Raw genomic sequence first — 57,671 nt, 5'->3', positions numbered from 1 at the left:
GTCACGATTGGAAGTCGCTTTAATGATTTTCCCCTTTTTGAAGTTTAATTCTATGTCACTAAAGGTGATTCCTTCATAGGTTGTGGGTGTGTTGAAGGATATCCTTCCATTGAGACTATCTTTTATGGGTGCCGTAAATACTTCCCCATCCGGTAAATTCTTTTTTCCGGCACATATGACGGCCGGCATGCCTTTGATGGAAAAGGTCAAATCTGTCCTTGGTGAAACGATCCTGACTTTGTCAGTACGTTGCATCAATTGTTTTAACGGCTTCAAAGCCGCCTCCATTTTCCCGTAATCCATTGTGCATACGTTCAAAAGAAAGTCTTCGTACCTATTGAAGGTCATGCCGGCTTTTTGCGCTGATGCCTTGGTGGGGTAATTAAGTAAGACCCAACGTCGGTTGTTTACATAAAAAAGTGTAGGGGAATTCATGGCCTCCCCTTGAAGACGGTGCCTCTCGATGGGAACATCAGTCATTTCCGCATTGTTTTCTTCCCCAGTGATGATGATGACCGCATCGATATCCGTATATTTCTTCAAGGCCCATTGTGAAGCTGTGTCAAGCTGCTCCTTCACATTCCCTAGTAACAGGTGGCGGCTTATCTCATCGTCCTCGAGTTCCACATATGGATAAGCACCCACTCTGTATATTTCATCAATCAACTCTTTCAATAATGGTTTCGTGTTGATATGCCCCCGTATGAGGATTCTCTCTTTTGGCTGTAATTGTATCGAATGATGAATCAGCCTGGCTGCAAGCTTCGTTATCCTCTCATCCTTCATCTGCCTATCCCTTATTTTTCGAGTTCGCGAAGAGTTTCAAGCGCTTCTTCGACGTGGCCTTTAACCTTTACTTTACGCCATTCTTTGACTATATTTCCTGCCTTATCAATCAGGAAAGTTGAACGTTCAATGCCCATATACTCCTTGCCGAAGTTCTTTTTCAATTGCCAAACATCAAATGATTCAGCCGCTTCATGGTTTTCGTCAGCCAGCAGCAGAAAAGGCAATCCATGTTTTTCGATGAATTTTTCATGACGTGCCGCTGGATCTGGGCTGATACCAAGGATTACCGCGTTCAATTCCTCGAATTGCTCATTATGGTCCCGGAAATCACAGGCCTCCGTCGTGCAACCTGGCGTCATGTCTTTTGGGTAAAAATATAAAACAATGTTTTTCCCCTTAAAATCCGATAGGGAAACCATTTCACCATTGTTTGCAGGGAGTTTGAAATCAGGTGCTTTTTCTCCAATTTTAACAGTCATATTGAACCCTCCATTTCTTTCATTATGGTAAGAGTACCCAATAATCGAAAGAAACACAACTTTCATTTATCCTTCCTATCTTTCTGCTCCAGATCGATCACCGTACGAATCACGAACGCTGCCGGCAGTGTATACCCAATGAAAGCCTGAATGGTAGCTATCATCCTGCCCATGCCAATCGGGGCTATATCTCCATACCCTACAGAAAACATCGTCATCGCACTAAAATAAAAAGAAGTCTTCAATTGTTCATAGAAAGTCCCATCCAACCGATTGCCCATATCAAGAATCACCGAATGATTCTGAAGCTCGTATAATAAATATATCAGTGCAAATCCAACTAATATCGTCGCATATAAATTGCCAAGCCACAGCATATCCTCAAGAGAAAACTTCTTTCCTCCCGACTCAACAAGAAATAACGTACGAATGCTCATCACCATGCAAAAAATGATTCCTGCAATCAAGATGTAGAAAGTCATCCCCCACGCCCCATTTCAAAACGCCACTCCCTCTATACATACTCCCTGTCCAAACAATATATTCTTTTTTAGGAATCAGCCTTATCACCGACAAACTCATTAAACGGAAACTTTTCCGAATCTTTTTTCCATGTTGACCCTTTTGGTCGGATATGTTAAGATTGTCTAAATTTTTATAATAATTTTTATTTTATAAATATTTGATCTGCAAACAATTAACAAGGCAGGTTTTGCAAAATTTCATATGTGGAAATAGGTTCCTAATTTTCATTAGGATTAAAAGGGAAGTCCGGTGTAATTCCGGCACGGTCCCGCCACTGTAATGGGAATGTTAGCGTCAATCAATATGCCACTGATCAACGGATCGGGAAGGCCAGCCGCTAATGATATTCCCTAAGTCAGGAGACCTGCCTATCTCGACAACACTGTTTTAACCTACGGGAGATAGGGAGGTGTTAGGGACCTTATAATTGTAAGGGGCATTATGCATGCCTCTTTATTTTAAGCATTTCTAACTTTCTTTTTTGACGGTTAGGAATGCTTTTTTTATTGTTCGAACAAATGAATGTAGGAGGATGGGAATTTTGAAAAGCAGCAGTTTGGGTTACCCTCGAATCGGGGAAGATCGTGAATGGAAACGTACATTGGAAGCTTACTGGTCCGGTAAAATCGATGAAGCGGAATTTACGTCACAACTAAATGCCATCCGTTTAGGCAACTTACAAAAACAGAAGCAACGAGGCATTGATATCATCCCTGTCAACGACTTCACTTTTTATGATCAAATGCTCGATATGTCCGTCATGTTCGGTCTTGTTCCTGAACGTTATTCAGCATATGAAGGCGGAAGCGTCCCCCTTTCCGTTTATTATTCAATGGCCCGCGGAAACAATGATGAAGTCGCTTCCGAAATGACGAAATGGTTCAATACGAACTATCACTATATTGTCCCTGAATTAAAACTGGCACAGCTTACTTTAACGGAAAATAAACCACTTACAGCATATCGGGAAGCCAAGGAAAAGCTAGGGATCGAAACAAAGCCCGTTTTGATCGGACCTTATACTTTCCTCTCCCTTTCAAAAGGCTTCAATAAACAAGAAATCCCTGGCATCATCCTGAGCCTGCTTCCCCTATACACGCAAATCCTGCGGGAATTGGAGCAAGAAGGCGTGAAGTGGGTTCAAATGGACGAACCTTCCCTTGTTTCATCCATTTCCAAGGATGATATGCAAACCGTTACTTACCTCTATGAAAAACTGAATGAAGCAGCACCAAACCTGAACATCATGCTACAAACATACTTTGATGCGGTGGAACATTACCAAGAAGTCATCGAATTACAAGTCCAAGGGATCGGTCTTGATTTTGTACATGATAAAGGGAGGAATTTAAGTAACCTTGAGGCATTCGGTTTCCCGAAGGACAAAGTGCTTGCAGCGGGTGTGATTGACGGAAAAAACATTTGGCTATCTGATTTATCCCAAAAAATCGAATTGATCGAGACACTTAAGAAACAGGTAGCCGAGGACCAAATCTGGCTACAGCCCTCTTGTTCCCTGCTTCATGTCCCGGTGACCGTTCGTAATGAAACCGCCCTTTCAAAAGAAGTGAAAGAGGCCCTTGCTTTCGCTGATGAGAAACTTGAGGAAATCACATTTTTGGTCAAAGGGAATAATCAAGGCATTGAAGCAATCGCCGAAAAAGTCGATGCCAATAAATTTACGATTCAAACGTTAGCCAATTCAAATGTCCGAAATCACGGGTCTGTACAATCCAATGTCGAAAAGGTTAAAACCAGGACCGCCGGCCGTCAGCTTCCATTTAAGGACCGTTACCAAAAACAACAGGAATTTTTCAAATTGCCTTTTCTCCCTTCGACTACGATCGGCAGCTTTCCGCAGACATTTGAAGTTAAACAAGCACGCGGGAAATTCAATAGAGGAGAATGGACAGCCCAGCAATATGAAACATACGTTAACGAAGAAATCGTCAGGTGGATCGAAATCCAAGAAGAAATCGGTTTGGATGTTCTCGTTCACGGGGAAATCGAACGGACGGATATGGTTGAATACTTCGGCCATAAATTAGGCGGATTCGTCTTTTTAGAAAAGGGTTGGGTACAATCCTATGGATCCCGCTGTGTGAAACCTCCAGTCATCTACGGCGACATCCATTTCATCGAACCGATGACAGTCAAGGAAAGTGTATACGCACAATCACTGACAAAGAAGACGGTGAAGGGAATGCTGACAGGTCCTGTTACGATTTTGAACTGGTCATTTGTCCGTGATGATATTTCCAGGGAGAATGTTTGCTATCAGCTGGCGCTCGCTTTGGAAAAAGAAATCATTGCCTTGGAATCTGCTGGAATTAAAATGATTCAGGTTGATGAACCTGCACTTAGAGAAGGTCTGCCATTGAAAAAAAGCGATCGCGACGAGTATTTGAACTGGGCAGTGAATTCATTCTTGATATCCACATCAAGCGTGGAGGATACAACCCAAATTCACACGCATATGTGCTATTGCGACTTCAACAGTTTCATGGACGTCATCTCCTCCCTCGATGCCGATGTAATTTCCATCGAAACATCCCGCAGTCATGGGGAGCTCGCTTCCGCATTCGAGGAAAAAACATATGAAAAAGGCATTGGCCTGGGGGTGTATGATATTCACAGCCCGCGTGTGCCGGCAGTGGAAGAAATGGTCGATATGATTGAACGGGGCATAAAGGTATTGGATAAAGACCAGTTTTGGATCAATCCCGACTGCGGCCTGAAAACAAGGGGTATCCCGGAAACCGTCGCTTCCCTGAAAAACATGGTCGAAGCAGCAAAAATCGTCCGTGAAAACCTTTTAGTAAACCAACAGGCAAATGATTGAGGAGAACGTTGCCCATCCAACACAGCAGTCACGGACTTTTTTAACCGACCTTGTTTTTCCACCGGATACAAATCATCATAATACCATCTTTGGCGGAAAAGTAATGGCCTATGTTGATAAAATAGCTTGCATTTCCGCTATGCGCCATTGTCGAAAACCCGTTGTGACTGCTTCAAGCGACTCTTTTGATTTTTTGGCCCCCATCAAAACAGGGGACGCGATCAACCTTGAAGCTTATGTCACCTGTGCTCATCGCACATCAATGGAGGTATTCGTGAAAGTGGAACGTGAGAACCTATTAACAGGTGAAAAACAGCTAACGGCACGCGCTTTTTTAACGATGCTGGCCATTGATGAAGACGGTAAGCCGACAAACGTCCCTCAGGTCATTCCGGAAACGGAAGAGAAAAAACAGCAATATGTTCAAACCAAAGCTAGATATATCGAAAGAAAGAAAAAACGGAACTAAACAAAAACCCCTTCAACATGAATGCTGTTGAAGGGGTTCTTTCAGTTCCCTGCCCCGCGGTACCTCTTCACTCCCTGATTCCATATGAAAACGGATATCACGAAAAAGGCAACCCCAATTACAGGTGTGGCAAATGCATAAACATACCACTCTTCTTTTCTTAGGAAATAAGATGCCGGATAGACACCGACAAACGCGAATGGCAACACCCATGTAAGGACAAAACGAATGACCTTATTATAAATATCAACAGGATAGCGCCCGTAGTTCCCGATATTGTACATCATTGGCATGATGGATGTTTTCGCATCCGACCAGAACCCAATGCTTGCTATCGCAACGAATATGGCTGCATAGGCAAGGGCCCCGCCTATTGCAAAAATGATGAAAAGAATCGGGTCATACCACACAAGCTGCAAATCCAATGAAATCCCCGAATAGAATATGATGATCAAACCGGTCACAACACCAAATAACGCTTCAAGCTCGATTCTTTCTAAAATGACTTGAAACAGGCTATGGATCGGTCTTGTTAATATCCGGTCCATTTCACCTTTGACGATATAGCGGTCATTAAAGTCCCAGATGTTGAAAAAGGCTGAAAAAAGGGCGAATGGGATAAGGAAAAACCCATAAATGAATATGATTTCTTCACGGCTCCAGCCGCTTAAAAATTGGGTATGTCCAAAAACGACTAAGATAAATACCAGATTCACGACCTGATTGAGCAGGTCAGATAGGATTTCCATGAAGAAATCCGCTCTGTATTGCAATCTTGTTTTCATATATTGACTCACATATTGAAAAAACATCGATACATAAAACATCCCGTCAACCTCCTTGAATAATCAGCTGTTTTTTTGCGACTATCCATAAAAGCTGAATCGGTATTATGAGAATGATGCACCAAATTAACTGCTGTAAAAGCGCCATGCCAATTTCGCCTGAACTGTAACCGTTCGTAAAAATCATGCTTGGTACATAGCTGATCCCTTGAAAGGGTAAATATTTCATCACTTCCTGCGCCCATATCGGGTAGAAACTGATGGGCAGCAGCAGACCGGAAAATAAATCAATGATAACCCTTTTAGCGCGGATTAATCCGGCATTATTATATAAGAAAAAGGTAGTGATTCCCGTCAATAAGTTAATTTGTGTATTGATGATGAAGCTGAACAGCAATGAAATGCCGAACATCCCCCACGTAGCCGGCTCATGCGGCAATTCGATAGGAAAAATGAAAGCTACCAGCAGCATCCCCGGAATCGAGAAGAAGAAGAAACGGAATATCCCTTCCCCAAGTCCTTGCATCGTTTTCATGCCTAAATAGTTATAAGGCCGGATCATCTCAATGGCAACCTTGCCGTCTTTAATCTCAGTGGCGATTTCGCGGTCAATATTATTGAAATAAAAAGCGCGCGCCATCCATGCAACTGCGACATAGGTTGTCATCTGCATGCTTGAAAGTCCTTCGATGGAGCTTTTTTCTCCATATATCGCATTCCATAAGAAATAATAAGCACCGATATTAATGCTATAAATTAAAATGCCAGTATAATAATCAGTTCGATACGCAAGCATCATTAAAAAACGCATGCGGATCATGGCAAGATACTTCCCCATGGCCCTCCCCCTTCTTGATAGACACGTTGTTTCTTAATGATAAGAGAGTCAGACAGTGCCTTCTTCGTAAATATTGCGAACGATCTCTTCAATGGACGTTTCATGTATTTTGATGTCTTTTATTTTAAAATGAGATACGACAGCTGAAACAAGCTGTGAAATATGATCACCTTCTTCTTTCAACAAGGCAATGTAAGTTTGACTTTTCTCATCATAAACCCAGTTAGCGGTAAATGGGAGCGCTAATGATTGTAATTCCTTCAATGCGATCGGCTCGATGAATTGAAAATGGATCTGTTTTTCCTCAGCCCAGTTATCTTTCAAACTCTGCAATTCCCCATCATAGATGATTTGCCCTTCATCAAGCATGATTACACGCTCACATAATGCTTCAATGTCCCCTAAATCATGGGTGGTCAAAAGGATTGTCGTATTATATTTCTCATTGATTTCTTTCAGGAACTCACGAATCTTCATTTTCACGAGCACATCAAGTCCAATTGTCGGCTCATCCAGGAACAGCAAAGGCGGATTATGGATCAAGGCTGCCGCAAGTTCGCAGCGCATTCGCTGACCAAGCGAGAGTTTACGCACTGGTTTGTCCAGCAAAGGACCGATATCAAGCGTCTTGATGACATGTTCCATATGATCGTTATATTGTTCATCCGTTACCTTATATACCTTTTTTAACAACCTAAACGATTCTTGAACCGCAATATCCCACCAAAGCTGTGAGCGCTGACCGAATACGACTCCGATAGTCTGAGTGAACTTTTCCCTCTCTTTATGTGGATTCATGCCATTGACCGTGATTTCGCCTGCTGTCGGTTCCAAAATACCTGTCAGCATTTTGATCGTGGTCGATTTCCCTGCACCATTTTCCCCGATATAAGCTACCATCTCACCCTTTTTTACAGTAAAATTGATATCATTGACGGCAGGGACGACCTTATAATTTCTGGTAAGTAAATCCCGGAAGGCACCCTTTAGCCCTGAACGGCTTGATGCCGACTTAAATTCCTTCCGAAGCTGTTTCACTTGAATTGCATCACTCATCCTGTTACATCCTCCGTAATCTCTTGTCCTAATGAATTAGTTTATCCAACCTAACCTTTTTAGACAATAAAAATGCTTGGATGCCATCTACCATTTTCAGGGAGGAAATGGCCGTTGTACCAGATACATATATAAAGGAGACGAGTATGCTATGAATATCAAAAAATTATTACTATCCCAAATTGAAAAGGTCGTTTTCGACCTTCGATATGACTTCCTTTATGAAGATGAGTACGGTGAATTATTATGCCAGGTCATCCAAAGGGATTCCAGCGGGTCGATCGAAAGCACACCCATCAGTTTCCACCTTCGCATTAATGAAGAGAAAGGAACCGGGCAGCTAATCTATTACCAAGCCCAGGGCGAAATGAACCGCCAATCCTTCGACATCGAAAATCCTGACACCATCTTGGCCATCCTTACTTTCATAACAGGAGTTTTGGGATCCCCCCAAAAAAATGTTGGCCCGGAATCCTGATTCTTCTGGGGGTGCTGCGTTTCCACCAGGGTACGAATCACATTTCCTAGCCTTCCACCCCAGATTTCCGGAGAGAAAAGTGCTATGATTAAGGGGAAATATGTTTATATTTATAGGAGGTTTTAAGATTGGATTTTAGAAATTCGGAGCTTTTACATAAAGAGGCATTGGAACATATCGTTGGCGGGGTTAACAGCCCATCCCGTTCTTACAAAGCTGTAGGCGGCGGTTCGCCAGTTGCGATGGATCATGCCAAAGGGGCTTATTTCTGGGATGTTGATGGCAATAAATATATCGATTATTTAGCTGCATATGGCCCGATCATCACAGGGCATGCGCATCCACATATTACGGAAGCTATCGTTAAAGCAGCGGAATCCGGCGTTTTATACGGCACTCCGACAAAACATGAAGTCAAATTTGCCAAAATGCTGAAAGAAGCCATACCTTCCATGGATAAAGTCCGCTTCACCAATTCAGGCACCGAATCAGTCATGTCCACCATCCGTGTTGCCCGCGCTTACACAGGGCGGGATAAGATCATCAAATTTGCAGGCTGTTACCATGGACACTCCGACCTTGTTCTCGTCGCTGCAGGTTCCGGCCCGTCCACTCTAGGTACACCGGACTCTGCAGGCGTTCCAAAAAGCATTGCACAAGAAGTCATCACGGTACCTTTCAATGATATCGGTTCATTTAAAGAAGCACTTGATAAATGGGGCAATGAAATTGCAGGCGTGTTGGTAGAACCGATCGTCGGCAACTTTGGAATCGTGGAACCAAGTCCCGGCTTCCTGGAAGAAGTCATTTCATTATCTCACGAAGCCGGATCACTCGTCATTTTCGACGAGGTCATCACAGCGTTCCGATTCATGTATGGAGGGGCACAGGACTACTTGGGAATTCAACCCGATTTGACCGCGCTTGGAAAAATCATCGGGGGCGGGCTTCCCATTGGTGCCTATGGCGGTAAAAAAGAGATCATGGATTCTGTCGCACCTCTGGGACCAGCCTACCAAGCTGGTACGATGGCAGGAAATCCGGCTTCCATGCTTTCCGGGATAGCTTGCTTAGAAGTACTTAAAGAAGAAGGGCTTTACGAGGAGCTTGACCGCCTGGGGAAAATCCTTGAAGAAGGTATCCTGAAAGCGGCTGGCCAATATAATGTTCCGATCACCATCAACCGCCTTAAAGGGGCATTGACGATTTATTTCACGACAGAAAAAATTGAAAACTATGAGCAGGCGGAAAATACGGATGGCGAAATGTTCGCCAAGTTCTTCAAACTCATGCTCAATCAGGGAATCAATTTGGCACCGTCCAAATACGAAGCCTGGTTCTTGACAATCGCTCACACGGATGATGATATCGCTTATACTCTAAAAGCGGTTGAACATGCATTCAAAAACCTAATATAATAAATTAAATCAGCATAATTATGCATTTTTTATACACCCTCAGGATGTACATCTATCTTGAGGGTTTCTTATTTCCCTGTAATAAATCTTTAATATTAGCATTTGAAGCCAATCCCCACAAAAATCCCATCAATCACAGCATCCATCCCATTGTATAAAAAATTGATTTCTGAATATTTAAATGATATGATATGGATACATTTATATACATTTATACACTTTCTTTCAATCTATCAAAACTTGGACTATTGTTCGGGTTTACTAATATTTCCCCCATTAAACACATGCTACAGGAGGTGAAAGGCAGAGAATAAGGGTAACCTTATTCAAGCCACAAATATGGCCCAACAATGGACACCTGCTACATTCAAAGAATTTCACAAGGAAGAACATGATGCCTGCGGAATCGTTTCCTGCATCGAAAAAAAGAAGATCCCTACTAACGAAAACATCTTTGCCTGTATCGACGCCCTGGTTAAAATGAACCATCGCTGCGGCTTCATCAATGGTGAGGGCGATGGCGCCGGCATCCATATCGATATTCCCCGGGCTCTTTGGAAAAAGAAACTTGAAGCGGCAAATGTCGATTCAGGCATCGTCGATCAAGATACCTTCATAGTCGGCCACTTATTTCTAAGCAAAAAAACAGAAGCGAACGACTTAAAGATCGAAGTTAAGGAGAAACTGCTCCAACATGGTCTCTCATTGATATTCGAAACGGATAAAGCCTACCGTTCCGAGGCATTGGGACCGATTGCCATTCAAGAAGACCCAGTGTTCTGGCAATTTGCCTGTTCCTCAACCATCAATAACAACCAGGAGCTTTCAAATGTTCTTTTTGAGCTGACTTCCGACATCGAAAAAAGCGATTTCATCCATGTTGCCTCTTTAAGCCAGCATCATGCGGTATACAAAGTGATGGGTGCGGGGGATACGCTCCCTGCCTATTATCTTGATCTTGCCGATCCTTTGGCTGCCTCCACCATGACACTAGGACATAATCGTTTTTCAACCAATACTCTATCAAGCTTCTTCCGGGTCCAGCCTTTCAGCGTGCTTGGTCATAATGGCGAAATCAATACCATCGCCAAATTGCGTGATGAAGCGAAAATGATCGGAGTTCCCATCGCTAAAGATGGAAGCGACTCTCAGGATTTAAACAAGACGATCGAAACTTTCATCTGCCGTCATGGCTACTCTTTATTTGAAGCTGTCGATCTTATGTTTCCGCCAATCATCAATGAAATCAAGGAATATCCCGAGCACTTACAAGACTTATATACGTATTTAAGGGAAGCATGGGGTCATTTTGCACAAGGTCCGGCAGGCATCATCTCCCGTTTCGGCGATGAAGCCGTATTCTCTGTCGACTCTCTAGGCTTGCGCCCGTTATGGAATATTGAAACGGAATCATCTTATATGTTCACTTCCGAACCAGGAATCATCCCTTCCAGTGAATATACCGGAGATCCGAAACCGATGGGTCCAGGGGAAAAAATCGGGTTGAAATGGAACGGCGACCGAATTGAATTGTACACATACAAGGATTACCAGGATAAAGTGTTTGAACTATTCAATGATCGTTTCGTCCTTTCCAATGACCGAGTCCGCTTACAGCCCCAGGCTTTTGAAAAGGTTGTCTCCATGACAAACACGCAAGCCATTCATAATGGTCAGTATAAAGCCTTTGGGTGGGAAAGGGAGCATGTCCAATTAGTGGAGCAGATGGCCGAAAAAGGCGCTGAGCCCATTCGTTCACTTGGTCATGATGCGCCGCTGGCAGCACTTAATCCCCAACGGACCAACATTGCTGATTTCATCAAGGAAAGCGTGGCCGTTGTAACCAACCCGGCGATCGACCGGGACAGGGAAACCGAGCACTTCTCAACAAGGACGATCATCGGAAAGCGCCCTTCCCTATTCGAAGCGAATAAGGCAGGAAAGGTGACGGAGCTGCTGACTCCCTTATTGATCGAAGGATCAACGGGTTATGAGTGCTCATCCATCGTATCGCAGCCAAGCTACGACCAGTTCATTAAATATAACCAAGATCAAAAACTCGTGCACATCATTTCAAGCACATTCAAAGAGGATGAAAACATCACGGATGCCCTGACCAGGATTACGGATGAAAGTGTCAATGCTGTGGATGAAGGAAAAACGCTGCTCGTTCTGGATGATGCCCTTGCCCATCAAAACGGCAACCTTTGGCTTGATCCACACCTGGTCACTTCAGCCGTCGACCAAGCGTTGGTCCGTACAGGCAAGCGTCGTGATTGTTCCATCCTTTTACGTTCAGCATCGCTAAGGTCACTGCATGATATCATCGTTTCTTATGGTCTTGGGGCCAACTTAATCAGCCCTTATTATATGTTCCTTTCCTTATCTTCAGATGACCATAAGGGGGTTACCAATCTATATAATTCCTTGACGAAAGGGCTTGAGAAAGTCATCTCCACCATTGGCATTCATGAGCTGCGCGGCTATGGAAGACTTTTCTCAAGCATCGGTTTACATGAGGAAATCGCGAAATATCTAAATGTGGCTAATTTCTTCGGATCCAATGATCTGGACTATAATTTTGATAAAATCAAGGCAGATGCCATCCAGCGTGCAGAGGATTACGGCAATGAAAAAGAACGGATGGGCAAGACCTTCCATCTATTCCCAAGAATCTGGAAATCCATCGGGGAAGTTGCTTCAACCGGGGACTATGATGCTTATCGCGAAAAGATCACTGAACAGGAAGAATCCAATCCGACGACGATCCGCCACTTGACATCATTAAAAACTTCAGATGCTTCCGTCCCTTCTGAAGAAGTCAGCCTTTCGATCGGTGAACAGGAATTGCCGTTCGTCATAGCCTCCATGTCCTTTGGATCACAAAATGAGATTGCTTTCCGGGCCTATGCAGAAGCTGCCGAGAGGCTAGGCATGATCAGCATGAATGGTGAAGGCGGGGAAATAAAGGATATGCTGGGCAAGTACCCGAAATCCCGCGGTCAGCAAATCGCTTCCGGACGTTTCGGTGTCAATGCAGAACTCCTGAACTCTTCAAATCTATTGGAAATTAAAATTGGTCAAGGGGCAAAACCCGGTGAAGGCGGTCACCTTCCCGGTTCCAAGGTCACAGCGAAAATCGCAGAAGCCCGAAATGCAACAATCGGTTCCGATTTGATCTCCCCTTCCAATAACCATGATATATACTCAATTGAAGATTTGGCCCAAATGATCCATGAGCTAAAAACGGCAAATGACAAGGCAAAAGTTGCCGTCAAAGTACCAGTCGTTCCAAACATCGGTACGATTGCTGTCGGCGTCGCAAAAGCCGGGGCCGATATCATAACGCTTTCCGGTTTTGATGGCGGGACGGGTGCTGCCAGGATCCATGCACTCTCACATGTCGGCCTGCCAGTTGAGATCGGTGTGAAAGCGGCCCATAATGCACTGCTTGAATCAGGTATCCGGCAGAACGTTGAAATTTGGGCTGACGGTGGGTTAAAAAGCTCGATGGATGTTTTGAAGGTAATGCTGCTTGGGGCAAATCGTGTAGGCTTTGGGACCCTTTCGATGATTGCAGTCGGCTGCACAACGTGCCGCGGATGTCACCTTGATACTTGCCATGTGGGCATCGCCACCCAAATTGAATCGGAAGCTCAGGCGAAAGAACACGGGCTGCGCCGTTTTGTTCCACGTAAATTTGATTTAGCCGTTCAGGGGTTAACGAATATGTTCAGTGCATTTGCAAAAGAACTCAAATCTTTGACCGGGTCACTTGGGGTGAAGAATCTTCAGGATATCGTCGGGCGTTCTGATTTGCTGCAGCAAGTTAAAGGTCAACAATCATTGGATTTAACCTATTTATTAAAAAATCTGGATATAACACCGTTCTCGCATAAGGAAGCGGCGGCATATTTGAATGAAGGCTCCATGCAGGTAGCCGTTGGCGCCGAATATCTTGATTCGCATGTAGATGACCTGCAGCAATCCCGCAGCTATAGCTCGATCACTTCCGAGCAGCGTGTACTCGGCAGCAGGGTCTCCTGTCACCGCGTTAGGGGCAGATTGGATGGATCATACAAAAAACTTCCTCCCGTTCACCTATCCTACCAGGATGGTTCCATTCCGGGTAATGGACTTGGGGCATACAATACGGAGGGAATTTCAATCAGCGTGAATGGCGGTGCACAGGATGGTATCGGCAAAACATCGATTGGCGGTAACATTGCCATCTTTAAATCTCCAGGAAAAGATGGGAAGTTCTACAATGGCTCTGTCGGTAAGGGCTTTGGTTACGGGGCACAGCATGGTCTCCTCATTGCCCAGGGTGATGCCGATGCCAGGGCGGGAATCCGGCTTTCCGGAGCGGATATGATCATTGGAGGACTATTGAAACAACCGCTTCCTAAAAAGGAAAACGGGAATATTGCGGTAACATCCAATATTAAGGGATTCGCTTTTGAATACATGACAAATGGAAGAGGTTTAGTTCTTGGTGATCCCGGTCCATGGATTTGCGCAGGGATGACAGGCGGTGTCGTTTATTTACGGCAACAGCCTGAATCTGGCTTAACCAAAGAAGTCATTAAAAAACGGGTTGCGAAAGGGGCAAAGATTTCCATTGAGCCCCTATCTGCAAAAGGCCTGCAGGATGTGGCCGAACTCCTTGGCAAATACACGGCCCTCTTGAAAGATCATGGCCAAACCGAAGAAGCTGTCTCTTTAGAGACACTGCTTCAGAATCTTGGAGAGCACTTCCTTCAGGTCGTTCCAGTTAAAGAACAGGCGGATCCTGCTGTATCCACGGAGTGATGCCGAAAACATATATTAAAAAAGGCTGATGCTCTTCAATTCGAGCATCAGCCTTTTCCCGTCATAGACCTCTGGGGTCGTCTTCGAACGATTGAAAAACAATGCTGAAAGCAATCAAGAAATTGCCTATCGTTTCTTTATATATTAAACTTGATTTTAACTATTGTAACTCTCAGGAAAATCCTGTATATTACTTTTTGTTTACATCATCTTATTTTAGTGTAAAGTACTAACAAATAAGTTAGAATACAACTTTAAGCAAAGGCCTATATATTAATAGAGCCTTTTCTTGCCAGATCCATTACAACACAAAGAAAGGATTAACCCATATATGAAGTTTGGTGCCCGCATTCTCAAAACAGGAATAGCAATTGTTTTAGCGCTTTACCTATCGGAACTGCTTAACCTTCCTGCTCCTGTCCTTTCTGGGATTGCTGCAATTTTTGCAATACAGCCGACCATTTACCGTTCATATCAAACGGTATTGGAGCAAATTCAAGGAAATATCATTGGCGCATTGGTTGCTGTCTCCTTCGTTTTGTTGTTCGGAAATGATATTTTTATAATTGGTCTTGCCGTAATGGTTGTCATAACCATCAATTTAAAACTGAAAATGGATAAAACGATTGTCCTTTCCATCGTGACAGTCATTGCCATCATGGAAAGCCAGGACGGGGAATTCCTTAATTTTGCCTTTATTCGTCTCTCATCCGTTTTGCTTGGAATCGTTTCTTCGTTTATCGTGAATCTTGTTTTCATTCCTCCAAAGTACGAAGCAAAGCTTTATACACGCATTACAGATGTAACGGAAGACATCTTGAAATGGATCAGAATCAGCACAAGACATGCTACAGAACACACTTTATTGAAAAAGGACATCAGCCGATTGAAGGCGGAGTTGCTCGATTTGGAACATATCTATTCCATGTACAAAGAGGAACGGGAATATTTCAAGAAGAACAGTGTTGCTAAAGCACGAAAGCTTGTCGTTTATCGGCAAATGATCATAACGACGAAAAAAGCGTTTGAAACCTTGAAGAGAATCCATAAATTCGAGAATGAAGTATATCAAATGCCTGAAGATTTCCAACGGAGCATCTTACAGCAGCTTGATTCCTTGATCCGCAAGCATGAGCAGTTGATATTACTGCATATCGAAAAAATCAAGTCAATCGAGGAGATTGAAGATTGGGACCAGGATTGTTTAAGTCGTAAAGAGCTGCTTGCCCATTTTTTCGAACAGCAGAATCAAGTGGACGAAATGCATGATAACCTAGGCCACCTCTCTGCCCGCCTTGTTCCATTGATTTCTGCAGTCATAGAATATGACGAACAATTGGAACACCTTGAAAAGCTGATCGTCAGCTTCCAGTCCTTCCATAAGGAAGATAACGAAATATCTGTCCAGTATGAAGAAGATTAAAAAAAGACGGTTCCCGGGAACCGTCTTTTTTTTGTCTCTATTTAGAGCATGCCCTCATTCAATCATCCAAAAGGTTCTTATCAGCAGCCTTTTCAATCGTATCCAATTTCTTCAAAAGATCCTGCAGCTCGTCTTCCGAGAATGAATTGAAGTTCTTGCCCATCAATTTGTTATGATCCGCAAGGACTCTCCCCAAAATCGCTTCCCCAGCCTCTTTCAATTCAAGGTTGATGACCCTGCGATCCTTATCAGAGGGCTGCCGTTTCACATAATCCATTTCGACCAGCTTATCTACAAATACGGTAATCGCACTTGGCTTTACGGTTAAGAAGTCAGCCAGCTGGGTCGATTTAATCGACCCCTCTTTTTTCAATATCAATAAAATGAAAAACTGAGGCGATGTTAATCCATAAGGCTGAAGATTTTTTGCTACGATGGCCCTAAGCTTCTTCCTAATCCGAAAAATCTGCATCTCTATACTATTAGTTACTTCCCATTTAAATTCCAGCCTTCTCACTCCTTATATAGGACAATCCTACCTCTTAAATTTAATTAAATGGCATTCCAATGTCAACTTTACTTTCCATATATCCTTAAAACTAAAAAAAATTCAAATTTTTACTATTTCACTGTATTTATTTCCCACCATCTTTCCGAATAAATTACATGACAAAAAATAATTAAACTGGTAAACTCTTTACTTAATAATATTAATACTTATAAAAATTAATATTTATTAAAATTAATAAATAAACATTAGAATAGGAGGCGATTTCATTTCTAGCTAATGAACGTAAATCAAAAAAAAGGAACACATCATCAATATATTTTTGGAGGCGAAACAAGTGAATAGAGGACGTTTAGTTTTAATCAATGTCATTGGTTTGGTTATTATAATAGCGGCATTGGCCGGTGGGGCTTATTACTATTATGAAAGCACGAATTTCATTAAAACGGATGAAGCGAAAGTGTCAGGTGAGCTATATACCATCGTTGCCCCCGCTGCCGGTAAACTATCAGATTGGGACTTACACGAAGGAGACAGTGTAAGTAAGGATGACAAAGTCGCCAATGTAACCACCTTAGACGGTAAAGAAGCGGTAAAAACCGCAGCACAAGGTACGATCGTTAAAACACAAGTGCATGATGAGCAGCTTGTTCAAGCAGGTCAAACGCTAGCTCAAACCATCAATATGGAAGATCTGTCCATAACGGCTAATATTGAAGAAAATAAATTGAAGGATATCGAAAAAGGTGACAGCGTCGATATTATCATCGATGGAGATCCCGATACGGTCTTCGAAGGTACATTGGAACAGATCGGTTATGCTACAACGTCTGTCTTCTCAGTGATGGGCAATCAAAACAGCAGCGGGAACTATACGAAAGTCACTCAAAAAGTACCAGTGAAAATTTCCATCAAAGCACCATCCGATAAAGTTCTGCCTGGAATGAACGCAGAAGTGAAAATTTCGACTAAATAAACCGGCTACACAGTTATACAGAAAGGAGGCTTTTCTTTAAATGGCTTCTCAAACCATCACAGTAAATGAAAACAAGGGAATGAAACAGTTTGCCCCCATGTTAATTATCCTAATGCTAGGTTTGTTCATGGTCATTTTGAATCAAACCCTGCTTAGTGTCGCCATGCCTAGGATGATGGCAGAATTCAATGTAGCTGCGACTACGATTCAATGGTTATCAACTGGATTCATGCTCGTGAATGGAGCCTTGATTCCACTTTCCGCTTTTTTAATAGAACGGTTTGGCACGCGCATTTTATTCCTGGCTGCCATGTTTCTATTCACCGTCGGGACATTCATCTGCGGCATCGCACCAAATTTCCCCGTCATCCTTACAGGCCGGCTGATTCAGGCCGCTGGCGGCGGAATCCTGCAGCCTTTGGTCATGACGATCATTCTTTTCATCTTCCCTCCGGAAATGCGCGGGAAAGGTATGGGGATCTTTGGACTTGCCATTATGTTTGCCCCTGCAATCGGCCCGACTTTATCAGGTTGGGTCATTCAGGAATATAGCTGGCGGGTCATGTTCTACGCAATGGTGCCATTAGGCATGATCGTCATGACACTCGCCTTTTTAAGTATGCGTAATGTAGCGGAACCAAAGAAAATCAAATTGGATTTGCTTGGTGCCTCTCTATCCTTGCTAGGTGTTGCATCATTACTATACGGTGTCAGTGAAGCAGGTTCCAAAAGCTGGACGGATCCAATCGTTCTGGGAACGATCATCATTGGGCTGATCCTTTTGACGCTTTTTGTGGTTCAACAGCTAAAATCGGAAACACCTATGCTCGACTTCCGTGTATTTAAGTATGACATGTTCGTATTATCCAATATCATTTCTGCAATCGTCACAGTGGCCATGTTTACCGGGATATTCTTATTGCCTATCTATTTGCAGACTTTAAGAGGCTTCACACCAGTTCAATCCGGCCTGTTGATGCTACCCGGAGCCCTTGTGATGATGGTGATGTCACCCATTTCAGGAGCATTATTTGACAAAATCGGACCTCGTCCATTAGCACTGATTGGGTTGGCGATCACTGCCGTCACAACCTTCGAATTCGCTAAATTGACTACGGAAACAACCTATTCGACTTTGGTCATCATCTATGCCATCCGCGCACTTGGAATGTCTTTACTGATGATGCCGATCATGACTGCTGGGATGAATCAGCTGCCTAAGCATTTGAATACACATGGTACGGCAATGAGCAATACGCTGAAACAAGTGACCGGTGCCATTGGTACGAGCTTCGTGACGACCATTTATACAACCCGTGCTTCTTTCCATGGAACTGCTTTAGGAACGGAAATGAGTACGAGTGATCCCGGTTTTGTTCAGAATTTCCAAACTATCGTTCAATCCATCATGACTTCGATGAATCAAACTAGTGAACAGGCACAGGAAACTGCCATGTCGCTGATTTCTTCTCAAATCCAGGGTCAAGCAAATGTGATGGGAATCAATGATGCATTCTTTTGGGCAACAGGCTTCGCAATTGCCGGCATCGTTCTCTCACTATTTTTGCGCGACGTTCGGAAGGATAAAGCAATGAAACAAGCTAAACAAGAACCTTTGGATGTACCTTTGCTTCCTTCGCCAGTAAAAAAATCGGTTTAATTGAATGGAGGAATTAAAATGAAGATCTATGTTGTTTACGACAGTGAAGGTAACCATACGAAAGCACTTGCCGAATCAATAGCTCAAGGAGCCGCTGCGGTTCCTGGGGCTGAGGTTCTCATTGACCATGTAAACGAGGCGGATGTTTATAAGCTTCAGGAAATGGATGCGATCATTTGGGGCTGTCCCGGTCATTTCGGAACCATCAGTTCGAGTTTGAAAACATGGATCGATAAACTTGGGTATCTATGGGCGGAAGGTGCGCTGATCAATAAAGTGGGGGCTGTGTTCTGTACCACGGCCACCGTACATGGCGGACTCGAGGCTACCATGCTGAACTTAATCACCCCTATGCTTCATCAGGGCATGATCATTGTCGGCTTGCCCGGCACTGTCCCAGAAAATGCCTTATATGGTTCCTACTATGGAGTAGGGATAAGCTGTCCGCCTGGTGTGGATGACAATATCACCAAAAATGACTTGAAGCTTGGTGAAGCATTAGGAAAACGGGTAGCCCATGTCACGCGTTCATTCATAAACGGGCTCTAGGAGGCTTGATTCAATGGGCATAATTCTAATTATCATCGTTGCCATATTAGCGGTTACTGGCTTGATCACATTCAATATCAAAGCCTTATCACCTGAAGGTAAGCCGCCTGCAGTCGAGGAAGAGAATTCGTCGGAATCATCCGCTTTCCCGACTGCAGATGATTCCATTACCGAAATCATCTCCCCGACAGACAATGATGAATTGAAAATGAAAGATCAGGATTATCGTTTGGCTCTTTCCAAGCTTCATGAACAAAAACCAAATGATGAGCCAACTGCAGAAAAAAAGCCTGATATTCGCAAAATGAAAGACAAGGAATACCGTGGTACATTGGAGGACTTCCAACAGAATGGCGATTGAAAAACCCCCCCCATTAGGCTAATTTGCCATTTGGGGGTTTTGTTTTATATGCCATTGAATGGATCTTCTCTTACCTCTGCCACCACCTTCAACTTAGTGATCGATGTGCAGGCTTTAACTTTATTTTCTGGTTGACAAATATTCACAAAGACTTTAAGCTAAGGTAATGCAACGCATACAATTTGTTAAACTCAGCTTTTGTTGAGAGACGGAATTTTAAAAGGATTTCCTTTTTTCGTTCGTCACTTGCCTTTTTGGCAGGTGGCGATTTTTATTTTTATAGGGGTGAAAAATATGCAACTTTTGAAGTATTCCATAATGGTCTTAATCGGTTCGATTTCATATGGCACTTTATCCACCATGATGAAGTTTGGATTCATGGATGGCCATTCTTCTGGAGAACTGGTCGGCAGTCAATATCTTGTCGGTTGGCTGATTGTCTCCGTTATATTTCTCTTTTCGTTTAAATATAAAGTTTCATGGAAGAGTGCCGGATTACTTTTAATCACGGGCATGATGTCCACTTTCGTCGGAAAGGCATATGCGGTTTCCGTATCCGAGCTTCCCGCTTCGATTGCCGTTGTCTTTTTATTTCAATTTACCTGGATAGGCGTCCTTATTGAAAGCTTCTTAAATAAAAGACGCCCGGATAAAAATAAACTCATTGCCATTTTCGTTCTTTTCATCGGTACATTATTGGCAGGGGCGATCTTTGGTCAGCCTCTATCTGGCCTAAGCCTAAAAGGCGTATTGTTCGGACTATTGTCTGCATTGCTTTTTGCGCTGTATATGTACTGCAACTCTCAATTCGCTGTTGGGGAATCTTCCATGAAACGGCTGTTTTTCATTGCAACTGGTGGTATGCTGACTGCTGTATTCACGACTAACCCCGTCACACTTGTGACGAATCTTGTCCAGACGAACCTATGGTACTACGGTCTGCTGCTCGGCACATTGGGTGTTTTAGTTCCTTTCTTTTTCTTTGCTGTCAGTTTACCGAAAGTGGGGGTCGGGCTTGGAACAATTCTTTGTGCTGCGGAACTGCCTTCAGCGATGGTCGTTTCCGTCATCTTCTTGAATGAACAGGTTACGTCACTGCAATGGTTCGGGATGTGCTTGATCATCGTCGGCATCGCCTTGCCTGAGGGAATAAAGCATCTGCCGCATTTCCTACCTGGAAAAAAAACGCTGCATGAAAAAAGGATTTCATAACGTGCATTCACCAGTTCGTATCAGAATAAAAAAGAAGACCATTCCTTTAGCGGAATGGTCTTCTTTTTTATCTTGTATTCCTTAAGAATCCAATTGTTGTACTTGAAATAGGTTGTAGTAATTCCCTTGCTTTTTCATAAGTTCTTCGTGTGTTCCCATTTCCGTAATTTCCCCATTATCGATATGAATGATCCGATCGGCATGGGTGATGGTTGATAACCGATGGGCGACGATGATCGTGGTCCGGTTTTTCGCCAAAATATCCAGCGCCTCCTGGATAAAGTGTTCACTTTCCAAATCCAATGCGGAGGTGGCTTCGTCGAGAACAAGGATTGGCGGGTTTTTCAAAAATACCCTCGCAATGGCCACCCGTTGCTTTTGGCCACCGGATAATTTAACTCCCCGCTCCCCGACTTTCGTTTCATATCCTTCTTTTAGACCCATGATGAAGTCATGGGCATTCGCCGCCTTTGCCGCTTCAAATACTTCTTCATCACTTGCATCAGGTCGTCCCATAAGGATGTTGGCCTTAACCGATTCACTAAATAAGATATTATCCTGTAGAACCATTCCTATTTTATCTCTTAGGCTGCGGACTTGATATTTACGGATATCCGTCCCATCCAATAATACCCTTCCCTCCGTCACATCATAGAAACGGGAAATCAAACTGACGATCGAGGATTTCCCGCCGCCGCTCATACCGACAAGTGCAATGGTCTCCCCTGGTTTAACATCCAAGTTTATATGTTTCAAAACGGGTGCCTCTTTCTCGTCATAAGCAAACGATACATCCTGAAAGGTTATTCGGCCATCTACATGCTTCAGCTCTTTCGCCCCTGGTTCGTCATCGATATCATACTTCTCATCCACAAACTCAAAAACCCTGTCCATGGACGCCAGTGTCTGGGTCATTGTCGTCGAAGAGTTAACTAAACGTCTGAGGGGATTATATAGCCGGTCAATGAAACCGACGAAAGCAACCATGGTCCCCAGTGACAATTGTTCATGAATGACCTGATAACCGGCAAATCCTATCACGAGCAAGGGGGCAATATCCGTGATCGTATTCACGACAGCGAATGACTTGGCATTCCAGCTCGTATGCTTTAGGGCCTTATCGAGGAAATTCTTGTTCTGCTTCGCAAACAATTCCTGTTCCCTGTCTTCTATCGCAAAGCTTTTGATGACTGACATCCCTGAAACCCGTTCATGAAGGTGACTCTGTACATCCGCTAAGGCTTGGGACCGAATCCTTGTATAGGTTCTCAGCTTGCCAAAGAAATGCTTAATCGAAAATGCGTAAAATGGAAGCATGATGATGGATACAATGGTTAATTTCACGTCCATCGTAAACATGATGACTATCACTATGATGATCGTTGCGATATCAAGCCAAAGGTTCATCAAACCCGTGATGACAAAGTTCTTCGTTTGTTCCACGTCCGTGATCATCCTTGAAATGACCTCGCCCACCCTTGTATTGGAATAATACTTAAAACTCAGTTTCTGTATATGAGTAAATAAATCATTACGAATATCATATAAGATTTTCGTTCCGGTCCATTGAGCGAAATATTGTCTGTAATACTCAATCGGCGGTCTAACTGCAACAAAAATGAATATCATGATAGCCATCGCCCATATAAGGCGTTCGGACTTCACGGCTTTGGACAGATCACCGTTTCCAATGATGTCATCCACTATATACTTACTGAGCAATGGAAGCAAAAGCGGAATCGCGAACTTTAGCAATCCAATCAGTACCGTTCCGATTATCTGCCATTTATATGGTTTGACGAATTGCAAATATCTCTTAATGCTCCCCACGGAATTCCTCCTTTTCTTAATCAACAAATGCTAAAAAAAGCCCATAACGGTCAATTGGGAATCTTATATGCACTATTCAATTATATTTTCCTTTTCGGTAATTAACTATCAAAAGGATCACTTTCATAAACATTTGTAGGAGGTTAAATGGTTCCTGCGTATTGAAAGATTGAATCAGATGATGTAGGTACGATACACAATGAAAAAGCCTGCCAATTATGCAGCAGGCCTTTTCTATCATCGATAGGTTAAAAAGCGTTCATACCAACTATCAATAAACTCTGCGGAGAATGGTCCTTTTCGCTGGCGTATCATATAAATCAAATAGTCTACGTTCTGTTTCAATATTGAATCGATGGCATCCGGGTAATTCATTTCTTTCCGATGCCTTTCATATTCATCCTCATCCAGCAAATTAAACGTCATATCTGGGAATACTTTAATGTCCAGGTCATAATCAATGTATTTCAATGCTCCCGAATCGTATGTGAACGGCGAACTGATATTGCAATAATAATAAACCCCGTCCTCTCTCAACATACCAATAACATTAAACCAATACTTTGAATGAAAATAGCAAATCGCCGGCTCTCTCGTAATCCAGGTCCTTCCATCTGATTCCGTTACCATAGTACGGTCATTCGCTGCTATCACCAGATTTTGGGTCCCTTTTAAAACGGTTGTCTCTTCCCAGATACGATGGATATGTCCATTATGTTTATAGCTATGGATTTGGATTTTTCCTCCTTCGGCAGGAACAATCCCCATTTATCTCTCCCTACTTTCTATAGACACCCTGACAGCGTACTGTGCCCTATTCCGTTTGCAGTTGTTGTGTGTATTTAAAATATATACTTTTTTCCATTTACCCTATATTCCTATATTATAGCGATTTATTCATAAATTTAAAACAAAAGTGGCTAATCTCCCAGTGAAAATGTGTAAATAAGTCGAAAAAGTCTGACCATCCACCCATTTCATCTAAGAAATTAGCCGGTTATTTATCGTATGGCTGCCTGTCCTTGCTGAAAATAACGGATGACTTCTTCCGTTTGCTTTTCGAACATTTCATGGATACTTTTCAATTCCTGCTTTTTTAGTTGAATCTCTTCCTGAATGGTGACCGCTTCACTCTCCTCTTCAAGGGCAAGGAGTTGCTTCTCTATATCTTGGCATCTTTCGATTTCGGATTGTAAAAGTAAAAGCTTATCCATCGTTTTCAACTGGTTGTTTATAAGCCGGTTAAATTCCTCCATGAATGCACCTTCCTAATCTGTATTTTTTCTATAGTATGTATATTCTATTTTTATCAGCTTTCTCCTTTGACATAAAATGTAAACACGACGAAACATTTGTCGAATCCAATGGAAGGCAAAAAAAAGCACCCTTCATAAGAAGGATGCTTTTCATCGGCAATTAGCCTTGGTTTTTATTGCTTTGAGATTTTTGGTTTTGTTGTTTCACTTCTTGAACGTTAGTTTCAGAAGCAAACTCTGTACCGAATTGGCCTTGTGCTTGACCTTGGCCTTTTCTTTGTTGAGATTGCGCGTTTTGTTGTCTTACTTCTTGAACGTTAGTTTCAGAAGCAAATTCTGTACCGAATTGGCCTTGGCCTTGCTGAGATTGCGCGTTTTGTTGTCTTACTTGTTGAACGTCAGTACCTGCTTGTGATTTATTCATGTTGTTTTTAGCCATTGATATCACCTCCACGATAATAAGATAACCATTATCCAGGAGTGCTATCCAACAAAAATCATTTAAATTTTTCCAGTTACATTAAACAAGCAATGAAATGCCTCCATCAACTATTACGGTTTGTCCACGAATCATCCTGGCCCCATCGGAAATTAAAAACAGGATGGTATTCACCATATCTTCCACCTCGACCAAACGTCCAGCGGGAGTCTGTTCTGCCGCCTCAGCAAGCATTTCATCCCGATTCGGGAAAGACTTCAGGGCATCCGTATCGATCACACCGCCTGAAACGGCATTGACACAAATATTTTTAGCAGCCAATTCGACCGCTAAATATCTTGTCAGGGCTTCAAGCGCAGCTTTGGAAACTCCAACAGCTGTATAATTTTTCAAATAGCGAATGGACCCTAGTGAACTGATGCTGACGATTTTCCCCCCGCCGTTTCTCTCCATTAATTTCGCCGCTTCCTGTGCGCAGAAAAGGAGGGCTTTTGTATTGATGTCCATGGTCCAATTCCAATGGGATTCCTCCAGCTCCATCAATGGACGCTGCACGCCTGAGGCTGCATTATTGATAAAGATATCCAAACGTCCGTAATAAGCATCGATTTCCTCGAACATGCTTTTCACTTTCGCAACATCACCGACATTTGCCTTGACTACAAGGGCTTTTCGTCCCAACGCTTCAATTTCGGCTGCCACTTCTAATGCTTTCGACTTGCTCCGGGCATAATTAATAACGAGGTCGTACCCCTCCTCTGCAAGCCTTATTGCCGTGCTTCTTCCTAAACCTTTACTGCTACCTGTAACGAGTGCCACTTTTTGTTCCATTTGTTTATTCATCCTTTCTGAGTAAACACCGAGTAATAAAAATCTTTTTTAAGGAGTGTTACTGTTATGTATGTTGGACGTGATATGACTGAGTTGTCGATGATGAAAAAATCGGATTGGGAAAATAGTGAACTTGCCTATTTTCATCACTCCCTTCAACAAATGGTACCTTATTTAAACCAAGAAGGACAGAGTATCCATAGCGAAATCGTCAAAGAAATTGAAAATAGAGGCGGACTTAACAGGCAAGAAGCCGATTATACTCATGGAACGAAAACCAGTTACGAATGATTTTATACGGATATTGCTTTGAAAATCAACAAAAGGAAGAGGATATCTTATCGGATATCCTCTTTCTATGCATATATCACGATTTCATTAAGGCATTATCGCCATGGCACAAATAGGGCTGTCCCCCAATATTGTTAACGAATATCTCATCGCACGCCCAAAATTAATGAACCGATTTACTCATCTTTCCATAAAAAGCAAATAAACCGCTTATTCAATACACTCTTTTTCTTTATACGCCTTCATCATTTTTTGGTGGGAGACCGGAAATGCCAACTCCACCATCTCTGCTTCACTCACCCACTTAAGTTGCTGTTCTTTTAGCGTCTCTTCACCGATGTCCTCTTTGACCACACCGATATACGTGTCCACTTTCCAAACGAGATGTGAGAAAACATGTTCAATTCTCACAAGTGATTCAGTGATTTCCGGTTTGACACCATACATTTCCTTAAACCGACTCTCGAAGAATTCCCTCTTATGCAAGAGGGATGTATGGTTTTCGAAATTCGGATATTCCCAAAGATTAGCTAACAATCCTTCTGACGCTCGCTTGTGAATTAAAAATTCACCTTTTTCATTCGTTAAAACTGCAGCTACAATTGGTACATCCCTTGTTTTTTTCTTTTGGATTTTTACCGGCAATTCCGACTGAACCCCTGCTTCAAATGCTAGACAATGACTTTGAACGGGGCATAATAGGCAGGCAGGCTTACCAGGTGTGCAGATTAATGCTCCAAGTTCCATCAAGGCTTGATTGAAGGCAGAGGTATGTTCATGATCGATCAGCTTCCTGACGGCAGCTTCGAATGTTTTTCTTGTCTTTGGCTTTGCTATGTCTTCATATATCATTAATATCCTTGATAAAACACGCATGACGTTTCCATCAACGGCTGGCTCCGGCTTGCCGTATGCGATACTTAAAATCGCACCGGCAGTATACGGGCCGACACCTTTTAATTTGGAGATTTCCTCGGGATCATCCGGTACAATCCCATTGTAGGATGCCTTCACTTCCTGAACGGCACTATGCAGATTCCTTACACGCGAGTAGTATCCCAGCCCTTCCCAAGCTTTCAGGATCTTCTCTTCATCTGCATTGGCAAAGTCCTCGAGTGTCGGGAACCATTCGATGAACCGGTTGAAATAAGGAATCACCGTATCCACTCTCGTTTGCTGCAGCATTATTTCAGAAACCCAAACGCGATAAGGATCCTTATTTTCCCTCCATGGCAATTCTCTTTGTTCTTCGAGAAACCAGGAAACCAAATCTTTTTGAAATTCATCGATTTTTATTTTTTCTATTGTCGGGATCGTTATTTCTTTCACATCAGTTCCTCCAAAGATGTTACACTCTAATCAAAATTGGGAATACCTATAGTAGGCCATTCTTTTTTTAATATCATGTTCATATCCATTTATTTGTAACAGGTCACTTGAAATAAATCAAAATTATATTCATTTGATGGTTAATATATAAATACGGTATGATGAAAGAAGACCATTTTTTTCAAATTGTGGCAGGGAGGTTAGTTTTTTGGATACAGGTACTCACTTTGTCATGGGAATTGCTCTTGGAGGTCTTGCCACATTAGATCCCGTCATTGCGCAGAGCCCAGTTACTGCAAGTGCAGTCATAGCAGGTACGATATTGGGATCACAAGCTCCGGACATTGACACTGTTTTAAAATTAAGGAATAACGCTGTATATATACGTAACCACCGTGGAATCACGCATTCAATTCCCGCTGTTTTACTTTGGCCCTTGATTATCAGCGTAGCAATTTTCGCCATCATACCTGAAGCAAATTACCTTCATCTTTGGCTTTGGACCTTTTTAGCCGTATTCCTTCACGTATTCGTGGATATATTCAATGCTTATGGGACCCAGGCACTTAGGCCGATTTCGTCAAAATGGGTAGCTTTAGGGGTCATCAATACATTTGATCCATTCATTTTTGGAATACATGTTGCAGGCCTGATATTATGGGGCTTCGGATTTCCTCCAGGTTATTTATTTCTTTCCATTTACGGGATACTCGTCATTTATTACATTTCCAGGTTCAGGGAACAAGCTTTTATAAAAAGAGTGGTCAAACAGCAAATTCCTGGTGCAAGGAAAATTCTTTTATCACCGACCATGCGTTTTCACCGCTGGAAAATTGCGGTGATTACCGAAAAGAATTATTATGTGGCACGAGCCGATAATGGATATGTGAAGATTCTTGATACGTTCGATCGGGTGCCATTGCCTGAAAGTGAAATTCTCGAAGCCGCCAAGAAGGATATCAACTTGGCAGCCTTTCTGTCCTTTTCTCCGGTTTACCGCTTCGAAATCGAACAGATAAAAGAATATTATGAAGTCCGTTTTATCGATTTAAGATATCGCAGCAATGGATATTACCCGTTTGTGGCAGTGGTCCATTTAGACAGCGAATTGAATATCTTGAATTCTTATACCGGCTGGATCTTTAGCGAAGCTAAGCTGCAGAAGAAATTGAATATTATTTTGTAGTATATTGAAAAAGAGCTGATTCCAGGGAACTCCTCTGGAATCAGCTTTTTAATGCAGTCGATTCTGCTGATTTAATAACTGCTGATATTTAGGGTTCTTTGCAATGAATTCGTGGAATTGCTCACCGTAGTTATCAATCCAGGTCCTTACAACGCGCGATGTCATTTCTTCACCGGCATATTCATGCCCAGCCTTTGCATAGGTCGCTTCGAAATCTTCCCATAATAATTCCACCCAAGTCAAAGCTTGCTCATACGTGATGTGTTCATTTTTCTCAAGCAGTATCTTGGTTAATCTTTCATGGTAATCATTCATTAGAACCACCTCATTGCCAATATTTTTACAGAATGAACTATACTGTCCCATACCCATACTAGTTGTAAGCGGAAACGCTTCTTTCTTAATCTGATGCTTGGAGGAGAAAAAATTTGCGAAATAAACAAAAAGGATTCCCCAACCAAAACAATAACAAATTCCAAGGCGAGCCCCGTGCAAAGGCAAGATATGCTTCAAAGCGTGCAGATGGAAGTATTAATACACACCCTCAAGAAAGAATGAAAGCTTCAAACGAGCGATCGAATTAAAAGGTACATCAGAAGGAACCGGGTACTTCCCCGGTTCCTTTTTATTTCAGCATTGAAATCGGGAGTGCTTCTTCCTTACCGCTACCGCCCAAGCGGTAACCCCAAGCGAATACGCCGTTCATATAATCAATTTTGAAATAGACACCGGGATCTCCGTCAATTTGATATATTTCACCTTTTTTGAAATCATCAGGATTTAACAAATAGGCCTTGGCCATCGTCACTTTTCGTTCCAATACTGAATATTCATTAACCATTCCCAATTGCTCTGCTTTTCTCGCTTTTTCAGTCAACGCTGCGATTTCCTGTTGTAGTTCATAGGCAGACAGCTTGCTGTATCTTACGTCGCTCATATATATGACTCCTCAAATGAAATAATTAATTTACTTCTATATTAAACAAAATTTTGTGATTTGGCTATTGATGCACTTAATCACCATCAGGATTGGAAAGATAACGCTCAATCAATTCTATTGGAAAACCTTTTCGGTATAATGCCTGCTTCATTTTTTGTTCATATTCGAAGCCTTCATGGTTTTTATATCGGCGTTGCATTTTTTCGGCATGGTGGCAAAGGGAATCCCATTGTTCATCCTCATCCTTTTCAACCGTCACATCTTCAAGTGCTTCATGGATGACATCTCTTGGGAAACCTTTCCGTAACAAGGTTTGTTCAACCTTCAGCCTTAAAGCTCGTTCGGAAATGTTTTTTTCCTTTTTGACCGCTTTTCCAGCCAGATTCCTTGCATGTTCAATTTGAATATCATAAGGGTATTCCTTCAATGCCTCGACAATCAACTTATCTTGCACCCCCTTTTCCTTAAGCTCAAGCTTAAGGGTAGTGGGCCCTTTATTCCCTCCATTCACATGGGTCCGCACGTAAGCCTTGGAAAATTCAAGGTCGTCTAAATAGTTAAAACTGTATAGTTTATGTATCGCTTCCTTAATGATCGGCTCTTCCGTTTCCTTCTTTATTAAATAAAGGCGAATTTCCGATTCCGAGCGCATCCGGTATGATAAATAATTAAGTGCATCGGTAAATGCTTTTTGGATTTCATCATGGAATTGTATTTCGGCCAAAAGCAGGTCATCAAGTTCCATACCCTTTTTCAACTGAAATTTCAATAGCACTTCTTCGTCTACACTAAAGGCATATTTTTCGTCGACGAAGATGTTATAACGATCTTTACGTTTCTTTTGGGTTGTTATTTTTGTTATGTTTGGCATAAATCCACCCCCCACACCTACTTTACCCCTTTACGTTTACCATTTCTATATATAGCATGCCTAAAAATGAAAAAAGAACATGGGCATGTTAAAGTGAAGGAAAGACAGGGAAAGGAAGTGGTTTTCATGAAAATAGCCATTGCTGGTGGAAGCGGTTTTGTCGGCACAGCCCTAATTGATGAATTATCAAAAGAGAATCATGATATATATATTTTGACCCGTCATCCCGAAAAATTTAAAAAACAGACTAATTTGACATATATCGGCTGGTTGACCAAGGAGGCAACGCCGGAAATGCACTTGGAGGGACTCGATGTGTTCATTAACCTTGCTGGTGAATCTCTGAACAGCGGCCGTTGGACACCTGAACGAAAGCGCCGGATTGTCGAAAGCAGGATCGAGGCTTCCAAAGAGATGAACCGGATCATTTCCATACTGCCCTCTAAAGTGTCCGTCATCATTAATGCAAGTGCAATCGGATATTATGGGATTTCGGACGATGAGACCTTTACCGAAACCTCTGAATCCATTGGTGATGATTTCCTGGCCCGTACTGTTCAACTATGGGAAAAGGAAGCGGCTAAATCACGCTCTTACAGTAAAAGGTTGATCTTTACAAGATTCGGGGTGATTCTTGGAGAAAAAGACGGAGCACTGCCAATGATGGCCTTCCCCTATAAACTATTTGGCGGAGGAAAGATTGGCAAAGGGAATCAGTGGCTTTCCTGGATTCATATCCATGACGCGGTCCGTGCAATCATCTTTTGCATGAATGATGCTAGGATAGAAGGTCCAGTCAATTTTACGGCACCGAACCCCGTTCAGATGGATACATTCGGAAAAACGATAGGAACTGTCCTGCACCGGCCCCATTGGATAACTGTCCCCCCCTTCTTCCTCAAGAAATTGTTGGGGGAAATGAGCATCCTTGTACTTGAAGGGCAAAATGTCCTTCCCACTAAACTTAAAGAGGAAGGATTCACCTTCTCCTTTCCAACCCTTAAAGAAGCCTTACAAAATATCTTAAAAGAAGATTCCCACGTATGAAAGGGTCATTTTAGGAAAAAATAGGGATATTAAGTGAATGGAGATGATCTAATTGCTCAAAAAACACGATAAAGAAAAAAGTAACTTAACTAGTACACAAGCGATTCTTTATGCCCGCGAATTTAAAAAAGCAGATCGAGCTGGTGGATATACCGAGAAGAAATCCCGTCGTTAGGTTTGGAGTTTTTTCCCTTACATTTTGAACAGCCACTCAACACAAAATAAGCTGGAGATGATTAGTGAATTCATCTCCAGCTTATTCTATATTCCAGGGGGCGATAACATGGGACGAAATAACATACACCATAATCGAGATAAGAACAAACAGAAACTTCCTCAGGTTCCCAAAAACCTGAAAAGTGACGGACTTGACGTTGAATATTCTTCCGAACTGGCTGATCAGGAAGATATCGAGGCACAAGCCCGTGCAAATGCGGCTGACCGCCGTGCTCATAATCGCCGATAAGCAGAATAAACCAACCCAAGGGGCTATAAATCAGCCCCTTGGTTCTCTTTATTTACATAGCTTATCCACAACCCTGTGTATATTGTGGATATATTCTGAAAATACTGACAAAAAACAAGTCCAATAACTCACCTTATCAACATGAAAATAATGTTATTTCTGGATAACCCTGTGGATTATGTGGATAAAGGAGGATTGGGCTAATCACGCTGCATTTTCGTTGTGGATAACTATTCTCTCTCCTTCATTTGTTCCATAAGATTATTATTTATAAAATAATTCATCCATATCTGTTTCCAGCAATTCTAAATTCCACCCCTAACTTGGTATTGCATCGGCTGCTGCCCCCGGCATTTAAAGAAGGTTCCCCAAACCTTTGCCATCAACATTTTCTTCCAACTGTTTACGAAGCAAGAACTTTTGTATCTTCCCACTTGCGTTCCGAGGCAGCTCATTACAGAAGATATATCTCCTTGGACGTTTATAGTTCGCCAAACTATTACTGTTCTTACACCAAGTTTCTAAATCGCTTTCGGCAAGCATTGGGTCTTTGGCTACGATGAATGCCGTTACCGTTTCCCCCCATTGATCATCTGGCTGACCAAGTACCGCACAGTCGAGAACTCCTTGATGCTCATATAGTGTATCTTCCACTTCACTCGGATAAATATTTTCCCCTCCAGAAATAATCATGTCGTCCACACGGTCCTTGACCCACAGATATCCATCTTCATCTAGGAAACCGATGTCACCGGAATGGTACCAGCCTTTGTAAAGCGCCTTTTCGGTCTCTCTATCTTTTTGAAAGTAACCCTGCATGATACACGGACCCTTTACAAGGATTTCCCCTGTTTCCCCAGGTTCCAGCATATCCTCGGGATCTGATGGCCCTTCGTCATTCAGACGGGCAATGATGATTTCATGTTCGGAACATGCCTTGCCGGCAGAACCCGCTTTCCTAATTTGATCTTCCTCCAATAGGAGAGTTATGGCCGGCCCCATTTCAGTCATTCCATAGGCTTGGATGAACTGGATGCCGAGTTTCTCCTGACAGGCACGTACAAGGGATGGAGCCATCGGGGCTGCTCCATAAAGCCCTAACTTCAAGCTCTGGAATTTATACTCCTCCAATTTTTCCTGAATGAGCATGTTCCACATCGTAGGTGCAGCAAAAAACTTGGTGACCCCCTCGGATTCAATCAGTTCCATGACCTTCTGGGGATGAAACTGATGTAATATGACATTAGCTGCACCGACCTGTACACGAGGTAAAAAAGAGCAGTGCAATTCAGCACAATGAAACATCGGTGCAGTAATCAAACCGATATCAGAGCGTTCATACTTCATGGCCTCTATTAAAATCTCGGTTTGTTTGACCATGTCTTTATGAAGGTGAATGACCCCTTTGGGACGTCCGGTAGTTCCGCTCGTATACATGATGGCATAAATGTCATCTTCGTGAACTTCCACTTCATCTGGCTTTGAGGAGATACTGGCCAATTTTTGGCGGTAACCTTTGGCATACCCAGGCACATCGTCATCAATATACCAGAAGGCCATTTCCGGAAATCGCTTTTCAATCAAGGCAACGTTCGTTTCCAATTCTCGTTCGAATAGAACGACCTTTGGAGCAGCGTCTTTCAAGATGAAGGCCAACTCTTCCGGCATTAAACGGAAGTTGATCGGATTAAAGATTGCACCGATTTTTGCACAGGCAAAGAACGCTGTTGCAAGCTCTTCATTGTTGTAAAGGTACGTAGATACCCTGTCCCCTTTTCGCACCCCTTCCGCTTGAAGGGCCGCCGCCAACCTATTCACCTGTTCATTCCATTGGATGTACGTATAGCGGATATTTCTTCTCACGTCGTAGATAGCTTCTTTAATGGGGAATTTCTGAACCGTCTGATCAAAGATATTTTTAATCGTTACTGACAAATCATTCTCCTCCTCAAGTAACCACCATCAACAGGAAGAATTCAGCAAAGCCTGCCGATGGTCGACTTCATCCCTTTTTCAGCTTTTACTTTCGTGCGAATTACGAATATTCATAAATGGATAGTCCAGCTTCAGTCCATTCTTTCAATGATGGTGGCATTCGCCATGCCGTGGCCTTCACACATTGTTTGCAGCCCATAACGGCCGCCCGTCCTTTCTAATTCATGGATCATGGACACCATCAATCGGGCCCCGCTGCCGCCAAGAGGATGCCCCAATGCAATCGCCCCGCCATTTGGATTCAGCTTCTTGGGGTCTGCCCCCGTTTCTTTTAGCCAGGCAATCGGTACAGGAGCGAAAGCCTCGTTCACTTCAAAGATATCGATATCATCAATTGTAAGACCCGCTTTCTCCAAAGCTTTTTGGGTGGCGGGAATCGGTCCCGTTAGCATCAGGGTGGGATCTGACCCGACAACAACCCGTGTATGCACTTTAAAGCGCGGTTTCAATCCAAGTTCTTCTGCTTTACTGCGTTCCATCAATAATAAAGCGGCAGCACCGTCACTGATCTGACTAGAGTTCCCTGCATGGATTAAACCGCCTTCTTGAAATGCCGGTTTCAATCCAGCCAGCACTTCAAGCGTAGTTCCGCTCCTTGGGCCTTGATCTTCCGTAACTTCGATTTGATTTCCTTCTTTATCAGTACCCGTTACTGATATCATTTCACGGTTAAAATGTCCTTCTTTTTGAGCACGTATTGCCTTGGCATGACTTTCAACGGAAAACCGATCACAATCTTCACGTGTTATTCCCCACTTATCTGCGATTCTTTCAGCTGATAAACCTTGGTTGATCACCTCGTAAAGGTCCATATACTTTTGGCTTGTTACAGCACCTAGAAGATTTGACCCCATGGGAACTCGTGACATGTTTTCCACTCCGCCGGCCACTACCACATCCATATCACCCGACAGGATGGCCTGGGAAGCAAAATGGACTGCCTGCTGACTTGATCCGCATTGACGGTCAATCGTCGTTCCCGGCACTTCAATCGGAAATCCGGCTATCAGTGCGGCAACCCTTGCTATATCACCGGCCTGTTCGCCCGACTGTGAAACACAACCTAAAATGACATCATCGACAATGGCAGGATCGATGCCCGCTTTTTCAATCAGCTTCTTCAATACTTCCCCTGCCAGGTCATCAGGGCGAACATCTTTCAAGACACCGTTCCTTCTGCCTACCGGCGTGCGAATTCCTTCAACGATAACCACTTCCCGCATATACTCTCTCCCCTTCTGATCTTTATTATAGGCCCAGATTCTTAGCGATGATTTTCTTCATGATTTCATTTGTGCCGGCATAGATGCTTGCTACCGGAACATCCCGATACCTTCTGGCAATTTTGTATTCCTCCATATATCCATAGCCGCCATGGAGCTGCATGCATTCAATGGATATTTTTCTGGCAGTCTCCGTCAAACGCCATTTCGCCATCGAAACTTCCGTTACAACCTGTTCACCAGCCATATGTTTGGTGATCAATTGATCTAGGAAGGCACGCCCCATTTTAATCTCCGTGGCCATTTCCGCTATTTTGAATTGAGTATTTTGAAACTGACTTACAGATTTTCCGAACGCTTCCCTGCCCTTCACATACTCAATCGTATCGGCCAGCATATCCTCAGACGCGGTTTGAGCACAAATTGCCACCACAAGACGTTCCTGCTGCAGTTTTTCCATTAAATAAATAAACCCCTTGCCTTCTTCACCAAGCAGGTTTTCCTTTGGCACACGGCAATCCTCGAAGATGAGTTCTGCTGTATCCTGACTGTGCAAGCCAAGTTTCTTCAGTTTTCTCCCCCTGGAAAACCCGGGTGTATCCCTTTCGACCACGACTAAGCTAACGCCTTTATGTTTCGGAACGGCGCTGGGATCCGTTTTACAGGCAACAATGATCAAATCCGAATGAATGCCATTTGTGATGAATGTCTTTTGACCATTTAATATGTAATGATCTCCATCCAAAATGACAGTCGTTTTAATATTGGCCAAATCCGAACCTGTACCAGGCTCTGTCATGGCAATGGCTGTAATGATTTCCCCTGTAGTGCATTTAGGAAGCCAGCGCTGTTTCTGCGACTCATTTCCGTAGGCGGAAATATACGGTACGGTGATGTCACTGTGAAGTCCGAAACCAATGAACCCAGAACCAACTCTTTCCAATTCTTCATTAATTATAACGGCAAAGCCCCAATCTACCCCGGAACCCCCATAATCTTCTTCAAGGTCCGGACATAAAAAACCCTGTTCCCCCATTTTCACCCAAAAAGACCGGGGAATGATCCTCTCTTCTTCCCATCGTTCATAGTGGGGAACTGCTTCTTTCTCTAAAAACTTTCGGAAGGACATACGGAAAATTTCATGTTCTTCACTTAGGTATGGATGCTTCATCTGTTTTATCTCCTCTCCATTCCTTTGTCGGAGGCTCTTTTTCTAGATTTACAATGGTTTGCCTTGAAGGGATTGACAACTTACCTTGGTGACATTCTAATGGCCCCATCCAGTCTGATGGTTTCCCCATTCAGCATTGGATTCGTTATGATGCTTTCCGTTAGTTTAGCGTACTCTTCTGGATACCCGAGCCTTGATGGGAATGGCACGGTTTTCCCTAATGACGTCCTGGCATCTTCAGGTAATGAATCGAACATCGGTGTATGGAATAGACCCGGTGCAATCGATACGACACGTATCCCTTTGATGGCAAGCTCCCTCGCGATTGGCAGAGTCATACCGACAATCCCTCCCTTTGAGGCACTATATGCGGCTTGTCCGATTTGTCCTTCAAAGGCAGCGACCGAAGCCGTATTGATGATGACTCCACGCTCCCCCTCTTGATTCGGTTCATTTTCGACCATTTTTTCCGCCGCAAGCCGGATTACGTTAAATGTACCGACCAAATTGATTTGCACGACTTTTGAGAACGCTTTCAATTCATGTATGCCTTTCCTGCCTATGACCTTCTCTGCAATGGCAATGCCTGCACAGTTGATGACAGTATTGATGCTACCGAATTTTTTTATTCCTTCATCCAATGCTACCGATACGCTATCTTCACTAGTTACATCCGTTTTAATAAACAGGATCGAATCTCCCAACTCCTGAGCCATTTTCGCGCCATTTTCCTCCGAGAGGTCAAATATGACCGCTTTTCCACCTTTTTTAATGATGTTTCTTACTGTCGCCGCTCCCAGACCTGAAGCACCGCCTGTCACAACTGCAATGGTTTCTTGAATTTCCAAATTCTCACCCCATCTGTTTCTAGAATATATATTCATCTTTCACTATCATCAAAACCTATTTTCAAGATTAATTTCACCGCTTGCCTGTTTTATCGTTCATTTTCAACTCATGAAGGGTTTCGGTAAAGCCTTTGATTACCTGTTCAAAATCCTGCTTCAGCCCATTCAGCTCTTTAATTCGTTCATTAAGTTCGTTTAACTTCTGTCCTGCAGTTTCAATCGTTTTTTCCAATTGCTTAATGCCTGTCCTATCCTTATCGAATAAAAGGACTATATCCTTTATTTCCACTAACGAAAAACCATACTTCTTACCGCGCATTATGATTTTGAGCTGTGCATATTCTTTCTTTCCATAAACTCTTTTTCCCGTTTCGGTACGCATTGGCCTAAGCATACCCAGTTCCTCATAATAACGGAGGGTCCTTGTCGTCAATCCGAATTCTTTTGCTAACTCAGAAATGGTGTACATGTTAAAACCACACTTTGCAAAGGGATTATTTACCTTTATTTTAACATTAACGTTAACGTAAACTTCAATGAAATATTCACAAAATTTATAATATATGAAACTGCATGAAAGATTTATATTGATATACTATGGATATATTCTTTTATAGAAGGGAATGATCGATCAATGCTATGTTCAAAAATATTAGTTGCTTATGATGAATCTGAATTGGCACTTAAGTCTTTAGAAAAAGCGATTGAATTAGCGAAGCTGGATCCCGCTATCGAAATCCAGGTGCTTCACGCTGTTACACTGCCAATCAAGCCAAATATATATGGCAATGCTTTTCAGGAAATTGAAGAATCCATGCTTAAGTATGGCAAGGAAGTGATTAAAAAAGCGGAAGCGCTTTTATCCGAAATCCCGAATGCATCCCAAACATTTGTCGTAGAAGGTTCAGCCATCACGACTTTATTGGAACATGCAAAATCCGAGAATTGTGACCTTATTATCATGGGCAGCCGCGGATTGAGCGGCTTCAAGGAATTCCTGGGCAGCGTGAGCCACTATATCGTTCAACATTCTCCAGTTCCTGTCTTGTTGGTCAAATAAAATTCACGGCAGATATGGCCAGCCCCTTCATAAGCTGGGTTCCCCTTTGGAATCCAGCTTATTTATGCGTTCATGAACTCCAAACTTATCATGTTTTACAAACACTTCCGTTTACGGGTAAAATGAAACTAATTTCAAACGAGGATAACAGGTGACGCAATGGATATTAAACATTTGCAATACTTTATAGAGGTTGCCAATTTCAATAGCTTCACTCGGGCTGCCGATCATTTATTCATTACCCAGCCGACCATCAGCAAGATGATCAAAAACCTGGAAACCGAGCTAGGTGTTGAGCTTTTTGATCGTTCACGTAAGCAACTGATCTTGACCGATGCAGGGAGGGTTGTCTTAGAGCAGGCAAAATTGATCGATAAGGCCTTTCACAATTTAGAAACGGAAATGGACAATTTATTAGGTTTAAAAAAGGGACATATACGCATCGGGCTGCCGCCGATCATCGACGCTTCTTTCTTCCCCCGAATTCTTAGCCGTTTTCACCAGGACTATCCCAATATCACCTTTCAATTAGTAGAGGATGGTTCAAAGAAAATAGAAGAATCCGTCCAAAATGATTTAATCGATATAGGCGTAATAGTCCTGCCAACCAACAACGCGCTTTTTCACCATTTTGCTTTTTTGGAAGAAGACATCAACTTGATTGTTCATCCCTCCCATCCCCATGCTTGTGGGGATGAAATTGATTTGGCCGACTTGGAAAATGAATCTTTCATCTTATTCAATAAAGATTACGTCCTTCGAGACCTCATCATTTCATCCTGTAATGAAGCTGGTTTTTCTCCACATATCGTTACTGAAAGCTCACGCTGGGATTTTATTGAGGAAATGGTTTACTGTAAACTTGGCGTTGCTCTATTACCGGAAAGCTTATGCCGTCATGATGAACGCATAAAGACAATCAAGGTTAGAAACCCCTCCATTAGTTGGAATTTAGGATTCATATGGAGTAAGGACCATTACCTTTCATACGCTGCAAAAGAATGGCTGAAATATACTAGGGAAGCATTATCCCATAAGTAGTGGATCATCCAGCATGATTGATGTAAGCACTATCATAGATTTGGGTTATGCACATGATAACATCTAACCATTTTACAATCCGTTACGGCGGGGGTAGACTAGTATTAGTAAAAAGCACGTTGAATGCTGATGGATTCCATATGTTCTAAAAAGGAGATATTCATGATCACTTTATCTAATGTCGATGAGTTACAGGCATCAGAAGCAGCTCTGGAGAAAATTAAATATTCATACCCCGAACTATTTAATAAACTGCTCCATGTCGTTGCCTTAACACGGGCTCTTCAATTTAAATATCAATTTATGGGCACATTAATCATGGATGAAAACCCTAACGAATACACCCCTGAATTCGTTATGCCCTCCATTATCGAATTATATATAGAGGAAGTTCAAAAGTTAAAGGATGATCCGAATATCCAGGTATTACTTCAGACCTTCTCCCAAAGTAAAAATATTGGATATGCCAAAATCAGTATGCTTGTGCTCGGTAAAAGCCCTGAATCGCTTTTAGGCGCTTCATGCATCAAATGAAGCCCCTGATATGCCCCGAAAAAAAAACCTCCCATAATGGAAGGTTTTTTTCTTTACGTGTAATTAAAGCACTTTACTCAAAAAGGCTTTAGTTCTTTCCTGCTGGGGATTATTAAAAATCTCACTAGGAATATTTTCTTCGATAATATAACCTTCGTCCATGAAAATCACGCGATCTCCAACTTCTTTTGCAAACCCCATCTCGTGGGTCACAACTACCATGGTCATGCCTTCCTTAGCCAGTTGCTTCATGACCTCAAGGACTTCACCGACCATTTCCGGATCCAGGGCGGAAGTGGGCTCGTCGAATAGCATGATTTTGGGTTCCATCGCCAACGCCCTTGCAATTGCTACGCGTTGCTTTTGTCCCCCTGATAATGAATCCGGATATGCGTTCGCTTTCTCTGCAAGTCCGACTTTCTTAAGCAGTTCCATCCCTCTTTGGGAAGCCTGTTCTTTGGATATCTTGCGGACCTTTATCGGCGCAAGCATTATATTCTCAAGAACAGTCTTATGTGGAAATAAGTTAAAATGCTGAAATACCATGCCAACTTCCGTCCGGACTTTATTGATATTGACCTTCTTATCTGTCGTATCAAGCCCTTCAATGAAAATATGGCCTCCCGTTATCGTTTCAAGTTGATTGATGCACCTTAGGAAAGTGGATTTTCCCGACCCAGAAGGACCAATCACCACGACTACTTCCCGAGGGGAAACGATTGCATTGATATTTTTCAATACATCATTATCGCCAAATGACTTCTTAAGATTCTCCACCTTTATCATTCTGTTTTCAACCTACTTTCGAGTCTATTTAATACAAAACTTAAGATGAGGGTAAGGAATAGATAGATGAAGGCACACGCCAAGTACGGCTCCCATACTTTAAAGTACTGACTCCCCATCGCTTTCCCCCAATACATCAATTCCGGGGCAGCAATGACACAAAGCAGGGATGAATCCTTCAATAATACGATGAATTCATTTCCTAACGGAGGAATCATTCGTTTGAAAGCTTGAGGCAATACAACATGTATCATTGTTTGGGCATGGGTCATCCCCAATGAACGCGCCCCTTCCATTTGCCCTTTATCGATGGATTGAATGCCCGCCCGGAAAATTTCTGCGATATACGCGGCTGCATTTAACGATAAAGCAATGACACCGGCGGTTACTGCATTCGTTTCCCCGGTAAAAAAGGGCACGATTCCAAAATGGATTAAAAAGATTTGAACTAAAAGCGGTGTTCCGCGAAAAACCGTGACATATCCGTAAAAAGGAAGGGCAAGCACTTTGTTTCTCATGATTTTCCCTAAACCGATCAATAACCCCAAAAAGGTTCCGATCAGGATGGAGGAAACCGAAAGCCCAATAGTAAGCAATGTCCCTTTTAATAAGAAAGGAGCATATTCAAAAATAATATCCCAGCGAAAACTCATTTCGTTCCCCTCCTAAAGACCAAAAAAACTGCGTAACTTCACACGTAAAGTTACGCAATCTTTTACTATCCATTTGTTTTATTGTTGTGCTTTCAACGTTTCAATATCTGGGTCAGTACCAAACCACTCTTTATAAATTTCTGCATATTTCCCATTTTCATAAATGGCATTCACGGCTTTATCGAACTCCGATTTCAATTCACTGCCTTTTGGGAACATAAGACCATAAAACTCCTCATTGAAACTTTTGCTGTCTTCAACGACTTTCAGTTTTTGATCGGGGTTATTTTTCACATATTCTTCAACAACCGTATTATCAGCTACGACAGCCGATGCTCCGCCTTTCAGTAATTCCTGAATGGCCAGGTTATTATTTTCGAATTTTTTGATATCCTTGTGATTCTTTCCAAGGAGTTTCTCTACCGCTTCCTGTCCAGTAGTACCGGTCTGAACGGCAATGACGTTTCCTTTCAATTCATCTCCAGATTTTATATCACTATCCTCAGGAACGAGAATTTTGTTTGTGGATAAGAAATACGGAACCGAGAAGTCATAAGATTGTTTTCTTTCGTCATTCACTGTAATTGCAGATATGGCGACATCCGCTCTCTTACCTTCGATTTCAACAAAAATCGGATCCCAACCGACACTTTCCAATTTAACTTCATATCCCGCTTCTTTTGCAACGGCATTGATGAAATCAACATCGAATCCTACAATCTTATCGCCTTCAAGATATTCAAATGGAGCATAGTTGGCGTCAGTCACGATCCTGAGTGTTTTCCCATTGGACTCTTCTTCTTTACCAGTTGTCGAGACTTCCTTATCCTTCCCGCATCCTGTCATGACTAGTAACAAGGAAGCAACCATGGCAAACACTAAAAAAGAAACCTTTTTCAAAATAATCCCCTCTTCTCTCTCGTAAACTCTCTTTTTTGAAAAAACAGATAAATCTAACTTTAGAGAACTTTCAGTATATTCTTTTAAGAATATTATACGTTTATTTGTTTTTTTATGCAATAAAAAGTCGATAAATAACTTTAGTAAAATAAAATTTTAATCAATTAACTCGGTAAATTAAAAACGCAACTGTGCTCTAATGGGGAAAGAGGCAACTTTCTCCCCTTCACTCGAATTAATGGATATTATATTGAAAACAGATAGTGCCACCGTTCAAAAGATTTAATGGAACAAAAATAAGCAGCGGCCATATTAGCGGCTGCTGCTTAAATGATTATTATGGGACTTCCGTATTCCCCTCTTCAATATCCAACATATCCAACAGGAAGATGAATATCGGTATTCCGATGATCAATCCCCATATCCCAAGGAAATGCTCGGAAAACAATAGGATGATGAAGGTGAAAAATGTTGGAAGATTCGTTTTTGCCGACATGAATTTCGGATTTAAAATATAGCTTTCAATTGCATGGATCACAACAATCATGATTAATACGGCAATCACTTTGGGCATGCCGCCGATGCTATAGGCAATCATGCTAAGCGGGATGAGGGAGATGATGACCCCTGCAACCGGAATCAAACCAAGGAAGAAAATCATGATTCCTAGACCAAGCAACTGCGGGAAGCCAAGAATCCATAAGAAAGTTACGGATAGGACAGCATTCGTAATGGCTATCAAGAACTGGACCTCAATTACCTTTCCGAATGAATTGATGAATTTGACTCCAAAGTGGCTTAAGTTTATAAAGAAAGATTTAAATTTGGCCCGCTTGAATTTAGAAGTGAAACGAATGATTTTATCTTTTTCCAATAAGAAAAATAGACTAAGCAACATGGAAATGAAAATTTGAAATGCCAGTTTACCGAAATCGGATATATAAAGATAGAGTGTATTCATCTGTGTTTGAAGATCGAGCGGCGATCGCAGCTCGTTCATTATATTAATGGCATATTGAATGACCCTGCTATCTGGTGGATGTTGAAAGAAGAAAACGATCTGTGTCACTAATTCCGTGAATTGTAACGTAATGACCGGTAGATATTTATAAAGAACGATGGCTAAACAAGAAATGACGACTGCATATAAAAAGCTTATAACAACCTTGGAGTTGATATGCATTACTTTATTCAGCCGAATCATGATAAATTGCTCCAGCCTTCCCATCAGGAAAGTGAAAACAAATGTGAATAACACGATATTAACCATACTGCCGATGCTTATTAAAAAGAGAACTAACACAATTAATGTAATTAACCTTGAAAAACCTTCGCTTTGCAAATAATCTTTTACCACTTACTTATCTCCTAACTACCATTCTGCCGTGATAATTCCTATTACCTTTCATTTTACACGGAATTGAAGGATTCTACTACAATTACCTTCCATTGACAACAAAATTATTTGAATGATCAGTAAGGCCCCTGATGCAGACGTAGTTAAGACCTTTTTCGGAAATTCGACCATTACTTTGACAGCCATTTCCTGCATGAAAAAAACATCCGCCAAATCGGTAGATGCCAGACCTTGGACAACTCACTGAAAATACGATTTTTTATTGGTTTGTACAATTTGGACGTTGATTTCCGCTCCAGGCACTCGCTTTCAGCGAACGGGTCGCGGAGCCTCCTCGGCTTGCGCCTGCGGTGTCTCCCCTATTTTTCTAAGCAGGAGTCTCGTACCTTTTGCTTCAATCAACTCTGTATAAAATTTAGATAGAACCATACCTATGGAGTTGAAGGTGTTGCTTTGGATCAATAGGTCCGGAACTTCACTTTGATGAAAGATATGTTTTCCGGGCCCCCTTCTATCTACAAGCAAAAGCTGAGGCTATGGCCTCAGCTTTTGTTATGGCTGTACAATTTGGGCGTTGATTTCCGCTCCAGGCACTCGCTTTCCACGGGCGGTCGAAGCCTCCTCAGCTTGAGCCTGTGGTGTCTTACCCTAGACGCGCTTTTCTAAGCAGGAGTCTAGTACCTTCCTCCTTTTTGAAACTCAACATCTGCCAAATGGACAGATGCTAATCTTCATCTTTCACATCGATATCTTCGGGAATGGGTTCGTTAAAATAATCCGCTAAATCCTTCTTATATTTCTCCATCTGTTCAAGATGCATATTAAATTGATCTTTAAAAATCAAATGCTGCTCACCATCATGAACGGTGCGAATTTTATTTTGAACGATTAAACTTTCTATATAAGATTCCGGCATCGATAGATATTCCGCAGTCTCTTTTACTGTCAAGTACATGCCTTCACCCCTTTTCCCCTCTAACTATACTAGATATGAGGCATTATTTGAAGCGCTTGATTTTTAACTGAAAACCCCTTACATGCCAAGGAAAGGACGATACCCGATTCAGGGTATTGTCATGCAACCTCACGAGATTAATCAATTTCCGCCAACGGAACATTTTAGATAAAACAACTTACAATCCCTTCCATTAACATGTAAGATAATGTTAAAGCAATATATCCATAGATTAAGAGGAGTGGACAAAAATGACCTTCTTTTATGTCATTCTTGCGGCAATTTTTGCTGTTTTCCTGGTCAATTTCGTTAAAGGGCTAAGTGAACCGGCTAAAATGGAACGCTATCAAAATGAATTCCGTAAATACCATGGTGAAACTTTAGATCTTCATGCAACGGAAATCGTTTCAGAAGCATTGATAGAAAAGCTTAATAAAGCACTGGATTTCGATTATATGGAAAAGGTCAATACTGAATTCCGCCTGAAGCATCCACGGGACTCACAGTTAAAGGTCAATCAGGCCTGGCGTGAATTGAAACGCTATTTGATTATGGCTGCAGTGTTTGGAAAAGTTGAAATGTTTAATTCAGTCATCGATGAGTTATGGCATATCATGCTGAACTATAGACAGGAATATGATGAGTTTTGCCAGGTTTTCATCGGTAGGACCATTCAGCACCATCCTCATTCAGAACCTGTTTTCAAACCCGATGAGCGCACTCTTTTTGACTTTTACTATGTACAGCTATTTACGGTGGACTCCCATTCCATTCAAAAATGGGGCAAATTTTTCAAACATGATAAAGGGCTAACGCTTCTCCGCGATTTTGAAACGTTGGAGCTGGAGCAGTTAAAAGAGAAATATATGCGGAAACCGACAAGTATACAGGCGGAACGGACCTTTGAAGCTTTCACTTCACAATTTAAAGAAAATCGCCCCATGACAGAATTGAATTGGCGGAGAACGTATGATCAGACTGACTACGCAGCTCCTGCCTATTTCACTTATGCAAGCACCGATGATTTTGACAGCGAATTTAAAGATATATTCGGGAATGAACCAAACACAGTTTCCTCCGGATCCGGCCATGCCGATCATGGTGGCCATACCGGTTCCCATGACAGCAGTTCTGATTCCTCTTCCAGCTGTTCTTCATGCAGTTCTTGTTCGTCTTGAGCTTTTCGCTTGGAGAAATCCAAGCGATTTTGTATACACAAGCATTAGATGAACTGATTAATCGTGCTTAGTTTTTCACTCAATTACAAAGGAGTTACAACTGATATGGGTGATAATGAGTTACGGAAATTCAGGCCAGTTTTTGTCTATGCAAATTTGGAAAGTAAAAAAAAATTAGTGCAAGGTTTAACTGAAGATCGAGTGAAATTGATTCAAGAACTAGAAAAATACAGAAATGTCCTATCACCATTTTTAATTAATGTTTTGCAAACTAATATAGATCAGTGGGAAATAGAAATTCATGATTGGGATGAGGAAATAAAAAAAATAGAAGCAGAGAAAGAGAGCTTTTAAGTACTCTCGGTTCACAGGCAAAAGGGGTTCGGAATTAATAAATTCCGAACCCCTTTTAATTTTCGTCCAAGGTTAAGAGCTTGGGTATCTGACGCATTCCATTTTCTTCTTCATTAATTCCACCGATTGAACCAATTCTTGATCCTTTGTTTATTTTTCTCAAGAACCTCCTTAGAGGTCCTGTTGTCTTTTTGTTTTTTCCATTCAAAGAAAGATGCAATTCCGATAAGCAGCCCCCCGCCGATGATTAAATACAGCCACCACGGCATCTCGCTCCACATCGAATTGGTATTCATATAGACATTGAATAAAATCGTCCCAGTTCCAGCGATGAAATAGGATTTGTATTTCATCATGAATCCAAAGAGCATTGCTGCCAATGACACGGTTCCGATAATGAGGGCATCATATAAGGTGTTTCCTGCCATTGCATCAATGATCAGGGCTAAAAACAAAAGGAAAACAATACCGCTTTCGATATATTGTGTGATTTTGCCTTTAACTAAGATTTTCCTCAGCAGAGTGGTGCTGACAATGAACAGCGGCAGAATATTCACCTCCTCCTCAAGTACAGGAGGGATCGTGAGCTGATCGACAATGACCCAATACGGATATAGGCTGAACAAAATCGCTGCTGCCAACTGGGATTTTCTTTCCAACATCCCTGTCGTCGTGCTTCTCATCAAAATGAAATAGGCCGGAATCAGAAGTGCCGCGATGATTTCCAAAATGAAATGTGCCGGTCCCCCCGTCAAAACATCCATGTTCATGGCAATAAGAAACAACAGACCATAGACTCTGTAAAAATCCAATTGAAGTCCTGCCCCGCCTTTATCAAGCAAGCCTTTAAAGTATTTCTTGCTTAGCAAGACCATTATGGCCGTACACCCAAAAAGGACTGCCGTTCCAACGAAAGGCTGTAATGTGTCCGCGTACATGATGATGATCCAATACGGATACAAACTGAGAATTCCCGTCAGCCAAACGTAGATGCCCTTTTCTTTTATATCCTTTGTGAAACTTCCAATCAAGATGAAGTAAACCGTGATTAAGAGCGATACAAAAACTTCGAGTAACTGGGTCAATGTTTCAGTTGCTGGAAATCCCCGATTCATGGCCAGTAAAAACAGCAGGCCATATATCCTGTATGCATCGATGGTCATACCTGTTTCTTCCTTTTTGATTAAACCATCGAAATAACGGCGGCTTAAAAGCAGCATCCCTGACATACAGCCAAAAAGGAATAGCAATCCCATTACAACAGATAAGCTGTCGGCATAGCCGACTATGATTAAGAAGGGATACAGACTGACTAGTGCAGCAATATTGGAATAGATTTTCCTTTCTAGCTTTTCCGCTGTCAAGCTTCTCAGGAAAATGAAATAAGCGGTTAACAGCAGCGATACAAAGACTTGAAGTAACTGATGTTTAGTATCGTTAAAAACCTCCGCATTCATATCGATCAAAAAGAATAAACCATAAATCCTGTAAGGATCAAAGCTGATGATGCCTGATCCGTTTTTCTTGAGTGAACCGCTGGAATACAGCCTGCTCAGTAACAACATTCCTGCCATACAGCCAAAAAGAACAGCCAAACTCGTGACGATTGGGAGTGTATGGGCATAATCTATGATATTGATGAAGGGGAAAAGGCCGATGATTGCCGCTATTCCCGAGTAAATGCTTTTTTCTTTCTTATAGATTGTGAATCTTCCCATCAGGATGAAGTAGCTAGGCAACAGCAGGGAAACAAAAATCCCCAAAATCGCAGAAGCTGTATCGCTCATAAACACTTCCAGATTCAGAGTACACAGATATAACAAGCCAAAAATCCGATAATGATCAATGACTCTCTTCGTTCCCTCTTGGTTGAGCAATCCTTTGAAAAGGCGTCTGCTAGCCATCATCATCACAACCATACATACAAACAATACGATAATCGCCATAACCAGAGGCAATGTATTTACATACATATTATAGAAGATGAACGCCAGGCCTAGAGGAACGGCAACATAGTTCCGCCAATTCCTTTGCATGAGCAGATACCAGGCAAACAAGAGCTGTACAGTCATCACTCCTACCCAGACTACCTCGCGGTTAAGTGGAAAGTCCCGGATCGCCGTTTCCAAAATGGATATGCTTATCCCTAAATGAATGAATGGAATAAGGTAATACTCCATGATGCCTTTCCAATTCTTATTGGATAACCCCCACAGAATGGTTATGAGTCCTGCTGTAATCATCATGCATATTGATGTAATGAATACTATTTGCTCCATGTTTACCACAAATAAATGGACCTGTAGGAAAAGGACTGAAAACCCTAGGTACGTAAAAACGTATTTTTCCCATTTAACATGCGCCCTTAAAGCACTCAAAATATAAATCGACAGTTGTGCAACATATAGTAACGGTGAGCTATCCGTAAAAATAATGAGCAAATATCCAACAGGAATCGCCAGTAAATTGGCAAGGTGACTTGCGTAAAAGAAATACAGTTTCCCACTTTTCGAATATTTCCCAAGCCATTCTCCTAATAGGAAAAAGATAATGGGGCCGAGCAACACGAACGCAATCCTCAGTACCATTGATGCAAAATCAAAAACATCGTAGAGTGAAGCATATAAGCTGGCACTTGTAATCACGACAGGCACCCAGAATATTTGCTTCCGATGGATATGGACGGACCAGCCGTTTATTGCAGTAGCTACGGCAATCACTCCGCTTGCCTCCAAAGGATTTTGTGAATCGAATGGAATCGATATCAAGGAAAGGAAAGAAAGAATCTGCCCGCTATATGCAAAAACTGGAAAGGGTTTATAGTATCCCTTTTTAAATGTGTAAGCCGCACCGATGGAAGCCAGTGAAACACCCATTAAATAGACGCTGAGCGGGAAATTTGAACGAACCCATTCTAAACTCTCCGTCAAATATGGATAGAAAGCAACTAAAGCTAGTACGAAAGTGATTGGAAATCCGTATAAGGCATTTTCCTTCATATGCTTTGTTTCGTCTTTTATATAGGTGATGAAGAAAAGCCCAGAGATCATGGCGAGAGCCGCACTAACTGCAAGCCAATCCATTTCGCTGAATTGAATGGTCAGAATCACTAACATGATCATTGGGGAGATAAGTAAGGTACTCTTCCTAAACAGGATGTACCTTGGGTGACGATTATATAAATATACTCCAAGATATTGAACGACCTGAATAACAAATAACAGATTTAAAATGGTAGAAAAAGAGATTGGCAAGGCAAAGAAAAGGTATAATAACGCTAAGTCGAAAATAACAACAGCCGGGTACGTGAGGCTTGAGTTTCTCGATTGAAGGGAAACATAGGCAAGCTGGGCGGATAATAACATGAGCGCGACGAATATTTGCGCATAGTTCTCCTGGTACACCATCGCGTTACTATATAAGAAAACGATTCCGCTCTCAATCAAACTGGTAATCATGAAGTGCTTCGAAAGCTTAGTTCTTTTGGCTTTGGCCAGATATTTCGATAGCATGGTAAAAATGATTGGAACAAGTGCAAATGCAATGATCATGTACTCACTTATAAACGAGTTATAAACCAGGTGGATATAACCATACGTGAAAACGGCGCTAAAAGCCATTTCATAATATTTTTTTTGGAATTTGACCGAAATAATTAAAAACAAAACAGAAAAGACCATCAACGTTAGCGAATACACCAAGTTGCTTGAAAATAATGTCAGGACCACAAAGGTCTCCACGATAATCTTAAACTGGATAAATTGAAAAATGAATGGTTTGAATAACGTTAATGCTTTTTGATTTTTCAATTGCTCAATATTCCCTAATAGCAATAAATTAAGAACGCCAATCGCCAAAAACATCCACTCGATAGTCGGCGTCACAAAGGCCAATCCGAAATAGCAGGTAATGGCAAACGTGAATATTGAAATGAAAATGAATATTTTCGACTTGAAGTAGTCAGCAATCTTACAATAAATGGCTAAGCAGAGTAATCCCCCAAGAAACCCCAGAAGTCCCCGCCCCCCACCATTAAGTGAAAGGTACCCTCCAAAAATCCGATAATATGAAGCTGATAAAATCGTAATCGGAATGAATAAACCCGCTAGCGTCAGGAATGCAAAAGAGGTCTGTTCAATTTTCAGTTTCGAAGCGATGAAGGCCATCCCTGCAAAAATGACGGATACCATTCCAATGAAGAGAACTTTCAGGACCGCATTCAGATCCCCCCATGAAGTGGTTGCTAAAATCAACCCGCCAAACAGAAGCAATATGACCCCAGTGAGCAGGATGACAGAAATATTCCGTTCCCTGATTTGTTCAGGTGTTTTCTTCGGCTTTTCCGGCTTTACCGGTTTTACCGGTTTCTCCCGCTTGATGGCCTGCTTTTGAATAACCGGTTTCCTATCATTGATCTCCTTGACAGGTTCAAGGCTCTCCTCGAAACCAGATTCAATAGGCGCATACCCGGCCTTCTCATCTTTCATTATTGATTCATTCAATCCACTGGATTCCCGTAATTGGAATGAAGATTCTTCGATCAGGCTATCCTGAATCCTCTTATCGGCACTTTCACCGATTATCGTTTCAGTTCCATGGGTGGATTTCTTCTTTTCTTGCTCTAAGCGCTTTTGTTTATGGAGGGCTAATTGGAAATGCCGATTGTAAGCCCTGCTAATCCGGATATATTCTGATTTAGGGATGAGCCGCCTTTCCCATAAAACATCCAGCTCTTCTTGGAAAATACGCTTCCTTCCTTCTAATGTCATTTCTTCGTTTGAAGAGTCATTCATTCCAAGCTTCCCCTTCCTTCAAATAGACCTTCTATCATCTTATGTATAATCTCTTTTCGATAATAACAAAGTTTTTCCATTTTTAAAATATTTAGGATAGTGCACCAAGGGTGTTCCTACTGACTCAAAAAAAAGAATGACTTCCATTGAAGCCATTCAACATCCTTATATTGATTTTCCTTTATCCTCGCTCCTGATGATGAATAAATAAACGATCATCGAAATGAAAATCGAGGCGGCTGCCGTGATATAGATGCTCCTATATCCGAAGAGGAAGCCAATCTGCCCGAACACGATGGCACCTATGCCCACTCCAAGATCGAAAAATGAAAAGTATGTGGCATTCGCCATCGCCTTCCGATTGGGTGCCGTCTTTTCAATCGACCATGCCTGCAGCGCCGGCTGAACAGAACCGAATCCAAATCCATAAAGCACTGCCGCAATGTAAAGTACCGCTTCACTCGGCATCCATGCAAGCAGCAGCATTCCAGCCATTATGAGTACCGTTGAAGGCACGAATACGGCTCGATGTCCCCTTCTGTCATATAGTCGACCCGCGAATAACCTCGTGACCATAAGGGCCATTGCATATACTAAAAAGTACCACTGAATTCCATCTACACCTTTTTCCGCTGTATACAGGGGAAGGAAGGTTGCAATTCCACCAAATGTAACGGAGATGAAGAAAATGAGCAAAGATGGCTGAAGGGCACTTTTTTCATAAATATCAAACCTTTTGGCTCTGACAGCCGCCGAAGGATCACTTTCCACTTTTTGATACCGAATAAGTGATGCTGCAATGATGGCAAGCAATCCTAATAAAGAGCAGATCAAAAACAACTCTTGAAACGGAAGGACCGTAACTAGGAAAAGACCCAATGATGGCCCGAATGCCAGTGCTAAGTTACCCGATAATCCGTAATACCCCATCCCCTCACCACGCCGTTTCGCAGGGATTATATCGGAAGCAATCGTTCCTGAAGCCGTTGAAGAAAATCCCCAGCCGACGCCCTGTACAATCCGCATCATGAATAACAAGCCGATGCTCCCCATGAAACCGAAGGAACCCACTGACAAAGCAAAAATGGCTAACCCGGCAAGAAAAACGATGCGCCTTCCTTTCGTCTCCAATAATCTTCCGGCAATTGGCCGGACAAGCAAGGCCGAAAAAGTGAAGATTCCAAGGACAGCCCCCACAAGACGGTCATCACCGCCAAGCTGTTCTACAAACAACGGGAGGGTCGGCATCGTCATTTGAAAACCCATGAAGATGCACATATTTGCCAAACAGATCATGATGAAATCACGTGTCCAGATTTTATCAGTCCCTCTTACCCGTTCATCCACTAAGGTTTCCCTCATATCCCTTCACCTTCTAATTATAATAGTCATTGCCAGTTTACTAAAATTGCTTAAAATAAGCGAATGATTTATTTCGTGTACCTAAATATATATATATAAATAAAAGCCCAATATGACACCGGGCTCCCCCTTTAACATTCATGATCATTTCCGTCCACTTACCTTCCATATGCAAACCAATAATTTAGGTTCTCCATGCTGTAATGCATTAAACCATTGCCTCTATTCATCCGTAACGGCTCTTAGCTGAAACGCATCCCGCCAGCATAATGGATTTTCCTTACATTCAAATTTTCATAAAACATCCCCTGAAACAACCATTCTGCAAGTGAAGAATGGTTCTACACCCTATCTTATTGTTTCCATATCTTTCATCTGCCCGGCCGAACGAGTTTCTGTTCTTTTCTTCGCCGTTTATCTTGAAACATTTTTTGATCCGCTTCCATGAATAAGCTATCCATATTCCCTTTGGAATGCGAACGGTAAGCATGCCCGAATGACATACTGATGTGAGGGCCTTTTTTTAGGGAGTTTTGCAAAAGGATTTCTTCCATTAATAATTCACAAAGAGATTCTACCTCTCGCTTGCTTCTGTCAATCAGAAGAACGGCAAACTCATCGCCTCCCACTCTCGCTACAACAGCGATTTCCGAAAAAATCCGTTTTAATAGATTTGCCGATGCTTTAATCAATTCATCTCCTTTCTTATGTCCATACGTATCATTCATAAATTTCAGTTCATCTAAATCACACAATATCATGGCAACCGGAGTGTCAAAATCCAGATTGGATTTTGCAGCTATATTATCGAAAAACTGTCGATTATGAATGTTCGTTAAAGGGTCATGGGACATTTGATACTCAATATCCTGTATGAATTTCACTCTTTCATCGATATTGCGAATGATTCCTTGAACGGCTACCAATTGCTCTTCTTCATAAATGGGTGTAGCATATTCCTCGAACCACAAAAAATCACCCTCGATAGTTCTCCAGCGTTGAATGACCGGCTTAGTATAATCTATCCCACCATATATCTTTTCATTTAGGAGTTCAAAATCATCAGGATGAATCCTTTCGAAAGGGGAGGAAGGGTCATTGTATGCTTCTTCCAAGACGCCTTGACCTAAAAGTGTATTGATGGATGGACTTAGATACCTGAACTTGGAACTTGGATTCGATTCGTAGCAGTAGATAATATCCTTAGAACTTTCCACTATATTAAACACTTTTTTTTGCACTTCGAAGCCTTTTTTAAGATAATCCTTTTCCCTTTTCTTGCGAGTGAAGATCGTCCGTTTAAATATATCCAATGACCATTTATTGAATTTCATTATACAGCCCCCATACTTTTGAAGTCGTTTCCTTAAAACCCTATCCTTAGATTTGAGGGCGGACTTACACTCATTACTTTTAACATAATTATCCTTTCTATATTATAATTCCAAAAACATCTAAAAGGAAAAACTTTAAATGTTTTCCTTATCTCCTTAAGAAAAGGGGACGCATAACTGAAAAAAGCCGATCCCAATTGGATCGGCTTATATACTTCGACTATTTCGTTATCTCGATTTTCCCATTATTCGTTTCCAATTTAACTAGATTTTCACCTTTGCCAATGACAGTATCGCCCTCATACTTACCAAGGATATCCACTCTCCCATTGTCAACATGAACATCGAATGTTGTATTCGTCGGTTCATTCTCCGTTTTGATCATGATTTTACCATTATTACTTTCGAGTTCGATCTCCCTATCCAAGTCTTTCGTGACTAATGTGATTTTACCGTTATTCGATGAACCAACCAGTTTTCCCTCCACATTATTAAGCTCTACTTTTCCATTAGCAGATTTCACTTCAACTTTTTCGGTTATCATATCATTTAATTCTACCCGGCCATTTTGAGATTTCACATTTAGATTTTCACTTTTCAATCCTGTTATTTGCAATCTTCCATTATCGGATTCGGCGACAAAGGATTTATAAGATTCATCAGGCACATACACCTTTAAATGTAAGGATTGAATATGAAAGCCAAAGCTAAACGTACGCCGATCCTTTAATTGTACCGAAAGCTTCTTCCCTTCCACATCTGCAGTGAAATCCAACTTGGAAACATCCATCCCTTTTGAAACCAACTCTATCCTGGTCTCCTTATCCTTCGTTGGCACGATCTCTACAGCTGCATTGTCAGCGTCGATTTGAATGTCCGTCACGATTTCCGAAATCGTTTTTTCCTCTGTAGTCGTTTCCTTATTCGTCATTTGGGAAAACGTAAATAGACTTCCTATTACCCCGATCAATAACAATACAAGTGCAATGATCGATAATTTTTTTACATTAATCATTTTTCAAACCGCCTTTCACAAGGGAAGCGTTAAATTTTAAATAGCGAATGAATCCTTTAGTTAAAGCACTCGTAGCGACAAACATTCCCATGGCAATGAAAATGCCAATCCCGCATAGTCCCAATGCGAAGAAAAGATCGAATAATTGAAAGTTACCTAACAGAAGGTTAAACAGAGCGCCAAGCGGAGCAAGAATGAACGCTATCGCCGAAACCCACCCTGCAATGACAACTCCGATCAAGGCTATAAATGGTCCCAAAACGATTACTAAATTAAAGAACCCTAAACCAATGACTGCCCAAACCGCCCGCATAACATTACTTGCAGAAGTCGTTTGTTCGACCTGACCAAGATGATAGGTTGCCATCAGTTCCTTGGAAATCTGTTTAGGATTCCCAAGGGATTTGGAGATTTCCTGCTCTGACTTCCCTTCTTCCATTCCAATTTCGAAATACTCTTCGTAATCTTGAAGGATATCTTCCCGTTCCTCTAAGGAAAGTCTGGTTAAAGAGGCATTCAATTGTTTTATAAATTGTTCTTTATTCATTGGTTCACACCTTCCTTGATTAATTGATTGACCCCATTGGAAAATTCATTCCATTCCATCAGCAGTTCTTGAAGGTATCTCCGTCCTTTTTCGGTTAATGTATAATACTTGCGCGGAGGCCCTTCTGTTGATTCTTGCAAATATGTCGTAAAATACTCTTCCTTCGTCAATCGTCGTAAAAGTGGATATACCGACCCTTCCGATATTTCAATTTGATCCGAAATTTTCTGTACAAGTTCATATCCATAGCGATCCTGCTTATCCAGTAAAACCAAGACACACAGTTCCAGAACACCTTTCTTAAATTGTACATTCATAGCACCATCACTCCTTCCAATAGTTTTTCAGTACAGTTCAATAAACAGTACCAAACACCGAACAATACATCTTATGTAAATAATTTACCACATGGTACTGTTCATTGCAAGGTACTATATTTTTTTCCTTACACGCATTCCAATAAGGGTAGAAGAAAATTAGCATTATATTCAAAGCAGCAAGAGAATACGATGTATAATAGTAAAATGTGGAAGGAGGAGTTACTTTGGCCAACAAAGCAATAACAAAGAAGCAATTCAATTTTCTTGAACATGAATTTAATTACCTTGAAAAGGAAGGAGTCATCTCCCGGCAAGAGAAAGTGAGGATGTTAAGTTCCTATGATGTAAAAGGCAATTTGAACTTCATCACGATTCTATTATCCATTGGGGCACTTCTTTTAGGTTTAGGCGTATTGACCTTCGTAGCCAGCAACTGGATCTATTTAAGTAAAGCGGTTAAATTCCTGCTTATCATTGCATTCCTAATCGGAGTGAACTTTGCTGGCGTGAAGGTGCAGGCACGCTTTCCCAAAACGTCACGAAGTCTGCATTATGCAGGTATCCTGATCTTTGGTGCAGGGATATTTCTAGTCGAGCAGATGTTTAACATTAGCATCAATTTCAACAATTCCTTTTTATTATGGGCGATTGGAACGGTATTCATTGGATACTATTTGAAGGATGTTTTCATCCTCCTTTTTACATCTTTCCTGCTTTTCATTTATTTGAACGGAAGTATATTCGTTGATGAAACATCTTATCCGCTTGCCATTCTTGTATTTCTACCGGCTTTATACATTCTGTTAAAGAAATTCGATTACCCTAATTATCTGACCTTTTTCATTAACGCTTTAGCCATCAATACAATTGCTTTATTTCTTATGGAATTCGTGCCGAAACTAGGGTTTGAAAATTCGAATACGATTGTCCTTTCCATCTTGTTTGTACTGGGTATCGTGCTTGCCTATATTCCGGTAAGAGCCAAATTACAAAACATCACACATATACAAGGGCATATCTTACATGGTATTAGCGCACTCTTCCTTACCTTTGATTTTTCAATCTGGTTTCCTATAGCTTATTTCGTTTTTCTGCTTTATCTGATTCTAAAAGGCAGTTTGACCAGCATCGTGATAATATGTGCACTGATTTTCAGATATTACATCTACTCCTTTGACTTCCTGCCAAAATCGCTTACATTCATCATCGGTGGAATCATGCTCATCGGTTTTGGCTTCTTCTTTGAAAACCAACGACAAAAAGGAGGGGAACTCAATGAGTAATCCATCATTCCGGCCACTAATCGTATTTTCCATTCCAGTCTTGATTTTGTTAATCTTGGCGTTTCCCCCGGTCTGGACAACAATGACAGGAGATGTAATCAAGATCAAGACAGCCCCGGTCGACCCGACTGATTTGTTTAGGGGAAGCTATGTAGCTTTGAAATACGAAATTGAATCAGTAAAGTCGTCGCAAGTCGATGACTCGATTAAAACCGAGTTCAATACAAGGAATATGGGTGATTATAAAAAGGTATATGTACGCTTAAAACAAAACGCTGATGGACTATACGCTGTTGATTACGTAACGAAAGAAAAGCCCGGCGAAGGCGTGTACCTAAAAGGGGAATTGGAAGTCCCTTATGACCTGCAAAATGCTAAAACCATTCAGATCAGATACGGTCTGGACAATTATTTCGCATCCGAAGAAAAGGCAAAGGAAATGGAGAAGGAAGCATTGGCCAATCCTTCAGTGGCTGTCGTAAAAGTTCGTAATGGCCATGTTGTTTTAACCGATATCATCATTGAATGAATGGCCCCCGGATATGACTAGCAAAAAGAGCATCGATTTTTTCGATGCTCTTTTGTTTTCAGGACTATTATCTTGTGAAATTCAGATTGTTACTTAATGACCCGTTTTGCCCCTATATATTTTTCTTTCCAATATTTATCGCTCATTTTGACCACCTTGACCCCTTTGGTGGTGGTCCCGACAAATGTGTCATTTCCATAATAGATTCCTACAAAAGAGACCTGCCCTTTCTTACCTGTCGCATAGAAGACCAAATCGCCCGCTTTCAAATCTTTTTGCTTCACGGCCTTTCCGGTTTTATACTGGTCCGCACTCGTTCTTGGAATCTTCATTTCTGTGGCGGCATTTTTATATACATATTGGGTAAGACCGCTAGCATCAAACCCTTTAGGGGTCGTCCCCCCATATTTATATTTACTTCCCACCTGCTTCTTTGCCAAAGCGGCAACTTCATCACCATAATTGATAGAGGCTGAAGCATTAGCCGGACTGAATATGAATGCCGTCAATAATGCCCCGACTAAAACTATGGCTGCAAACCATTTTGAAACTGGTAAACGATAACTCATCCTTTTTCCTCCCCAAACTGAAAATGAACCACAATTTTAAATGTATGTTGATTCTCGATTTTTAGACCAAATCATTTTCGGCGATCATCATCCCTGCAAAAAAAATAACCAGATAACGCCGTTGTCTAGCTAATACGGTGTTATCTGGTATACTCTACTTTTCAGTAGCTGAAAGAATAGTGTCCATTACTTAGGTTC

The 57,671-nt window shown here is 41.9% G+C and carries 58 protein-coding genes and 1 riboswitch (2 of these 59 cut by a window edge); of the genes, 24 read left to right on the top strand and 34 right to left on the bottom strand.

The window, feature by feature from the left end; translation table 11 throughout:
* The 3 genes from AC1DIV_RS15680 to AC1DIV_RS15670 form a co-directional block, all read right to left on the bottom strand.
* Nucleotides 1-786: the 5' portion of an aminopeptidase gene (locus AC1DIV_RS15680; RefSeq protein WP_477576841.1), read on the bottom strand. The gene continues 324 nt to the left of window position 1, outside the view; the window shows 786 of its 1,110 coding nt (coding positions 1-786); it begins with the start codon at nucleotides 784-786; its stop codon lies off the left edge, out of view.
* An 11-nt stretch (nucleotides 787-797) separates the two neighbouring features.
* On the bottom strand, nucleotides 798-1,268 hold the full coding sequence (bcp, locus tag AC1DIV_RS15675; protein WP_340874435.1) for a thioredoxin-dependent thiol peroxidase: 471 nt from the start codon (nucleotides 1,266-1,268) through the stop codon (nucleotides 798-800).
* Between the two features lie 62 nt (nucleotides 1,269-1,330).
* Nucleotides 1,331-1,750 (bottom strand): potassium channel family protein, encoded by a 420-nt coding sequence (locus AC1DIV_RS15670; RefSeq protein WP_034305333.1) that lies wholly within the window; start codon nucleotides 1,748-1,750, stop codon nucleotides 1,331-1,333.
* 237 nt (nucleotides 1,751-1,987) lie between these two features.
* Nucleotides 1,988-2,179, top strand: a riboswitch (cobalamin riboswitch).
* Between the two features lie 146 nt (nucleotides 2,180-2,325).
* Between AC1DIV_RS15670 and metE the strand changes: the two genes are divergently transcribed.
* Both metE and AC1DIV_RS15660 read left to right on the top strand, forming a co-directional pair.
* Nucleotides 2,326-4,635: a 5-methyltetrahydropteroyltriglutamate--homocysteine S-methyltransferase gene (metE, locus tag AC1DIV_RS15665; RefSeq protein WP_477576839.1), complete on the top strand. Its 2,310-nt coding sequence runs from the start codon at nucleotides 2,326-2,328 to the stop codon at nucleotides 4,633-4,635.
* On the top strand, nucleotides 4,628-5,104 hold the full coding sequence (locus tag AC1DIV_RS15660; protein ID WP_477576838.1) for an acyl-CoA thioesterase: 477 nt from the start codon (nucleotides 4,628-4,630) through the stop codon (nucleotides 5,102-5,104). Before metE ends, AC1DIV_RS15660 begins: the two co-directional genes overlap by 8 nt.
* Before the next feature lie 41 nt (nucleotides 5,105-5,145).
* Here AC1DIV_RS15660 and AC1DIV_RS15655 read toward each other — a convergent pair whose 3' ends face one another.
* From AC1DIV_RS15655 to AC1DIV_RS15645, 3 genes are read right to left on the bottom strand one after another with little or no spacing between them, the layout of a single operon-like run.
* Nucleotides 5,146-5,931 carry an ABC transporter permease gene (locus tag AC1DIV_RS15655; RefSeq protein ID WP_477576837.1) on the bottom strand — a complete coding sequence of 262 codons (786 nt, stop codon included), beginning with the start codon at nucleotides 5,929-5,931 and terminating at the stop codon, nucleotides 5,146-5,148.
* A 4-nt stretch (nucleotides 5,932-5,935) separates the two neighbouring features.
* Complete coding sequence (locus tag AC1DIV_RS15650; protein ID WP_072272421.1) at nucleotides 5,936-6,727, bottom strand: ABC transporter permease; 792 nt, start codon at nucleotides 6,725-6,727, stop codon at nucleotides 5,936-5,938.
* Between the two features lie 48 nt (nucleotides 6,728-6,775).
* Nucleotides 6,776-7,783 carry an ABC transporter ATP-binding protein gene (locus AC1DIV_RS15645; RefSeq protein ID WP_072272420.1) on the bottom strand — a complete coding sequence of 336 codons (1,008 nt, stop codon included), beginning with the start codon at nucleotides 7,781-7,783 and terminating at the stop codon, nucleotides 6,776-6,778.
* A 151-nt stretch (nucleotides 7,784-7,934) separates the two neighbouring features.
* Here AC1DIV_RS15645 and AC1DIV_RS15640 point away from each other — a divergent pair, with 151 nt between their 5' ends.
* From AC1DIV_RS15640 to AC1DIV_RS15625, 4 genes are all read left to right on the top strand, one after another.
* Nucleotides 7,935-8,261: a hypothetical protein gene (locus AC1DIV_RS15640; protein WP_258249766.1), complete on the top strand. Its 327-nt coding sequence runs from the start codon at nucleotides 7,935-7,937 to the stop codon at nucleotides 8,259-8,261.
* A gap of 128 nt (nucleotides 8,262-8,389) precedes the next feature.
* Complete coding sequence (locus AC1DIV_RS15635; protein WP_063592104.1) at nucleotides 8,390-9,679, top strand: glutamate-1-semialdehyde 2,1-aminomutase; 1,290 nt, start codon at nucleotides 8,390-8,392, stop codon at nucleotides 9,677-9,679.
* A gap of 339 nt (nucleotides 9,680-10,018) precedes the next feature.
* Nucleotides 10,019-14,491, top strand: coding sequence for a glutamate synthase-related protein (locus tag AC1DIV_RS15630; protein WP_477576835.1), 4,473 nt, complete (start codon nucleotides 10,019-10,021; stop codon nucleotides 14,489-14,491).
* A gap of 331 nt (nucleotides 14,492-14,822) precedes the next feature.
* Entirely contained in the window at nucleotides 14,823-15,914 is a 1,092-nt protein-coding gene (locus tag AC1DIV_RS15625; RefSeq protein WP_034305350.1) for an FUSC family protein, read from the top strand.
* Between the two features lie 58 nt (nucleotides 15,915-15,972).
* Here AC1DIV_RS15625 and AC1DIV_RS15620 read toward each other — a convergent pair whose 3' ends face one another.
* Entirely contained in the window at nucleotides 15,973-16,431 is a 459-nt protein-coding gene (locus AC1DIV_RS15620; protein WP_082196714.1) for a MarR family winged helix-turn-helix transcriptional regulator, read from the bottom strand.
* A gap of 328 nt (nucleotides 16,432-16,759) precedes the next feature.
* Here AC1DIV_RS15620 and AC1DIV_RS15615 point away from each other — a divergent pair, with 328 nt between their 5' ends.
* The 5 genes from AC1DIV_RS15615 to AC1DIV_RS15595 all read left to right on the top strand — a co-directional run bounded on the left by AC1DIV_RS15615 (nucleotide 16,760) and on the right by AC1DIV_RS15595 (nucleotide 21,180).
* Nucleotides 16,760-17,398 carry a biotin/lipoyl-containing protein gene (locus AC1DIV_RS15615; RefSeq protein ID WP_330502145.1) on the top strand — a complete coding sequence of 213 codons (639 nt, stop codon included), beginning with the start codon at nucleotides 16,760-16,762 and terminating at the stop codon, nucleotides 17,396-17,398.
* Nucleotides 17,399-17,453: 55 nt separating this feature from the next.
* Nucleotides 17,454-19,058: a DHA2 family efflux MFS transporter permease subunit gene (locus tag AC1DIV_RS15610; RefSeq protein ID WP_370023600.1), complete on the top strand. Its 1,605-nt coding sequence runs from the start codon at nucleotides 17,454-17,456 to the stop codon at nucleotides 19,056-19,058.
* 18 nt (nucleotides 19,059-19,076) lie between these two features.
* Nucleotides 19,077-19,607, top strand: a complete 531-nt coding sequence (locus AC1DIV_RS15605; protein WP_034305357.1) for an NAD(P)H-dependent oxidoreductase — start codon at nucleotides 19,077-19,079, stop codon at nucleotides 19,605-19,607.
* A 13-nt stretch (nucleotides 19,608-19,620) separates the two neighbouring features.
* Nucleotides 19,621-19,968, top strand: coding sequence for a hypothetical protein (locus AC1DIV_RS15600; protein ID WP_323598766.1), 348 nt, complete (start codon nucleotides 19,621-19,623; stop codon nucleotides 19,966-19,968).
* Nucleotides 19,969-20,262: 294 nt separating this feature from the next.
* Nucleotides 20,263-21,180 carry an EamA family transporter gene (locus tag AC1DIV_RS15595; RefSeq protein WP_048678324.1) on the top strand — a complete coding sequence of 306 codons (918 nt, stop codon included), beginning with the start codon at nucleotides 20,263-20,265 and terminating at the stop codon, nucleotides 21,178-21,180.
* 81 nt (nucleotides 21,181-21,261) lie between these two features.
* On the opposite strand, the gene AC1DIV_RS15590 is transcribed toward AC1DIV_RS15595, so the two are convergent.
* The 5 genes from AC1DIV_RS15590 to fabL form a co-directional block, all read right to left on the bottom strand.
* A complete protein-coding gene (locus AC1DIV_RS15590; protein ID WP_034305364.1) occupies nucleotides 21,262-23,010 on the bottom strand; it encodes an ABC transporter ATP-binding protein in 1,749 nt (582 codons plus the stop codon).
* 237 nt (nucleotides 23,011-23,247) lie between these two features.
* Nucleotides 23,248-23,778, bottom strand: a complete 531-nt coding sequence (ntdP, locus tag AC1DIV_RS15585) for a nucleoside tri-diphosphate phosphatase (RefSeq protein WP_048685440.1) — start codon at nucleotides 23,776-23,778, stop codon at nucleotides 23,248-23,250.
* Between the two features lie 233 nt (nucleotides 23,779-24,011).
* Nucleotides 24,012-24,266: a YgaB family protein gene (locus tag AC1DIV_RS15580; RefSeq protein ID WP_048685443.1), complete on the bottom strand. Its 255-nt coding sequence runs from the start codon at nucleotides 24,264-24,266 to the stop codon at nucleotides 24,012-24,014.
* A 160-nt stretch (nucleotides 24,267-24,426) separates the two neighbouring features.
* The gene (locus AC1DIV_RS15575; protein ID WP_048685445.1) at nucleotides 24,427-24,705 is read right to left on the bottom strand and encodes a gamma-type small acid-soluble spore protein; all 279 of its coding nucleotides are present in this window, start codon (nucleotides 24,703-24,705) and stop codon (nucleotides 24,427-24,429) included.
* An 81-nt stretch (nucleotides 24,706-24,786) separates the two neighbouring features.
* Entirely contained in the window at nucleotides 24,787-25,536 is a 750-nt protein-coding gene (fabL, locus tag AC1DIV_RS15570; RefSeq protein ID WP_477576834.1) for an enoyl-[acyl-carrier-protein] reductase FabL, read from the bottom strand.
* A gap of 66 nt (nucleotides 25,537-25,602) precedes the next feature.
* Between fabL and AC1DIV_RS15565 the strand changes: the two genes are divergently transcribed.
* Nucleotides 25,603-25,827, top strand: coding sequence for a hypothetical protein (locus AC1DIV_RS15565; protein ID WP_034305377.1), 225 nt, complete (start codon nucleotides 25,603-25,605; stop codon nucleotides 25,825-25,827).
* A 210-nt stretch (nucleotides 25,828-26,037) separates the two neighbouring features.
* On the opposite strand, the gene mutY is transcribed toward AC1DIV_RS15565, so the two are convergent.
* On the bottom strand, nucleotides 26,038-27,156 hold the full coding sequence (gene mutY / locus AC1DIV_RS15560) for an A/G-specific adenine glycosylase (RefSeq protein ID WP_340874421.1): 1,119 nt from the start codon (nucleotides 27,154-27,156) through the stop codon (nucleotides 26,038-26,040).
* A gap of 208 nt (nucleotides 27,157-27,364) precedes the next feature.
* On the opposite strand from mutY, the gene AC1DIV_RS15555 reads away from it, so the two are divergent.
* On the top strand, nucleotides 27,365-28,342 hold the full coding sequence (locus AC1DIV_RS15555) for a metal-dependent hydrolase (RefSeq protein WP_063592111.1): 978 nt from the start codon (nucleotides 27,365-27,367) through the stop codon (nucleotides 28,340-28,342).
* A 48-nt stretch (nucleotides 28,343-28,390) separates the two neighbouring features.
* Here the strand turns inward: AC1DIV_RS15555 and AC1DIV_RS15550 are convergent, their stop codons facing one another.
* The gene (locus tag AC1DIV_RS15550) at nucleotides 28,391-28,657 is read right to left on the bottom strand and encodes a YfhJ family protein (protein WP_034305384.1); all 267 of its coding nucleotides are present in this window, start codon (nucleotides 28,655-28,657) and stop codon (nucleotides 28,391-28,393) included.
* Nucleotides 28,658-28,770: 113 nt separating this feature from the next.
* On the opposite strand from AC1DIV_RS15550, the gene AC1DIV_RS15545 reads away from it, so the two are divergent.
* Complete coding sequence (locus AC1DIV_RS15545; protein WP_034305387.1) at nucleotides 28,771-28,926, top strand: small, acid-soluble spore protein K; 156 nt, start codon at nucleotides 28,771-28,773, stop codon at nucleotides 28,924-28,926.
* 41 nt (nucleotides 28,927-28,967) lie between these two features.
* On the opposite strand, the gene AC1DIV_RS15540 is transcribed toward AC1DIV_RS15545, so the two are convergent.
* Together AC1DIV_RS15540 and recX are read right to left on the bottom strand one after the other, a co-directional pair.
* Complete coding sequence (locus AC1DIV_RS15540; protein WP_034305394.1) at nucleotides 28,968-29,279, bottom strand: YfhH family protein; 312 nt, start codon at nucleotides 29,277-29,279, stop codon at nucleotides 28,968-28,970.
* A 76-nt stretch (nucleotides 29,280-29,355) separates the two neighbouring features.
* Entirely contained in the window at nucleotides 29,356-30,153 is a 798-nt protein-coding gene (gene recX, locus AC1DIV_RS15535) for a recombination regulator RecX (RefSeq protein WP_477576832.1), read from the bottom strand.
* 126 nt (nucleotides 30,154-30,279) lie between these two features.
* Here recX and AC1DIV_RS15530 point away from each other — a divergent pair, with 126 nt between their 5' ends.
* From AC1DIV_RS15530 to AC1DIV_RS15520, 3 genes are all read left to right on the top strand, one after another.
* Entirely contained in the window at nucleotides 30,280-31,200 is a 921-nt protein-coding gene (locus AC1DIV_RS15530; protein ID WP_048685501.1) for a TIGR01777 family oxidoreductase, read from the top strand.
* A gap of 52 nt (nucleotides 31,201-31,252) precedes the next feature.
* On the top strand, nucleotides 31,253-31,375 hold the full coding sequence (locus AC1DIV_RS15525) for a YfhE family protein (protein WP_081088510.1): 123 nt from the start codon (nucleotides 31,253-31,255) through the stop codon (nucleotides 31,373-31,375).
* A 108-nt stretch (nucleotides 31,376-31,483) separates the two neighbouring features.
* Nucleotides 31,484-31,666 (top strand): YfhD family protein, encoded by a 183-nt coding sequence (locus AC1DIV_RS15520; RefSeq protein WP_034306455.1) that lies wholly within the window; start codon nucleotides 31,484-31,486, stop codon nucleotides 31,664-31,666.
* 354 nt (nucleotides 31,667-32,020) lie between these two features.
* Here the strand turns inward: AC1DIV_RS15520 and AC1DIV_RS15515 are convergent, their stop codons facing one another.
* The 5 genes from AC1DIV_RS15515 to AC1DIV_RS15495 form a co-directional block, all read right to left on the bottom strand.
* Complete coding sequence (locus AC1DIV_RS15515; RefSeq protein ID WP_477576831.1) at nucleotides 32,021-33,601, bottom strand: fatty acid--CoA ligase; 1,581 nt, start codon at nucleotides 33,599-33,601, stop codon at nucleotides 32,021-32,023.
* Between the two features lie 131 nt (nucleotides 33,602-33,732).
* The gene (locus AC1DIV_RS15510; RefSeq protein ID WP_340874413.1) at nucleotides 33,733-34,884 is read right to left on the bottom strand and encodes a thiolase family protein; all 1,152 of its coding nucleotides are present in this window, start codon (nucleotides 34,882-34,884) and stop codon (nucleotides 33,733-33,735) included.
* Between the two features lie 25 nt (nucleotides 34,885-34,909).
* A complete protein-coding gene (locus AC1DIV_RS15505) occupies nucleotides 34,910-36,055 on the bottom strand; it encodes an acyl-CoA dehydrogenase family protein (protein WP_477576829.1) in 1,146 nt (381 codons plus the stop codon).
* Between the two features lie 80 nt (nucleotides 36,056-36,135).
* On the bottom strand, nucleotides 36,136-36,903 hold the full coding sequence (locus AC1DIV_RS15500; protein WP_477576827.1) for a 3-hydroxyacyl-CoA dehydrogenase: 768 nt from the start codon (nucleotides 36,901-36,903) through the stop codon (nucleotides 36,136-36,138).
* Nucleotides 36,904-36,976: 73 nt separating this feature from the next.
* Entirely contained in the window at nucleotides 36,977-37,372 is a 396-nt protein-coding gene (locus AC1DIV_RS15495) for a MerR family transcriptional regulator (RefSeq protein ID WP_251541334.1), read from the bottom strand.
* A 165-nt stretch (nucleotides 37,373-37,537) separates the two neighbouring features.
* Here AC1DIV_RS15495 and AC1DIV_RS15490 point away from each other — a divergent pair, with 165 nt between their 5' ends.
* The 3 genes from AC1DIV_RS15490 (at nucleotide 37,538) to AC1DIV_RS15480 (ending at nucleotide 39,538) form a co-directional block, all read left to right on the top strand.
* Nucleotides 37,538-37,963 carry a universal stress protein gene (locus AC1DIV_RS15490; RefSeq protein WP_048685474.1) on the top strand — a complete coding sequence of 142 codons (426 nt, stop codon included), beginning with the start codon at nucleotides 37,538-37,540 and terminating at the stop codon, nucleotides 37,961-37,963.
* Nucleotides 37,964-38,122: 159 nt separating this feature from the next.
* Nucleotides 38,123-39,004 carry a cidABC operon transcriptional activator CidR gene (cidR, locus tag AC1DIV_RS15485; RefSeq protein ID WP_340874407.1) on the top strand — a complete coding sequence of 294 codons (882 nt, stop codon included), beginning with the start codon at nucleotides 38,123-38,125 and terminating at the stop codon, nucleotides 39,002-39,004.
* A gap of 162 nt (nucleotides 39,005-39,166) precedes the next feature.
* A complete protein-coding gene (locus AC1DIV_RS15480) occupies nucleotides 39,167-39,538 on the top strand; it encodes a hypothetical protein (protein WP_048685483.1) in 372 nt (123 codons plus the stop codon).
* Nucleotides 39,539-39,601: 63 nt separating this feature from the next.
* Here AC1DIV_RS15480 and AC1DIV_RS15475 read toward each other — a convergent pair whose 3' ends face one another.
* The 5 genes from AC1DIV_RS15475 to AC1DIV_RS15455 all read right to left on the bottom strand — a co-directional run bounded on the left by AC1DIV_RS15475 (nucleotide 39,602) and on the right by AC1DIV_RS15455 (nucleotide 44,189).
* On the bottom strand, nucleotides 39,602-40,324 hold the full coding sequence (locus AC1DIV_RS15475; RefSeq protein WP_076371113.1) for an amino acid ABC transporter ATP-binding protein: 723 nt from the start codon (nucleotides 40,322-40,324) through the stop codon (nucleotides 39,602-39,604).
* Nucleotides 40,321-40,977 (bottom strand): amino acid ABC transporter permease, encoded by a 657-nt coding sequence (locus AC1DIV_RS15470; RefSeq protein ID WP_251541342.1) that lies wholly within the window; start codon nucleotides 40,975-40,977, stop codon nucleotides 40,321-40,323. Before AC1DIV_RS15470 ends, AC1DIV_RS15475 begins: the two co-directional genes overlap by 4 nt.
* A gap of 78 nt (nucleotides 40,978-41,055) precedes the next feature.
* Nucleotides 41,056-41,877 carry a basic amino acid ABC transporter substrate-binding protein gene (locus AC1DIV_RS15465; protein ID WP_034305421.1) on the bottom strand — a complete coding sequence of 274 codons (822 nt, stop codon included), beginning with the start codon at nucleotides 41,875-41,877 and terminating at the stop codon, nucleotides 41,056-41,058.
* Nucleotides 41,878-42,214: 337 nt separating this feature from the next.
* Nucleotides 42,215-43,234: an AI-2E family transporter gene (locus AC1DIV_RS15460; protein ID WP_048685492.1), complete on the bottom strand. Its 1,020-nt coding sequence runs from the start codon at nucleotides 43,232-43,234 to the stop codon at nucleotides 42,215-42,217.
* 724 nt (nucleotides 43,235-43,958) lie between these two features.
* Nucleotides 43,959-44,189, bottom strand: a complete 231-nt coding sequence (locus AC1DIV_RS15455) for an excisionase family DNA-binding protein (protein ID WP_323598776.1) — start codon at nucleotides 44,187-44,189, stop codon at nucleotides 43,959-43,961.
* Nucleotides 44,190-44,440: 251 nt separating this feature from the next.
* Here AC1DIV_RS15455 and AC1DIV_RS15450 point away from each other — a divergent pair, with 251 nt between their 5' ends.
* Both AC1DIV_RS15450 and AC1DIV_RS15445 read left to right on the top strand, forming a co-directional pair.
* Nucleotides 44,441-45,367, top strand: a complete 927-nt coding sequence (locus AC1DIV_RS15450) for a glycine-rich domain-containing protein (RefSeq protein WP_477576826.1) — start codon at nucleotides 44,441-44,443, stop codon at nucleotides 45,365-45,367.
* A 105-nt stretch (nucleotides 45,368-45,472) separates the two neighbouring features.
* Nucleotides 45,473-45,721 carry a hypothetical protein gene (locus AC1DIV_RS15445; protein ID WP_477576825.1) on the top strand — a complete coding sequence of 83 codons (249 nt, stop codon included), beginning with the start codon at nucleotides 45,473-45,475 and terminating at the stop codon, nucleotides 45,719-45,721.
* A 113-nt stretch (nucleotides 45,722-45,834) separates the two neighbouring features.
* Here the strand turns inward: AC1DIV_RS15445 and AC1DIV_RS15440 are convergent, their stop codons facing one another.
* The 6 genes from AC1DIV_RS15440 to AC1DIV_RS15415 all read right to left on the bottom strand — a co-directional run bounded on the left by AC1DIV_RS15440 (nucleotide 45,835) and on the right by AC1DIV_RS15415 (nucleotide 55,089).
* On the bottom strand, nucleotides 45,835-50,514 hold the full coding sequence (locus AC1DIV_RS15440; protein ID WP_477576824.1) for a hypothetical protein: 4,680 nt from the start codon (nucleotides 50,512-50,514) through the stop codon (nucleotides 45,835-45,837).
* Between the two features lie 165 nt (nucleotides 50,515-50,679).
* Nucleotides 50,680-51,876, bottom strand: a complete 1,197-nt coding sequence (locus tag AC1DIV_RS15435) for an MFS transporter (RefSeq protein ID WP_048687223.1) — start codon at nucleotides 51,874-51,876, stop codon at nucleotides 50,680-50,682.
* A gap of 371 nt (nucleotides 51,877-52,247) precedes the next feature.
* Nucleotides 52,248-53,210, bottom strand: a complete 963-nt coding sequence (locus tag AC1DIV_RS15430; protein WP_477576823.1) for a sensor domain-containing diguanylate cyclase — start codon at nucleotides 53,208-53,210, stop codon at nucleotides 52,248-52,250.
* 220 nt (nucleotides 53,211-53,430) lie between these two features.
* Nucleotides 53,431-54,225, bottom strand: a complete 795-nt coding sequence (locus AC1DIV_RS15425) for a DUF4097 family beta strand repeat-containing protein (RefSeq protein ID WP_477576822.1) — start codon at nucleotides 54,223-54,225, stop codon at nucleotides 53,431-53,433.
* Nucleotides 54,218-54,772, bottom strand: coding sequence for a DUF1700 domain-containing protein (locus tag AC1DIV_RS15420; RefSeq protein ID WP_477576821.1), 555 nt, complete (start codon nucleotides 54,770-54,772; stop codon nucleotides 54,218-54,220). The genes AC1DIV_RS15425 and AC1DIV_RS15420 overlap by 8 nt, the downstream gene beginning before the upstream one ends.
* Nucleotides 54,769-55,089, bottom strand: a complete 321-nt coding sequence (locus AC1DIV_RS15415; RefSeq protein ID WP_034305446.1) for a PadR family transcriptional regulator — start codon at nucleotides 55,087-55,089, stop codon at nucleotides 54,769-54,771. Before AC1DIV_RS15415 ends, AC1DIV_RS15420 begins: the two co-directional genes overlap by 4 nt.
* Before the next feature lie 227 nt (nucleotides 55,090-55,316).
* Between AC1DIV_RS15415 and AC1DIV_RS15410 the strand changes: the two genes are divergently transcribed.
* Together AC1DIV_RS15410 and AC1DIV_RS15405 are read left to right on the top strand one after the other, a co-directional pair.
* Nucleotides 55,317-56,375 carry a DUF2157 domain-containing protein gene (locus AC1DIV_RS15410; RefSeq protein ID WP_477576820.1) on the top strand — a complete coding sequence of 353 codons (1,059 nt, stop codon included), beginning with the start codon at nucleotides 55,317-55,319 and terminating at the stop codon, nucleotides 56,373-56,375.
* Nucleotides 56,368-56,904 carry a GDYXXLXY domain-containing protein gene (locus AC1DIV_RS15405; RefSeq protein ID WP_202316025.1) on the top strand — a complete coding sequence of 179 codons (537 nt, stop codon included), beginning with the start codon at nucleotides 56,368-56,370 and terminating at the stop codon, nucleotides 56,902-56,904. Before AC1DIV_RS15410 ends, AC1DIV_RS15405 begins: the two co-directional genes overlap by 8 nt.
* A gap of 89 nt (nucleotides 56,905-56,993) precedes the next feature.
* Here the strand turns inward: AC1DIV_RS15405 and AC1DIV_RS15400 are convergent, their stop codons facing one another.
* Together AC1DIV_RS15400 and AC1DIV_RS15395 are read right to left on the bottom strand one after the other, a co-directional pair.
* On the bottom strand, nucleotides 56,994-57,473 hold the full coding sequence (locus AC1DIV_RS15400; protein ID WP_477576819.1) for a C40 family peptidase: 480 nt from the start codon (nucleotides 57,471-57,473) through the stop codon (nucleotides 56,994-56,996).
* A gap of 186 nt (nucleotides 57,474-57,659) precedes the next feature.
* Nucleotides 57,660-57,671 carry the 3' portion of a phage holin gene (locus AC1DIV_RS15395; RefSeq protein ID WP_053533767.1) on the bottom strand. The gene runs 261 nt beyond the window's last position, so only the last 12 of its 273 coding nucleotides appear in the window; its start codon lies off the right edge, out of view; its stop codon occupies nucleotides 57,660-57,662.

Source organism: Peribacillus sp. 05N428 (genome assembly GCF_056397085.1).
The sequence above is the reverse complement of the archived record's forward strand: the minus strand, read 5'-3'. Positions and strand labels throughout refer to the sequence as shown.

Coding starts and splice junctions, on each gene's coding strand:
- AC1DIV_RS15655 (WP_477576837.1), bottom strand. CDS start 5,931: ATGTTTTATGTATCGATGTTTTTTCAATATGTGAGTCAATATATGAAA.
- ntdP (WP_048685440.1), bottom strand. CDS start 23,778: ATGGGGATTGTTCCTGCCGAAGGAGGAAAAATCCAAATCCATAGCTAT.
- AC1DIV_RS15625 (WP_034305350.1), top strand. CDS start 14,823: ATGAAGTTTGGTGCCCGCATTCTCAAAACAGGAATAGCAATTGTTTTA.
- AC1DIV_RS15480 (WP_048685483.1), top strand. CDS start 39,167: ATGATCACTTTATCTAATGTCGATGAGTTACAGGCATCAGAAGCAGCT.
- AC1DIV_RS15595 (WP_048678324.1), top strand. CDS start 20,263: ATGCAACTTTTGAAGTATTCCATAATGGTCTTAATCGGTTCGATTTCA.
- AC1DIV_RS15510 (WP_340874413.1), bottom strand. CDS start 34,884: ATGCGGGAAGTGGTTATCGTTGAAGGAATTCGCACGCCGGTAGGCAGA.
- AC1DIV_RS15550 (WP_034305384.1), bottom strand. CDS start 28,657: ATGAATGATTACCATGAAAGATTAACCAAGATACTGCTTGAGAAAAAT.
- AC1DIV_RS15645 (WP_072272420.1), bottom strand. CDS start 7,783: ATGAGTGATGCAATTCAAGTGAAACAGCTTCGGAAGGAATTTAAGTCG.
- AC1DIV_RS15405 (WP_202316025.1), top strand. CDS start 56,368: ATGAGTAATCCATCATTCCGGCCACTAATCGTATTTTCCATTCCAGTC.
- AC1DIV_RS15530 (WP_048685501.1), top strand. CDS start 30,280: ATGAAAATAGCCATTGCTGGTGGAAGCGGTTTTGTCGGCACAGCCCTA.
- AC1DIV_RS15660 (WP_477576838.1), top strand. CDS start 4,628: ATGATTGAGGAGAACGTTGCCCATCCAACACAGCAGTCACGGACTTTT.
- AC1DIV_RS15565 (WP_034305377.1), top strand. CDS start 25,603: ATGTATGTTGGACGTGATATGACTGAGTTGTCGATGATGAAAAAATCG.
- AC1DIV_RS15495 (WP_251541334.1), bottom strand. CDS start 37,372: ATGTACACCATTTCTGAGTTAGCAAAAGAATTCGGATTGACGACAAGG.
- AC1DIV_RS15430 (WP_477576823.1), bottom strand. CDS start 53,210: ATGAAATTCAATAAATGGTCATTGGATATATTTAAACGGACGATCTTC.
- AC1DIV_RS15455 (WP_323598776.1), bottom strand. CDS start 44,189: ATGTACTTGACAGTAAAAGAGACTGCGGAATATCTATCGATGCCGGAA.
- AC1DIV_RS15440 (WP_477576824.1), bottom strand. CDS start 50,514: ATGAATGACTCTTCAAACGAAGAAATGACATTAGAAGGAAGGAAGCGT.
- AC1DIV_RS15490 (WP_048685474.1), top strand. CDS start 37,538: ATGCTATGTTCAAAAATATTAGTTGCTTATGATGAATCTGAATTGGCA.
- AC1DIV_RS15400 (WP_477576819.1), bottom strand. CDS start 57,473: ATGAGTTATCGTTTACCAGTTTCAAAATGGTTTGCAGCCATAGTTTTA.
- AC1DIV_RS15580 (WP_048685443.1), bottom strand. CDS start 24,266: ATGGAGGAATTTAACCGGCTTATAAACAACCAGTTGAAAACGATGGAT.
- AC1DIV_RS15435 (WP_048687223.1), bottom strand. CDS start 51,876: ATGAGGGAAACCTTAGTGGATGAACGGGTAAGAGGGACTGATAAAATC.
- AC1DIV_RS15445 (WP_477576825.1), top strand. CDS start 45,473: ATGGGTGATAATGAGTTACGGAAATTCAGGCCAGTTTTTGTCTATGCA.
- AC1DIV_RS15575 (WP_048685445.1), bottom strand. CDS start 24,705: ATGGCTAAAAACAACATGAATAAATCACAAGCAGGTACTGACGTTCAA.
- AC1DIV_RS15520 (WP_034306455.1), top strand. CDS start 31,484: ATGGGACGAAATAACATACACCATAATCGAGATAAGAACAAACAGAAA.
- AC1DIV_RS15600 (WP_323598766.1), top strand. CDS start 19,621: ATGGGCATAATTCTAATTATCATCGTTGCCATATTAGCGGTTACTGGC.
- metE (WP_477576839.1), top strand. CDS start 2,326: ATGGGAATTTTGAAAAGCAGCAGTTTGGGTTACCCTCGAATCGGGGAA.
- AC1DIV_RS15450 (WP_477576826.1), top strand. CDS start 44,441: ATGACCTTCTTTTATGTCATTCTTGCGGCAATTTTTGCTGTTTTCCTG.
- AC1DIV_RS15640 (WP_258249766.1), top strand. CDS start 7,935: ATGAATATCAAAAAATTATTACTATCCCAAATTGAAAAGGTCGTTTTC.
- cidR (WP_340874407.1), top strand. CDS start 38,123: ATGGATATTAAACATTTGCAATACTTTATAGAGGTTGCCAATTTCAAT.
- AC1DIV_RS15415 (WP_034305446.1), bottom strand. CDS start 55,089: ATGAATGTACAATTTAAGAAAGGTGTTCTGGAACTGTGTGTCTTGGTT.
- fabL (WP_477576834.1), bottom strand. CDS start 25,536: ATGGAACAAAAAGTGGCACTCGTTACAGGTAGCAGTAAAGGTTTAGGA.
- AC1DIV_RS15670 (WP_034305333.1), bottom strand. CDS start 1,750: ATGACTTTCTACATCTTGATTGCAGGAATCATTTTTTGCATGGTGATG.
- AC1DIV_RS15475 (WP_076371113.1), bottom strand. CDS start 40,324: ATGATAAAGGTGGAGAATCTTAAGAAGTCATTTGGCGATAATGATGTA.
- recX (WP_477576832.1), bottom strand. CDS start 30,153: ATGCCAAACATAACAAAAATAACAACCCAAAAGAAACGTAAAGATCGT.
- AC1DIV_RS15630 (WP_477576835.1), top strand. CDS start 10,019: ATGGCCCAACAATGGACACCTGCTACATTCAAAGAATTTCACAAGGAA.
- AC1DIV_RS15505 (WP_477576829.1), bottom strand. CDS start 36,055: ATGAAGCATCCATACCTAAGTGAAGAACATGAAATTTTCCGTATGTCC.
- AC1DIV_RS15470 (WP_251541342.1), bottom strand. CDS start 40,977: ATGAGTTTTCGCTGGGATATTATTTTTGAATATGCTCCTTTCTTATTA.
- AC1DIV_RS15650 (WP_072272421.1), bottom strand. CDS start 6,727: ATGGGGAAGTATCTTGCCATGATCCGCATGCGTTTTTTAATGATGCTT.
- bcp (WP_340874435.1), bottom strand. CDS start 1,268: ATGACTGTTAAAATTGGAGAAAAAGCACCTGATTTCAAACTCCCTGCA.
- AC1DIV_RS15420 (WP_477576821.1), bottom strand. CDS start 54,772: ATGAATAAAGAACAATTTATAAAACAATTGAATGCCTCTTTAACCAGA.
- AC1DIV_RS15540 (WP_034305394.1), bottom strand. CDS start 29,279: ATGAGCGACGTAAGATACAGCAAGCTGTCTGCCTATGAACTACAACAG.
- AC1DIV_RS15425 (WP_477576822.1), bottom strand. CDS start 54,225: ATGATTAATGTAAAAAAATTATCGATCATTGCACTTGTATTGTTATTG.
- AC1DIV_RS15605 (WP_034305357.1), top strand. CDS start 19,077: ATGAAGATCTATGTTGTTTACGACAGTGAAGGTAACCATACGAAAGCA.